Here is a 55,994-nt window from a genome sequence, read left to right as displayed (position 1 = left end):
CGAGGGCCAGACGCTCGTCTACCAGGTACCGATCCCGGAACCCTTGCGCTTCCTCGAGCCGCGCGAGACCGAAACGCGCAAGATGCATGCGCTCGAGGAATACGGGCTGATGCATGTGAAGCTCTACGAGGACATCGCCCGCAACGGCCATATCGCCACGACCTATGCCTATCCGGTCAAGGTCGAGGGCCGCTACGTCATGGATCCCTCACCGACGCCGAAGTTCGACAATCCGAAGATGCACATGTCGGAAGCGCTTCAGCTCTTCGGCGCCGGCCGCGAAAAACGTATCTATGCCGTGCCACCCTATACCGACGTCGTCAGCCTGGACTTTGACGATCACCCGTTCGAGATCCAGAGCTTCGACAAGCCCTGTGCGCTCTGCGGCGCCGAGGACGTCTATCTCGACGAGGTCATTCTCGACGACAAGGGCGGACGCATGTTCGTCTGCTCCGACACCGATCATTGCGAAGACCGCCGCGCCTGCGGCCATGCAGGTCACATGCTCGCCCGAAAGGAAGCCGCAGAATGAGTACCGTACCGCTTCTGAAAGTGAACGACGTTTCGAAGTTCTACGGAAGCCGCATCGGCTGCCGCAACGTCTCCTTCGAACTCTACCCGGGCGAAGTGCTCGCGATCGTCGGCGAGTCCGGTTCCGGCAAGACGACGCTGCTGTCGTGCCTCTCGACCCGGCTGATGCCGACGTCGGGCATCGTCGAATACCACATGCGCGACGGTCAGTACCGGGACCTCGCTCGCATGGGCGAAGCCGAGCGTCGCTTCCTGATGAGGACCGACTGGGGCTTCGTGCACCAGAACCCGGCCGATGGCCTCAGGATGACGGTTTCGGCCGGCGCCAATGTCGGCGAACGACTGATGGCCGTCGGCGACCGCCACTACGGCAACATCCGTGCCACCGCCAGCGACTGGCTGGAGCGGGTCGAGATCGGCATCGACCGCATCGATGACCAGCCGCGCGCCTTCTCCGGCGGCATGCGCCAGCGCCTGCAGATTGCCCGCAATCTCGTCACCTCTCCGCGCCTCGTCTTCATGGACGAGCCGACCGGCGGTCTCGACGTCTCGGTGCAGGCGCGCCTGCTCGACCTGGTGCGCGGCCTCGTGCACGACCTCGGCCTTGCCGCGATCATCGTCACCCACGATCTCGCCGTCGCCCGCCTTCTCTCACACCGCATGATGGTGATGAAGGACGGCGCCGTCATCGAGCAAGGGCTGACCGATCGCGTGCTCGACGATCCGCGCGAGCCCTATACCCAGCTCCTCGTTTCTTCCATCTTGCAGGTGTAAACCATGGCTACGCCCCTTGTTGTTTCCGAAGTCGCCAAAAGCTTCACCATGCACCTGCGCGACGGTATCCGCCGGCCCGTCGTCGCCAATGTCTCCTTCTCAGTCAAGGCGGGCGAGTGCGTCGTTCTCGGCGGCCCCTCCGGCGTCGGCAAGAGCTCGATCCTCAAGATGCTCTACGGCAATTACGGTGTCGATGAAGGCCAGATCCTGATGGATCACGACGGCAAGCTCGTGAACCTTGCGACCGCCGAGCCGCGTACCGTGCTTGAAGTCCGGCGCACCACGCTCGGCTATGTCAGCCAGTTCCTGCGCGTCGTGCCGCGCGTCTCCGCTCTCGACATCGTCGCCGAACCCTTGCAGGCCCGCGGCACCCCGATCGAGGAAGCCCGCGCGCATGCGGCCGAGCTCCTAAGCAAGCTCAACCTGCCGCGCGAACTCTGGAGCCTGCCGCCAGCCACCTTCTCCGGTGGCGAGCAGCAGCGCGTCAACATCGCCCGCGGCTTCATCACCGATCACAAGATCCTGCTTCTCGACGAGCCGACCGCTTCGCTCGACGCCAGGAACCGGGCGGTCGTGGTCGAGCTGATCGCCGAAAAGAAGGCCAAGGGCACGGCGCTGATCGGCATCTTCCATGACGAGGAAGTGCGCGACGCCGTCGCCGACCGCATCCTCGACGTTTCCGCGTTCTCGCCGCGAAAGGCTGCCGCATGAGCCAGAAGCTCGGGCTTGAGCCCTTCATCCATCCGACGGCGAGCGTCAACAATTCGACGCTCGGCCGCTATACCGAAGTGCAGGAGCGCTCGCGGCTCGACGAGGTCGAGTTCGGCGACTATTCCTACATCATGCAGGACGGCTCGATCTGGTGCGCGACGATCGGCAAGTTCGTCAACATCGCCGCGGCCGTGCGCATCAACGCCACCAATCACCCGACCTGGCGGGCGACACTGCACCACTTCACCTACCGCGCGCCCAACTATTGGGACGATACGGAGCTCGACCACGACCTCTTCGCCTGGCGACGGTCCAACCGCGTGACCATCGGCCATGACGTCTGGATCGGCCACGGTGCCACCATCCTGCCGGGGGTCAATGTCGGCAATGGCGCGGTGATCGGCGCCGGCGCCGTCGTCTCGAAGGACGTCGAACCTTACACGATCGTCGGCGGCGTGCCGGCCAAGCTCATCCGCGCCCGCTTCAACGAGGGCATCGGCGAACGCATGGACGCCCTTGCCTGGTGGGACTGGGACCACCAGCGCCTGCGCCGCGCGCTTGACGATTTCCGCGAGCTGACGGCCGAGGAGTTTTTGGTGCGCTATGCGTGAACAGTAGGGAACTTCGACACGTCATCCTCGCTTTCCGCATCGCTTAGTTGGTCGATGCCGCCGAGATTGCCGCCACCCTGGTTTCCGACTATTACCGCGTTGATCGCGTATGGGGGCGACTCGATGCAAGACTATTTGTTTCAAGGCATGCGCCAGACCGCAGATCGTGCGCGCCTCCTGCTCGCAACGCATATCGCTGCCGCTCCATACCTGCCGTGGAAATTACGGCGCGGGGCGATAGCATTGCAAATGAGGACCAACAGCACTCAACACTTGGCAGCCCGTTACGCCGCGATCGATCATTGCAAGGGAGTTAAAAGCCCCCCGCTTCGCAAAGGCCAACTCGGGCCGATCTGGCAATTCTGGGCCCAAGGGGCGGAGACGGCTCCGCCGATCGTGCAAACCTGCCTTCGATCGGTCGAGATGAATTCCGCCGGTAGGAAACGTATCGTCCTGACGGCTGAAACCGTAGGCGATTATCTTGATATACCTGGCAGCCTCATGGACAGAATCCCTTTCTGGGGTTGGACAAAATTCTCAAATTTAGTGCGATTGATGTTGCTTGAGCGGCATGGTGGAACCTGGATCGACGCTACCGTTCTGATTGACCGCGCCATTCCACACTGGATCGAAGAGCGTGATTTTTTCGTATTCCGGTGGCCCTATGATCCACGCATACTGGCCAACTGGTTTATGCATGCGAAATCAGAGGCCCCCCTGACGGTTGCCATAAGCGCCGCCTACCAGAACTATTGGCTTCGCGCTGAGAAGCCCGGTGACTACTTCATGTTCCACTATTTGTTTGAATCTGTTGTGCTCGCCCAGCATAGGCTGGCCAAGCTATGGAACGATGTGCCGTTTCACAACGCAGCCATTCCCCACGAAATGCAGGCGCTGCTCGGCTATCCCTTCGAATACGATTTGTATCGAAGCGTACTGGCCCGTTCATGGATTCAGAAACTCACCTACAAGCCGGGGGCGGAGGTGCCTTGCGACGGCCCAACATTCATTTCGCGCCTAAGCGAGGGCATCCCCTCGGCGCCGCACCAGAAGGCTAGCCAGCCAACGTAGTGGACGCGTAGCTCTCCAGGAGTAGCTGTTCAACGTTGCGCTTAAGCTTCTTTCCAGTGCTTGCGCACGAGCCGCGGCATCTGCAAGGTCGTTCTGCAATTGAAGCTGTTGCCGCCGAAACTCCTCTTCCTTGAAGCCAGCAGCCTCCCGCGCCGCAGTCAGCTGCTGCTGCACCTGCTCCAGTTTCACGTCTGCGGCTTCCTGTGCCGCATGCGATTGGCGCAGTTGCTCTGATTTCACATCCACGTCATGCTGGACGTGTTCCAACTGTAATCTGAAGCTTTCTGCGTCTCTCCTGCGCCGACCCACAAGCTCGCTGAACGTTGCGTCTACAAAGCGCTTACGAGGGTTATCGAGTTTTTCCTTCAGCAATGAAAGCTCTCCCATGGCCTCTTGGTCACTGGGATTTTGGTCAAGCTTAACAATGTTCGCCCGTATCTGGTCCGTAAAGCCTGCGATCTCTCCCACGCTGTGCAGGCGCTCTTCCGACGTATTATGGTGTCGGAGGTCCGGCCTTACAAAGTCGGCGATGCCCGCTCGCGCCTGGCTTACGGGGATCGGCCAGTCTACATTCAAACACGAGCCAATCCGATGGCACACGCCCTCGAAATCGCTGAGCAGCGCATCATAAGGTACAAAAACTCGGGCTGAACCTCGGGTGTCTGCCTCTGCTTCAAGGATATGCCGTGCCCACATCAACCTTCCGTAGTCGACAGTAATTCCATCGCGAGCATTTAGTGAGGCGGCAACCTCATCCGCATTCCGGTATGGGATAATGTAGCGGAGTTCGACGTTTAGCTGATCCGAAACATCCTTGAATAAGGGAACCAACCGACAGATTCTTGGATCTTTCAGAACAAACAACTGTGAATCGCCGAAATCTTCTCGAAGGCAGGCAGCGATAACACTCCTAAAATGGAGATATTTTTCATCCAACAACTGACGATCAAAGCTTCGCCAGTCGTCCCAACTGCCATCACCTTCTGCCAGCAGTTGGTCGTTTATGGAAACCAGGCGCTCGGGTTCCCAATGCCCCGTCTCGTTGCTCCCGCCGGCGCCCATCAATCTGGCAGGCAAATCAGCTCCCAGAAGACTTAGAACACGTGTCAGCGCGCTGGTCCCTGATCGGTGCATACCGAGCACGGCCAATCCGATACGCCTCGTCGGGTGCGTCCCTTCAGGCTCGTAATGCTCGGCTGGAATCGAAACGTTCATGCTGGTCCCCCCAATGTTCCCCTCACTCTCCCGTCGATCAAGGCAGTGCCCTTTCACGGGTTGCCGAAGCCACCTTTTCGCGGGAAGCAAATTGCTCGCTATCAAATCAGAGGGATCTTACGCAAGCCATGTCTTAACGACTGAAAGAGGAACCACGAACGTTGCTTATACTCGCCAATCTCAGGCCCTCCAAACGCGTCACTACACCCGGAGTCGCAACTTGTCCGAAGCACTGAACGAGACGGCCACACGCGCACGCTATGGCCTCCCGTGCAATGTGTCGCACTTCGTGGTGCAACCACCGATGCGCTGACAGGGCCATTGGGGCAAGCAGTGGCACGCTGGCCGCTCACGTCAGAGGGCAGCCCATCGACAAAACTGCAACGCGCCTATCTACGGCCCGTTCACCAGCTTCAGGATCAACTGGTGAATATTGCCGCCGTCGGTCAGTTCGACCTGGTCGAAGTCACGGCTGCGCTGGCGCTGTGCCTGGGAGAGCGCGCCGAGGCGCTCGGTCATTACTGTCCGGATTTTGCGGCATTTCGGGTCATCAGGAACGGTGAGCCCCAGGGTTGCGGCTTCGATCGCGCGCACCATCTCCTTGATGAAATCGCCATGTACGAGTTCGTGCTTGCGCACGCCGTCGATGAAGATCTCCCAGTTTTCGCGCGTGCCTGCGGGCAGCGCCCTTGCCGGCTTCGGCAAGGTATAGGTGATGATCAGCTTCGGCTTTGCCGTCGTCAGCACACAGGCGCCGGCCTGCTCCTCGTATTTCCGCGTCCAGGTCAGCTTGAAATTGGTATGGGCGATCGCCCGGCCGAGCCCGGCCTTCGGACCGCGTTCGCCGATCGAGGCATAGAGCTCCGCGCCCGTCTGACCGGTGACGATGTAGGGCGCTTCCTTCTCGATCGGCTGCCATTCGGCAAAAACGATGCGTGGCGCAGACACAAGGCAAAGGGCAACAACACCCAGGCAAAGGCTTTTGTTCAATCCGACCCCTCGAAGCTTGCCCATCTCGGCGCACGATTCCTGACCGCATTCCTTAAACGCGAATCGGCTGAAGGCAACAGGTCAAAATGCAAAGGCACCGCAAGCCGTCTGGGCGCGCGGTGCCTTTGTCGTCCTATCCGGTCTTTGGCGTCCCGTCGTGGGAGGTGCAATGGGGCGCCAATCGACCTTAGTTGACGGCCGTCAGCGTCATCGACGTGCCGGTTGCAGCGAGGTTGAGGCCGATCTGGCCGGTCACGCTGACCGTCTGCAGGTGAATGGAACCGGAGGTGCCGCCGACGAGGATGTTGGCACCGATGCCGGCGCCGACCGTCGCTTCCGCCGTTGCGCCCTGATAGAGGCCGCCGAGCGAGCCGCGGTGGTAGCCAGCGGTCGGCGCGAACACGGCCCAGATCAGGCGGCTCTGCGTGGTGAAGCCGACGTCGACACCCATCTTGCGGATCGCGCCGGAATAGTGGTCGGAAGCCTCGGCCCCCATCGTCGAACGGAAGACGCAATCGACTTCCTTGGCCGAACCGAGCACATAGCCGACGCCGCCGGCGATGTTGCAATCGAGGTAGCCGATCTTGACGCCGTTGCTGGTATCGGGCTCGGGCTGCGGTTGAACTGTCGCAAGATCAGCCGCATTGGCGGCGATCGCGCCAGCGAGAACCAGAGACGCTGCGGACACCTTCACGGCAAAACTCTTTTTCATTCTTGTCTCCTTCTCGGAACGTCAGAAATGATTGGCATTTAACCGGCGGCACGCGAACTCAAGCACATAGCGCACGCTGCAGGAACAATCAGCCATAGCCCGGCATCGGGCAATTCCGTGGCAGGGCACTGCACAACGGGAAAATCCGCTGGGTTTCCCCAACAATCACCAGGGATTGTGATGTAAAAGCCACGACGAGGCCCGTCCGGAGCATCTTTCCGGTGTCGAACCAGAGGCAAACGTGGCGAAACGGGGCACATCTGCCCGTGCAGGAGCATGTCGAGTGGTGTTGGTCGGGCGGCATAGCCGCCGCCCGACCAAAAGGTGGTTGCCTCAGGCCTTTGCGGCCTGGTCCAGGAAATCACCGGCGACGCGGGCAGTCAGCGCCAGCGAAACGGCGCCGGCGTCGGGGTGGCCGATGCTCTTTTCTGCAAGCGGGCGGGCACGGCCGAGCTTCGGCGTCAGGCCAGAGGTCGCCTCGGCGGCGTCGGTCGCGGCCTTCGCCGCAGCCTTCCAGGCTTCGGTCAGCGCCCTGCCGGCGGCGAATTCGCGTTCCAGCGTCTCGGCGAAAGGCACCAGCGCATCGACGAGGGTCTTGTCGCCGACGCGGGCGCGGCCAAGGCGCGTGACGCCGTCGAGCGCGCGCCGGGCACCGTCAACAATTGCCGTTTCATTCGGCGCTGCCTCGTCGCTGAAGGCATTGCTCCAGGCCCGCAGCAGCAGACCCCAGATCGCACCCGACGTGCCACCGGCACGATCGGCCCAGGCGTCGCCGGCCGCAGCAAGCACGCTCGCTGCTCCGGCGCCGGCAGCAACGGCAGCTTTCGCCGCATCGTCGGCCGCCGCCGAACCGCGGCGCATGCCCTGTCCGTGGTCGCCGTCGCCGGCAAAGGCGTCGATGCGGCCGAGTTCGTCCTCGGCCTGCTTCAGGGCTTCGGCAAGTTCGCCGATCAGCCGTGCGATGCACTTGCCGCCTTGCCTGGAATCGTCGGAGGCCGCACCAAAGGAAACCGCGCCGTCATCGTCGCTCAGCACATCGGTTGCCGGCTCGGTGGCGATGATCGGCCCCTTGCGCAATGCCGGCGCGTCGCAGGCCGCGCGCCAATAGGTTTCAAGCTCGTCGTTCAGCCACATCAGCGTCAGCGAGCAACCCTGCATGTCCAGGCTGGTGACGAACTCGCCGCATTCCGGATCGACTATTTCAAGGTCGGCGGCCTTCAGTTCCTTTTCGATCGCCACCCAGAGGACGAAAAGTTCTTCATACTTGGTCGAGCCGAGACCATTCAGAAGCGGCGCAACCTTGCGAACGCCAGCCGGGCGCTCGGCGAGAAGCTTGCCGACCAGCAGTTTGGCGAACTCGCTCGCCGAAACAATCTTCTCTTCGCGGATGCCCGGCTCGCCGTGAATGCCGAGGCCAAGGGCCATCTCGCCCTTCGGCACGGAGAAGAGAGGCCCCTTGGCGCCCGGAAGCGTGCAGCCGCCGAAAGCGACGCCGAAGGACACCGTGCGGTCATTGGCAAGACGGGTGACGCGCTCGACCTCGTCGAGCGAGAGGCCCGCTTCGGCGGCAGCACCGGCGACCTTGAAGACGACGAGATCACCGGCGATGCCGCGGCGCTTGGCCGGCGTTTCGGCCGAGGCGCTGGCAACGTCGTCGGTGACCGGCACGATGCGCACGTCGATGCCTTCGGCGCGCAGGCGCTCGGCGGCAACGCCGAAGTTCAGCACGTCGCCGGCATAGTTACCGAAGCCGAGAAGCACGCCGCCGCCCTGGTCGGCATGGCGGCAGACGCGGGCCACGGCTGCGGTGGACGGCGAGGCGAAGACATCACCGGCAACTGCGGCGTCCGCCATGCCGGGACCGACATAGCCGGCAAAGGCCGGATAGTGGCCGGAGCCGCCGCCGACGACGACCGCAACCTTGCCCTTCGGCACCTTGGTCGAGCGGACGACGCCACCCTTCACGAGCCGGACATTACGGGCGTAGATCGAGCTGAAGCCGGCAAGCGCGGTGGTCGCAAAGTCTTCCGGTGCGTCAAAAATGGTGGTCATCGCGTCTCTTCCCTTAGTCGCGAGGCAGAATGCGCCTCAGATAATCCCGATTGGCGGCGCTGACGGAGAGGCCGTCGCCACCGTAATGCTCGCAGAGGAACGGGCTGTTGAAGCCGTGCGCCAGCGCCATGCGGATCGCGGCACGGTAGCTGATGACGCCGAATTCCAGCGGTGCCGGATGGGTGACGACCAGGCCCGATGTCTCGTCCTCGGTGCGGTAGTAGTTCTTGACGTGCCAGTACTTCGCAAAAGGTGCGACCTTGGCCATCATCTGCTGCCAGTGTTCTACCGGGCGGTGAAGACGCACGAGGTTGCCGAGGTCGGCGTTGATACCGACATTCGCCAATCCGACGTCGGTGACGAAGCGCACCGCGCTGTCGGCGGAACCGATATAGGTGTCCTCGTACATTTCGAGCGCGAGCTCGATGCCGAGTTGCTCTGCATGGCGGCCGAGTTCGCGGATGCGCTGAACTGCCTTCTGCCAGATTGCCGGGTCATCGGGGTTCTTGACGCCATCGACGGTCCAAAACCACAGCGCCTTCTTCTGCGCTTCGGTGAGCGGACCAAAGAAGCCGAAGGAGACGGAGCCCGCTCCGATCGCGGCAGCCGTGTCGATCACCCGGTGACCATAGGTCAGGTACTCGTCGCCGAATTCCGGGTCGATGACACTGCGCCGCGCAGTCGAGATCGCCGGCGTGGTCAGGTCGAGTTCGCGCGTGAGCTTGACGAAGTCGTCAAGTCGCGACGGCGAAAGATCGGCAAGCCGGATCCAGCTGTCGGTCGGGTCGAGGGCGGTGAAGCCGGCATCGACGACATCGGCGAGCGTTTCGGCCCATTGTTCGACCGATTGGTCCTGCACCGAACTGCCGTCGGCAAGTCCGTTCGGATACTGGATCATGGCGGCCGCGATCGGCCACGTTTCCCGGTTCCATTTGCGCGCTGTGTTCGCCATGGCACTCCTCACCGTTCCTCGAATTTCTGGGTTGGTGCGGCGGCTCCGTCAAGCCGCCGCGCTGCCGTCGCCATGCGGGGGAGCCGCATCTTGGCTGCGCTTGCGGGCCAGGCCGATCAGCCCGAAGACAAGCGGCGACAGCAGGAGCGCCAGGGCGAGTGCCATCAGAGAAGATACCAGCGGGTTCGACCAGAAGATCGTGAGGCTACCGCCCGAAAGCAGCATCGACTGGCGGAAGGCGTCCTCGGCCTTGTCACCGAGCACCATGGCAAGCACCAGCGGCGCCAGCGGGTAGTCGAGCTTCTTGAAGACATAGCCGAGCACACCGAAGCCGATGACCAGGAAGATGTCGGAGACCGAGTTGGCCACCTGGTACGCGCCGGAGAAGATGACGGCAACGATGATCGGACCGATGATCGCAAACGGCACCCGCAGGATCGAGGCATAGAGCGGCACGGTGGCGATCACCAGGAACACCGCGACGACGTTGCCGAGATACATCGAAGCGATCAGGCCCCAGACGAAGTCGGGCCGCTCGGTAAAGAGCATCGGACCGGGCGTCAGACCCCAGATCATCAGGCCGCCCATCATGACGGCGGCCGTTGCCGAACCGGGGACCCCGAGCGCCAGCATCGGCAGCAGCGCCGAGGTGCCGGCCGAGTGGTCGGCGGTTTCAGGTGCGACGACGCCGCGGGGGTCGCCTTTGCCGAACTTCGACTTGTCGCGCGCCGAACGGCGAGCAACGCCGTAGCTCATGAACGAAGCGGCAGTCGGGCCGGCAGGCGTGATGCCCATCCAGATACCGATGATCGTCGAGCGGAGGATCGTAAACCAGTAACGCGGGATCTCAACCAGTGTGCGGCCGATCTCGATGAGCTTGACGCGCGCCTTGATGCCCTCGAAGCGCAGGCCCTCCTCGGTGGTCAGCAACAGTTCGCCGATGCCGAAGAGCCCCATGACGGCGATCAGGAAGCTGACGCCCTTGATCAGGGTCGGAATGTCGAAGGTCAGGCGCAGGTCGCCTGAGATCGTATCCATGCCGACGGAGGCAAGTGCAAAGCCCACCATCATCGAAACGAGCGTCTTGAAGGGCGATTGCGCGCCCATCGAGATGAAGCTGGCGAAGGCGAGGAAATAGACCGCGAAGTACTCGGGCGAGGAGAAGCGCAGCGCGAATTTTGCGACCCAGCCGGAAAGCAGCGTGATCATCACGACGCCGGCGAGCGCGCCGATGCCGGCAGAAACAAAAGCGAGCGTCAGTGCCCGGCTTGCCTGCCCGGCTTTCGCCATGGGATAGCCGTCGAAGGTGGTCGCCACCGACGAGGGTTCGCCGGGAATGTTGAACAGGATGGATGTCGTCGAACCGCCGAAGAGTGCACCCCAGTACATACAGGAGAGCAGGATGATGGCCGAGATCGGATCCATCGAGAACGTCAGCGGCAGCAGCAGCGACACGCCGTTCGGCGCGCCGAGGCCCGGCAGCACGCCGACGAGAATGCCGAGCGTGACGCCGATCATCATCAGCAGGATATGGTTCCAGCTAAGGATATGGCCGAAGCCATCGATCAGAAGACCGATATTTTCCATGTTGTTCCTCCCGGGCTTAAAGCGCGTCGCGATCTTTCAGATTCGCTTTGCGCTTTAAGTCTTTGATTTTCTTCCTGTCGTTATCGCAAAACCGCTGTGCACTTTTGCACGACATTCCTTAGGCGGTCGGGATCAGTAGATCCCGAACCAGGCCTCGATCGGTCCCTTGAGCAACGGAACCTTGAAACCGATCTCGAATACGATGAAGAAGAACAGCGAAACGGCGACACCGGACGGCAGCGCGATCCACCATTTGTAACGCCCCTGGAAGAGCATTGTGCCGGCAATGTAGAGCGCTGTGCCGACATAAAGGCCGAGCCAGGCGGAAATGCCGGCAAAGGCGACCAGCGGCAAAAGGAACGACGCCACCACCTTGGTGCGGTGCCCATCGATGAAGATCTCACCAGTGCCGCGGTGTTTCAGGAAGGCGTGGATTGCATTGGCGACGCTTCCAAGAAGGATCAGAAGGCCGACATAGAAGGGAAAGTAGCCGGCCTCGGGTCCGAACTCGGTCCATCCCGCGCCGATATCGAGAGACCCGTAGCAGACCGCCGCGCCGAAGACGCCGGTCAGCGCGGCGACGCCAAGCTCAACCGCGAAGCGGGAGATCCCATTCGCACCGTTCTCGCTCATGATCGTGACCTTTCAAAGCGAATGACGGGCGCCTCTGCATCATTCCCCCACAGGAATGATGCAGCCTTTTTGAAGTTCTGCAGCATCCGTTGCGCGTCATACCTGACGCGCGGCGCTGCAGAGGCACCCGTCCCCATCTCCCGCCGCTTAGTTGGCGAGCCAACCTTCGCGCTTCAGCACTTCGCCGACGGCAGCACCATCCATCTCAATGGCGGCCTTGAAGTCGTCACCGGCGATGTAGGACGGCGACTGCGAGGTATCGGCAAGGTACTTCGCCCATTCCGGCGTTTCGGAAACCTTGCGCATCAGGTCGGCATAGAACTTGACCACATCCTGGTCAACGCCGGCCGGCAGCCACACGGTGCGCGGCATGGAATAGTTGTCGATGGCGATGCCCGTTTCCTTGCAGGTCGGAATGTCGCTCCAGCCCTTGTCGCCGGCAACCTTGGCGTCATTCGAAAGCTTGACGCTCTTGAAGACGCAGAGCGGCTTGACCATGCCGGCCTGCCACTGGCCGAGGTTCTCGCTCGGATTGTTGACGTTGGCGTCGAGATGCTCGCCAGCGAGCTGAACGGCCGCTTCGCCGCCGCTCTTGAACGGGATGTAGTTGATCGTCGCGCCGGTCGCCTCGTTGATCATCGAAGTCAGGATCTGGTCCACGTCCTTCGACTGGCTGCCGCCGATCTTCAGGCCGCCTTCCTTGGCCTTGGCGGCGAAGTCGGCAGCGGTGGTGTAGGACGCCTTGCCATTGACCCACAGAATGAACTCATCGGAGGCAAGGGCTGCCACCGGCGTCAGGTCTTCAGCCTTGTAAGGAACCTTGGCGCGAACCGGCAGCAGGTAGGCGTTGTTGGTGCCGAACGCCAGCTTGTAGGCGTCGCCCTTGTTGGTTGCCGTATAGACGAAGCCTTCGGCGCCGCCGGCACTGCCCTTGTTGGTGACGACGACAGGCGCCTTCATCAATTCGTACTTGCCGATGATCGCCTGGATCGTGCGCGCGAAGATGTCGGTGCCGCCGCCCGGACCAGCCGTGACGACGAATTCAACCGGGCGGTCGGGCTCGAAGGCCGAAGCTGGAGCGGCAACGCCGAAGGCGGCTGCCATGATGCATGCGAAAGAGACAGATTTCTTCATTTCGGGTCCTCCCGTTTTGTGGTTCTGCGGCGCAAGACCTCCTCCTGCGCCGTTATTGCTTGAAAGTGCGCGAAATCAGGCAGCAGCCTTGAGAGCGGCCTTTTTCTTCGCCATGCGCACCGCAAGCAGCAGTGCTTCGCGGCTGGCGCCAACATCGGCGATCCCCTTGCCGGCGATATCGTAAGCGGTGCCGTGGGCCGGCGTGCAGAGCGCGAACGGCAGACCACCCATCATGGTCACACCCTTGTCGAAGCCCATCAGCTTCATCGCGATCTGGCCCTGGTCGTGGTACATGGTGAGGACAGCGTTGTAGCCTTCCTTAAGCGCACGACCAAAAACCGTATCGGCCGGGAACGGCCCCTCGACGTTGAAGCCGAGCGCCTTGGCCTTTTCAACGGCCGGCTCGATGATGTCGATCTCTTCCATGCCGAAGCTGCCGCCGTCGCCGGCGTGCGGGTTGAGACCGGCAACCGCGATCTTCGCCTCTTCGTAACCAGCCTCCTTGAGGCAGGCCCGGGTCAGCTCGAGCTCGGCAATGATGCCATCGACCGAGAGATTGTCGGCCACTTCCTTGAGCGGAATGTGCGAGGTGACGCGCGCATTCCAGACCTTCTCGAGAACGTTGAACTCGCGAACCTTGCCGGTGAAGCCGAGAACGTCGGCAACGAAACGGATCTCGTCGTCATAGCCCGGATAAGCGAAGCGCATGGCCTTCTTGTTGAAGGGCGTGAAGCAGACGGCGTCCGCCTTGCCGGCGTGCGCGAGTGCAAGCGCAGTGCGGAAGTTGCGGGTCGCAAAGGTTCCGCCCGCAAGCGTCGCCTCGCCGCGAACCACGTCTGCTGGGTCGAGATGAGCGAGATCGACGAAAACGTGGCGCGACATGCCTGCGTTGTCGAGCCCTTCGAGCGTCGACGGCTCGAGGTCGAGCGTCACGCCTGCAGCCTTGGCGCCCTCATCCAGGATCCGACGATCACCGATGGTGATGATGTGCGCAGCTTCGCGGATGTCGGAAAGCGCCAACAGCTTTGCCGTGAGCTCCGGGCTGATACCCGCCGGATCGCCCATCGCGAGCGCAATGACAGGACGCGCGCCGTTACCGGCAGCACCGTTGGTCGTCATGAGAGATGTCCTCCGCTTCATTCTTTCGACCGTCGTCATACGTTATTCAAAATTCTGCATCAAGTCTTTTGTATTCTGTATGCAGCATTTTCTGTTGACGATGGGAGAGCCGGTCTCCATGCTTTAATGAGACAGCGCTGATTCAATCGGTGCGAACGGGAACAGACGGCCGACATCCAGTCGCCAGGTGCAGAAGCAAAACAATGAACGAAAACACATCTCTAGAGAGGCGGCCGGATGGCGGCCCAGGCCCGATCCGGCGGACTGCGCTGCACGACACTTTGGTCAGCCACCTGCGCGACATGATCATCGAGGGAGACCTGTCGCCAGGCACGCGGCTGCACGAAGGCCAGCTCGGCGAGCAGCTTGGGGTATCCCGCACGCCGTTGCGTGAAGCCATCAAGTATCTTGCAAGTGAGGGGCTGGTAGAGCTCGTCCCGAGCCGCGGCGCCATCGTCAAGCGCTTCAGCGGCAAGGACGTGCACGACATGCTGACGGTGTTGCAGACGCTGGAGGAGCTTGCCGGAAAGCTCGCCTGCGAAGCGGCAAGCGATGCCGGCATCGCCGAAGTGCGCGCGCTGCATGACGATATGGTCCAGCGCTACAAGGCCGGCGACCGCCTGCAATATTACAAGCTCAACCAGCAGATCCATTCGGCCATCGTCCAGCTTGCGGCAAACGCCGCATTGGCCGACATGCACGGCGTGCTGCAGACTCGACTGAAGCGCATCCGCTTCATCGGCCACGAGGGCCCGGAGAAATGGGCGGCGGCCGTTGCCGAGCATGAGGAAATGATCGTCGCGCTGGAGGCCCGCGACAAGGCAAAGCTCTCCGAGGTTCTCGGCCGTCACCTCATGAATGCCTGGGAGCGCGTCAAGACTTCCGTCTGACCGAGGCTCGGGGCTCCAAGCGATGACCGCTCAGAAGCCGCGCATCGTAGGCCACGTCCCTGTTAATCCAAGCGTCGAAGGCTGGCTGCCGACAACATCAGCTATACCCAAGCATAGCAGGGCGCGATCCGGAGCCCGGATGCAGGGAAATATTGCCGTGATACCTGTCGCCTGAACAATACACATCACTTGGAAAATAAATTCGAATATTCGAACACTATTGACTTTTGACGCGCCCGAATTTCACTGGCTCCAGGTGGCTGGAGGCGGGGAATAAAATGGGGCGACAAGGGCGTCGAGTACTGTTCGCAGCGGCGGCAATACTCTGTCCTGGAACGGTGCTCGCGGATCCACTTCCGCGAACGCCGCCGGTCGCCGGATCCGTCATCGCCCGAAAATCCGGCGAAGAGGTCCGCTTTGTCGACGTCTCGAATTGGCGTTTCGTCGACCTCGCCCAGGATCTGCTTTCCGGCGATGTGCTGCGCACCAATACGACTGGCGCACTTGCCATTCTGTTTTCCGATCACACCCAAGTACGCCTCGGCCGCAACACAGCGCTCAGGGTCAAGCACATGGGAACGGACGGTGACACCAATCTCGAGCTGGAATCGGGCACGATCTGGGCCCGCGCCGAGCGCGGCGGCCAGGGTCTCGCCATTGATACGCCGGCAGCGACAGCGGCCATCCGCGGCACCGACTGGACGCTGACCGTTGGCCCTGATGGCAAGACCTCGCTCATCGTCCTTGAAGGCGTGGTCGAACTCAGCAACGCGCAGGGCAGCGTCACTGTCGCCCAAGGGGAAGGTGCGGTCGCCGCGATCGGCAAGGCGCCGTCGAAGGTGGTGGTGGTCAACCCGAAGGATCGGGAACAGATGCTGTTCCATCTGTCGCTGCGCGACTCCTTCGTCTGGATGCCGGCGACCCCATTGCGCCTCCCCGACATGCGCGACGAACGCCAACGCATCGAGGCCAAACCTGCCGGGGCTCGCTCGACCGAAGAATGGCTGACGCTTTCGGAAATCTACCTCTCGCTTGATGGTCGCCAGAAGGCGCAGGCCGCCCTGGTCGAGGCGCGGCAGCGGCGGCTGAGCGGAACGCAACGGGCGCGTGCCGATCTCGTCGATGCCCTGATCGCTGGTTCTGAGAATCGCTACGACGAGGCGGCCAGGCTCTTTGCGCGCTCGGCACGCGGGCTCGATGCCAAGAGGCGCGCCATCGCTGCCTACGGCGGCTATTTCGCCCGCTCCCTTGCCGACCCCGACCGGGTCGAAGCTCCGCCGGGGCGCACGGCCGGTGCTTACGGCGCGATGGCCAAGGCCTGGACCAATGGCTTTCGCGACGACATCCGCGCGGCAATCGAGACGCTCAAGCAGGCCGAGCGCCAGTACCCGGACGATCCGACGTTGCCGGCTGCCCGTGCGCGTTTCGCTCTCTTGCTCGACGATCGTGCGCAGGTGCGCGACGGGATCGAAAAGGCGCTTGCCATCGACCCCGAAGATCCGACGGCGCTTGAAGCCCGCTCCGACTATCGCTTTCACTACGAAAACGACCTGGAAGGGGCCCTGGCGGATTTGCAGCGCGGGCTGAAGACGGCCCCAGGTTCCTCGTCGCTCTGGAATGCGCTCGGTCTCGTCCAGGGCGAACGGGGCGACGACCGCGCAGCGGAAAAGGCGTTCAAACAGGCGATCGCGCTCGACCCCAACGACCCGGTGTCCCACGCGAACCTCTCGATCCTATACCTCGATGAAAATCGCATGAGCGAGGCGAAGGCCGAGATCGACGCGGCCCTGGCCGCCGACCCATCCTTCGACGTGACGCTTGTCGCCCGTGGTCGCTACCACATGCAGACTGGAGAGCTGGACAAGGCGCTCGCGGATCTCCTGGCGGGATCGACCGCCAATCCCGCCTACTCCAATGCGCAGCTGCTGCTGGCGGGCGCCTACTACGAAAAGGGCGACCGTATTCCCGCCGCGCAAGCGCTCGACAATGCCGACCGGCTCGATCCGAATGATCCTGTCGTCATGCAGATGCGCACGGCGATCGCCATCGACGAATACGATTCCGATGCGGCGATCCGCTATGCGCAGGAACTGATGCGTCGCACCCGGGCACGCGGCGGCGAGAGTGCCGCGCTTGGCGCCAACCAGGACGCCGGCTCGACGCTCAACGACGCCTTCCGGCTGCAGGGCCTGAATGCGTGGGGGCAATATTACGGAGACGCGGTCTTCGATCCGTTCACCGGGTCGAGCTATGTCGACCAGGCGGTGCGCGGCAGCGTCAACCCCTTGTTCAACGACTATGATTTCGACGGCAGCCCGGTCGTCAACACCGCCAATCCCTTGAGTTTCTCCGCCTTTTTCCAGGGGCTGCTCATCGAGCCGCATATGCTCGTCAGCCGCGAGCGCTCGGCAAATATCGTCCAGCGGCCGTTCTTCGAAGCCGCACTTGGCGGTGGGATCATCGCCGACAACGACCACACGGGATGGATCGGCGAAGCTGAACTTAGGGCCTACAACTACTCGCCCTTCCCGATCAGCGTCTATGGCAATATCCGTTGGGAGGAGCCCCGCGACACGATCGATCTTGGCCAAGGGCTGGAGCTTGATCGTGATACGCGCCTGCTCGGGGGCAACGGCTACCTGACAGCCTCCCCCACGCCTGACGACAGGATTGTCGCCTACGCCAACTATGCCGACTTCGATGATGCCAAGAGCATCTTCGATATCCCGGATCCGCGCGCTGTACCTTTCGGCCTCGATGCCCTCAACGACGACAGTTCGTCACGGCTGATATCCGGCGTCGCATGGAGCCACACATTCGGCTACCGCAACATTGCCAACGCAGCTTTCTTCTTCTCCGACCAGAATTCCGTCGAAAACGAGCGCATTCGCCTCTCGGGTCTGCCCTTGCCCGACCTTGCCACCAGCCGAAGCGAAGAGGAACAGAGGACCTACGTCGCTGCCGTCAATCACCTCTATGGCGATGGCGATTTCACATGGCGCTATGGCATCGAAGGCGGCGTCGTCAGGTCGTCCAGCACTTTCGACATCTTCGATCCGCTCGGAGCGACGACCGGAAACACCCCCCTTATCGCATCGACCTCGACGTCGGCGAGCCAAACGGTCGCAAAGGCCTATGTCGACACGATCTATGAGATCACGCCGGACCTGAAGGCGGAAGGCGCGCTCTTTGCTCGCTACATCGAGGGCGTCAACGATGGCGATATCCGTCTTGAGCCGAAGCTTGGCATTGCCTGGGCGCCGGCGGAAGGCCATTGGCTGCGGGCAGCGGCGATGCGCGATGGCCTGAACTTCGATGTCGCAACGCTCGCCCCTATCGGTATTGTCGGCCTGCAACCCAACCAGCTTCGCTTTGGCCCGGAGGGTTATGCCGATACCTTGGCGTTGCGGTGGGACGCGGAATGGAACGACTGGTTCTTCACGGCCCTGGACTATCAGCACCAGGAGGTGCGCGAGCTCGCGCTGGATCTCCCGCTATCCACGATCAATCTCGACTATGCGAAGGTCGGCATCGACCGGGTTGCCGCAACCACCAACTTTGCGCTCGGCTACGGCTTCGGCCTGGCGCTAACGGCAGCCCATACGGAGGCAGACGTCAAGGATAGCAGCCGCGGGTTCGCCGAACTGCTGTTCGTGCCTGAAAATACCGCACAGGTGGCGCTGACCTGGGTCAATACCGCGAACATCAAGGCGACGATCGCCGCCAACTATGTAGGCTCGCGGCCGGGGGACGGCCAGACGCTGGACGCCTTCTGGACGCTCGATGCATCGCTGAAATGGGAGCCATTCGACAAGCAGGTCGAAGTCGATCTGGCGGCCTTCAATCTGCTCGATGAAGACTTCGACCTGCGCGACGGCCTGCCGGGCTGGGGGCCGACGTTCAAGGGCACAATCAAGGTACGGTTCTGACGGAGGCGCGTGTCGCGGTGCAGGCATCGAGCGGTCGATCCATACAAGGGGAACCTCCCGGTCTTTGGCAGCGACGGCTGAAGCTGCTCGTGCTTTCCGCCTTCGTCGCCATCGCGCTCTCGCTTGCGACCTTGACCAACGCCTGGCTGCTGAACGAGTTGCGGAGCTTCGACTACCTGTCGACCATCGACACTCCGGCGCCCCCTGAAGACGGCCCGATCATCGTCGCCATCGACGAACCCTCCATGGCCGAGATTGGCCGCCAATGGCCGTGGCCACGCGCGCTGCACGCGCGCCTGATCGAGGCACTGCGTAAGGCCGGCGCCCGCGCGATCGGCGTCGACGTCATCTTCGCCGAGCCGTCAACCAATCCGGCGAACGACGACGATCTGGAAAAGGCACTCGGTCCGGACGTCGTGCTGGCCGGCGATCAGACGTTCATACCCGAGCCGCAGGCAGACCAGTTCGTGCGCACCGAGCCTCTGGCCCGCTTCATCGCCAAGGGTGCCAGAACCGGCATCGCCTCGGTCAACCTCAGCGGCGACGGAACACTGCGTGCGGTTCCTGACTATCCTGACGGCTTCGCCGCTGCACTTGCAGAGATCGCGGGAACACGGACGCAATCACCTCCAGACGATGCCCTGATCCAGGTGTTCGGACCTGCACGGACCTACCCGACAGTCTCCTACTACCAGGCACTCGACCCCGACAATTTCCTGCCCGAAGGGATCTTCGCAGACCGCGTCGTGCTCGTCGGTCTCAGCCTGCAGAACGCGCCGTCAATCGCCGATGGCGGAGCAGACGCCTTCACGACATCGGACACGGTGCATTCGAACAGGCTCGTTTCCGGCGTCGAGATGCAGGCGACGATCTACGACAATCTGGCAAACAACCTCTTCATCGAGCGCGCTCCAAGGCCCGTTGTGGTCGCCGCGATTGCACTTGCCGCGGTGTTGGCAGCTTTCTCGGTGTTGCGGATGACCGGCTGGCGGACACTCGTCTACGGCGTCGTCGCCGTGACCCTTATCGTGCTTGCAAGCTATGCTGCGATGCGCCTCGGACACATCTTCGTTTCACCACTCGGTCCGGGCCTCGCCTTCCTCGCGGTGACCGCCGGCCAGGCGGCACTCGATTACGCCGAAGAGCGCAAGAGACGCCGCGAGATCACCCGCGCCTTCGAGCAATACCTCTCCCCTGCCCTCGTCGAACGGCTGGCAAAGGACCCATCGCATCTTCGGCTCGGTGGCGAACGGCGCACGCTGTCGATCCTCTTCTGCGACATCCGCGGCTTCACCACCATTGCCGAGGAGATGAAGGATGATCCGGAGCGGCTAACGGCCCTCGTCAACCGGCTTTTGACACCACTGTCGGAAGCCGTGCTTGAACAGGGCGGCACCATCGACAAATACATCGGCGATTGCCTCATGGCCTTCTGGAATGCGCCGCTCGACGACCCTGACCATGCCGTCCATGCGGTGCGTGCAGCGCTTGACATGCTGGCGCGCCTTGAGCGGGTTAACGGGGAGCTCGAGATAGAAGCGAAACGCGAAGGGCGCCCCGTGCAAAGCCTACGGATCGGCATCGGTGTCAACACCGGCGAGTGCATCGTCGGCAACATGGGCTCGCATCGGCGTTTCGACTACTCCGCGCTTGGCGACGCGGTCAATCTGGCCTCGCGTCTCGAAGGCGCCTCAAAGGACTACGGCATATCGCTACTCATCGGCGAAGAGACTGCGCGTCTTGCGGGCAAGGCCTTCCCGGTTGCCGAACTCGACCGGATCACCGTCAAGGGCCGCAGCGCCGTATCACCGGTGTTCACAGTCGCGGTCGGCGCCAAAAAGGAAGCCCTCGACCGTCATCGGGCCTTCGTTCAAGCCAAATACGACGGCGCACTTCGGGTCCATGACGTGATTTTCGACCAGCTGAAAGGCACTCTGCCGCCCCTTGCACGATACTATGAGCGGGAACGCAGCCGTCTCGACACGTCGCGGCGTGAACCGAAGTGAGCCAGCGCCCTTGCTGATCAATGTAACCCGCCAACCCCCAACAGACGCTCGACCGCTTCGTGATCCCCAGTCAATGCGTCCGGCGTCCCTGTCCAGGCGATGCGGCCGCGCTCGAGCACGATCACCTGATCGGCAAAATCGAGGGCGCTCTGGATCCGCTGTTCGACCAGGAGGATCGTCATGTCGCCGGTCTTTGCGAGCTCGGCAAAAGCCTTCATCAATTCCTCGCAGATAACCGGTGCCAGCCCCTCCAGCGGTTCGTCGAGAAGCAGGATCGAGGGTCGGCCGAGGATCGAACGGGCCGTCGAGAGCATCTGCTGCTCGCCGCCCGAAAGCTGGCTGCCGAGATTGCGCCGTCGCTCATGCAGACGCGGAAACATGTCATAGGCTTCCTGGATGGCGCTCTTTGGGCGCCCTTTGAGCCCGACGAACAGGTTTTCCTCAACGGTCAATGTCGGGAATACGCAACGCGCCTGCGGCACGAAGCCGAGCCCGTGCATGGCGCGCGAGGCACTCGGCAGCGCCGTCACGTCGGTGCCGCCCATGCGGATGCGACCGTCATAGCGCCGCGTCTGGCCGGCAAGCGTCGCCAGCAGCGTCGTCTTGCCCATGCCGTTGCGGCCGAGCACGGCGAGACGCGCGCCGGCCGGAACGGAGAAAGACACGCCCTCCAGCACACGCGTCGGGCCGTAGCCCGCAGACAGGTTTTCCACCTCAAGCGGCGTGGCTGGCATTGGCATAGCTCCCCAGGTAAGCTTCCCGCACACGCGGGTCCTTCGTCACCTCCGATGGCGAACCGTCGAAGATGATCGCGCCCGCCGCCAGCACAATGACGCGCTTGGCGAAGCGGAAGACGAGATCCATGTCGTGTTCGATCATCAGCACGGCGAGATCGGCAGGCAGATCGGCAAGCGCCTGTTCAATGCGGCCGGTATCGCTCTGCGGCACGCCGGCGGCCGGCTCGTCAAGCAGCAACACCCTAGGTCTCAGGGCCAGCGCAACGGCGATCTCCAGCAGTCGCTGCTGGCCATAGGCGATCTCGCTCACCTTGCGGTGCATCAGATCTTTCAGCCCGAGCTTGCCGAGCAAGTCCTCGACCTCGGCCATGACACCAGGCATGCCGAGGAAATTGCCGAAGAGGCGACCGGCGCGGCCGGAGCGCTGCAGCACGGCGAGCGCAACATGTTCAGCCGGCGTCATGTCGGCAAAAAGCCGCGTGACCTGAAACGAGCGGACGAGGCCACGCCGCACACGCCCGATGGCGTCGACGCTGGTCACGGTCTCGCCGCCGATCAGCACAGCGCCGGAGTCCGGTTTGAGATTGCCGGTGACCAGGTTGACGAATGTGGTCTTGCCTGCGCCGTTCGGCCCGATCAGGGCCACCCGGTCGCCCGGCGCCATGCTCAAGCTGACGTCGTTGGTGACGGCAAGCCCGCCGAAGGCGCGCTTCAGGTTACGGACTTCGAAGATCGGCTGCATCACGGCGCCTCCCTGCGTCGGGTGATGAGGGCGGCCGCCGTGCCGTAGATCCCCTTCGGTGCGAAGAGCACGACGGCGATCAGCAGGGCCCCGACCATCGTCAGCCAATGGAACGGATTTGCCGCCGAGACCACGTCCTCGAAGAACATGAAGACGACTGTGCCCGTCAGCGCCCCGAACAACGAACCGGTGCCGCCGAGAACGAGCATGACCAGGCTTTCGGCTGACATCGTGAACGAGAGGCTGTCGAGGCCGACCACTTGCGTGGAAATAGCGTTCAACGCACCACCGACGCCGGCAACTGCGCCGGATATGACGTACATCTTCGTCAATGCGATCTTCGGCGAGGCACCCATTGAGCGGATGCGGATCGGGTCCTCCTTGATGCCGCGGCAGAGCATGCCGAAGGGCGAACGCACGATCAGCCGCAACAGCAGGAATACGATGACGAGCAGCGCCACGCCGAAGACATAGGCCGTGCGCCCCCAGAGATCGAATTCGTAAAGGCTGAAGAGCGCTGTCGGCGCGATCCCGGAGAGGCCATCGCTGCCGCCGGTCCAGGACGACGCCTTGTTGGCGAACTCGTGGAAAAGGTGGATCAGCGCGATCGACAGCACCAGTTGCGGCAGGCCATGGGCGCGCAGGATGACCACCCCGCAAATGAGCCCGGCAACCGCGCCAGCCACGATACCGAAGGCCAGCATCGCGAGCGGATCGTTGATGCCATAGTGCGCCGAAGCGATGCCCGCCGCATAGGCGCCCGCGCCGAAGAGGGCAGCGTGTCCGAGCGTCGCCACGCCACAATAGCCAGTGACGAGATCGAGCGACAGCACCAGAAGGGCGGCGGCAATGATCCGCGTCAGAAGCGCCAGATTGTTGGGAAAGAGGAAGTAGCCGACCGCGGCCACCAGAAGGATCACGGCCAGCCCGATGAGGTCGGCGTTGGCAATCCGCCGGTGGGCCGGGGGCGCCGCAGTCATCTCGTTCGTCGTCGTCATGGTCATCCCTTGGCCCTCCCGGCAAGTCCGCGTGGGAAGACGCAGATGATCGCGATGACGGCCAGATAGAAGAAGAACTCGCCGAACTCCGGCATGAGATAACGCCCGGTCGTGTCGATCGCCCCCAAGAGCAGGCACGCGATCAGTGCGCCGGGGATCGACCCGGCACCGCCGACCGAGACAACGACAAGGAAGGTCACCATGTAGCGCAAGGCGTAATACGGTTCGACCGGAAGCAACTCGGCACCGACAACACCGCCGAAGGCGGCAAGCCCGACGGCGACTGCAAAGCTCACGGCATAGACGATCTCCGTGCGCACCCCGAGGGCTGCGGCCATCGCCGCATTGTCGACGGAGGCGCGAAGTTTCACGCCGAAGGCAGTCCTTTCGATCGCGTACCAGAGGCCGGCTGCGACCGCGAGGCCGCAGACGATTGCGAAAAGGCGGTGCACGGCGATCGCCCGGAAGCCGAGGTCGACCGACCCCTGCAATTCACCTGGCAGCGGCACCGTCTTCAGCGTCGGGCCGAAGACATAGTTGGCAATCCCGATGATGCAGAAGGTGATGCCGATGGTCATCAGCACCTGGGTCAGCTCCGGTGCGCCATAGATCCGACGGTAGAGCAGCCGCTCGATCGGTACCGCAATGATAACCGTTCCGAAAACCGCGAGAAGGACGGCGAAGCCATAGCCGATCCCGAGATCGCGCGCCGCATAGGAAGCGATGTAGCCGCCGATCATGGCAAAGGCGCCATGCGCGAGGTTGACGACGCGCATCAGCCCCATGGTGACGGAAAGGCCGATGGATATGACGAAGAGTACCATGCCATAGGCAAGGGCATCGATCGCTATGCTGAGAACGGTTTGCATGGGGCTATCCGTTGCCCTTTCTTCCAGGTTTGCTGCGCCGGATTCGGAACGGCATTATAAGCGCGGCGAGGCGCTCCGACGCCAGGGTCCGCGGCGTCGCACTACGTCAATCGGCTCCGTTCAAGCACGCAACCGATCGGTGCGACATCGGTGTGAGGCGGACGCGCAGCGCCCGCCGACGCCTGCCTATTTCAAAGCCGCGAGACCAGGATCACCCTGCTTCTCGAAGGTCTGGATTTCTTTGTTGTAGTAGGTGCCGTCATCGGCCTTGGCGACTTCGCGCAGGTAGATGTTCTGGGTGATATGGCGCGATTCCGGGTCGATCGTCACCGGACCGCGCGGGCTCGTCCACGAAAGGCCCTTGACCGCCTCGACGGCCTTTGCCGCATCCTGCTCGCCGCCGGTCGCCTCGATCATCTTGTAGATCACGTGCATGCCGTCATAAGCGCCGACCGAAGGAAACGAGAGCTCGGCCGGATTGCCGATCGCCTTGCCGGCCGCCTCGACAAAGGCCTTGTTCTCGGGCGAGTCATGCGACACCGCATAGTGGAAGGTCGTCTGGATGCCGAGTGCGGCCTCGCCGAGCGCCGGCAGGTCGGATTCCTGCGTCAGGTCGCCAGGTGCGAAGAACTTGATGCCACCGTCCTTCAGACCGTTTTCCTTAAAGGCTTTGACGAAGCCGAGCGTCGTCGGTCCGGACGGCAGGAAGGCGAAGACGCCTTCGGCACCTGAATCCTTGATACGCTGCATGATCGGCGAGAAGTCATTGGTCGCAAGCGGCATGCGGATCGCTTCGACCACCTGGCCGCCGGCCGCTTCGAAACCCGCCTTGAAGGCGTTTTCCGCATCGACGCCCGGACCGTAGTCGCTAACGACGGATATCACCTTGGAAACGCCAGCGTCCTTCGCCACCTTGGCGATCGGCGTCGAGGTCTGCCATGTGGTGAACGACGTGCGCACCACGAGCGGGCTCTTGGTGACGATCGCCGAGGTCGCTGCGTTCATGATGACGAGCGGCACGTTCGCCTGGGTGAGCAGCGGGGTCACGGCCATGGCGTCCGGGGTAAAGTAGAAGCCGGCGAGATATTGCACGCCCTCCTTGACCACCAGTTCCTGCGCCAGAGCTTTCGCCTGGGCGGGATCGGCCTGCGGCACGTCGCGATAGATGATCTCGATATCGTCATCGCCGACCTTGCTGCCGTTCAGCGCCATGTAGGCATCGATACCGGCCTTGAAGTTCTTGCCCTGCAGCGCAAAGGGACCGGAGAACGGCCCGACGACACCAATCTTGATCGTGTCGGCATAGGCCGCACCACTCATTGCCAATGCCGCAACCGCAGCCAGAATCACGCGCTTCATATTTCCTCCCTGAGATGCCGGCCACTCCCGTACCCACATCATTCTCGCAAACGCCAGCTGATTTGATGGTCGTCAGCTTGCCATGCCAAACGGTAATGTAAAAATGAAATATGGGCCGCCAATCATAATTTAGGGGTTATGTTTCGGCGCTTGGTCGCGACAGCTGCACTCCCACAGCTGCGGCGCTGGTAAAGATCTCGAAACCCCCGCGCCCGTGCTTTCCCCGGCCATATAAAGGAGCGATGCGGAGAACCGAGAGCGTGCCGTCTGGCACCGCCACCGAATGCCGCCACACTTGTTACTCCCGCCGCCCCTCGTACGGTGTCAAGCTATCCAAGAACAGGCAAAGAGGACTTACGGCCCTGCCGCAAGCGCTTTGCATGAACGAGGAGATAGCCATGACCAAGACAACCGACAATGAACCGACGACCGGCGAGCCGGCCATGCAAAGACCGGCGGTCGTTTCACTGCAGGCATGGGAAGCGGCGCGCCAAGAGTTGCTGACCAAGGAGAAGGCGCACACGCGGGCCCGTGACGCGCTTGCTGCCGAGCGGCGCCGGATGCCCTGGATGGCCGTTACCAAGGACTATGTGTTCGAAGGACCGGAAGGCAGGACGAGCCTCCTTGATCTCTTTGCCGGCCGGCATCAGCTGATCGTCTATCGCGCCTTCTACGAGCCAGGCGTCTATGGTTGGCCCGAACATGCCTGCCGGGGCTGCTCGATGGTCGCCGATCAAGTCGCGCATCTCTCACACCTCAATGCCCGCGACACGACCTTGGTCTTTGCCTCTCGCGCCCCGCAGGCGGATATCGCCAGGCTGAAGGCGCGCATGGGCTGGACGATGCCGTGGTACACCATCACCGACAGCTTCGACGCCGATTTCGGCGTGGACGAGTGGCACGGCCATAACGTGTTCTTCCGCGACGGCGACCGCCTGTTTCGAACCTACTTCATCAACAATCGCGGCGACGAGCAGATGGGCGGCACCTGGAACTATCTCGACATCACGCCGCTCGGTCGCCAGGAGGTCTGGGAGAATTCACCGGCCGGATACCCGCAGACCCCGACCTACAAGTGGTGGAACTGGAACGACAGTTATGTTGAAGGCGCGGCACCCGACAAGAAATGGGTCGAAGTGTCGAACGCTGGAGAGGCGGCCATGCGGAACGTCGACACGAGCCCGAAGCCATGAGGATCGCCGCCCGCTCCGAACCACACGAGGAGCGGGTACCCCGCCGCACTCTCGCCCGGATCGTGGCCGCCGTGCTGACCCTCGCGGCAGCCCCCACCTTAACGCTCATGGCGCTACTGACGAGCGCCCAGGGGAGTGGGCCGGGTCAGATAGTCTGCGCCGAAGGAGCGCAAGCGGCACTTGGCGGGATGACCAGCATGTACCTCCTGATGGCCGCCTTTCACCTCGCCCCCTGGCTCAGATTGCTTGGTGTCAGCGGCGACCGAGCTGAGCGCGTGTAAAACGCAAGCTCCCACGCCCCGTCAGGGCGCAGGCGATCTGACGTGCTGCGCAACACTCAAAAAGTGTGGAAACGCTTAAGAACATATGTTGCTGCAACACGTGAATGGGCATGCTGTTTGAGTCTGGGAAGCGAGCGTCTTCTCAGCTTGAAGTCCGGGATGGTTCCACTAAGTAAATCCGACAGCGTCTCGGGCAATTGCGTCCAGAAGAGCGCGCCTGTCACTTTCCGAGTGCAATCGGTTCCGGTTGGTAAATACAGCGAATCGGGAATTTGACCTTGAGTGTTGCCACGCCTCAACCGAACCCAACACGTTTCAAGCGCCGGCTGCTACCCTGGGCGCCAGCTGTTCTTTTGGGCGTTACAGCCCTCGGGTCCGCTCTCTACTTTTTCGTCGGCCCGGAAACCACGCCTTCGGAAATTGCCGCAATCGATCCGGCGGAGGTCGGAGCCGGCATCGATGCGTCGATGACGGCCACGCCGAATTTCGAGATCCTGTTCAGCGACGGCGATCGTGGGCTGATGGTCTTCGAAGGGTATGTCTATGTCGTGCGCCTCGGCGACAAATTGCCGAACGGCAAGCGCATGATCGGATTCCAAAAACGGGACGGAAACTGGGCGGCGGTGACACTTTGAGGGCTTCCGCGCTCCGCGCATTGTGGATGTTAACACTTTGTTAACGCTGGCTTGCAAGGCACGCAGAACCCCCATTTAGCCACGGTTGCCACCCAAGGCGAACTGGCGCAACTCTTTGTTAAAGAGTCGTGAATCAGTGCTTTGGATGGTGCAGAATGATTAACAAGAAGCTACAGGATGAGCTGGTCGAGCTCGACGAAGGCGCTGCGTTCGAAGGCCGTTCGGTGATGAGCGAGCGCGCCGTGCAGGGGATCCCGTTGGCGATCGAGGCCGTGATCGGGCGCGCCAAACTAACGGTATCGCAGATCTCGAAACTCCATCAGGACGATACGATCCACCTGGACCGTAACTTCGGCGAACCGGTCGAACTCAAGGTCAATGGCATGGTGATCGGCAGAGGCGAAATCGTCTTTGATGAATCCACCAACGCCGTCGGCATCAAGATCATCGAAATCTCTCCAATTGGCACCCACTAGCTTGCGGACGCGCCGCACCTCGCACGGGGCGATGCATCCGTCTTGGCTTCCGCCGACAGCAGGGCTATGTCGATAGTTCCATGTCTGGAGCATCCTTCGTGCAGTTCAACTGATCGCAGGGCGCTCCGGCGAGCGCGATCCGATACGGGAGGAGCCCTTAGATGCTGATCGACGGAAAAGTCTTTATCGTGACCGGCGGCGGTTCGGGCCTTGGCGCGGCTGTCGCGCGACGGCTGCACGGCGCGGGCGGGCGTGTTGTCCTGGCCGACGTCAACGCCGAGGCCGGCCAGAAAATGGTTGATGAACTCGGCGGCAATGCCGTCTTCCAGAAGACCGATGTCACCAACGAGGCTGATGGCGCTGCCGCGGTAGCGGCCGCCCTTGAGCGTTTTGGCCATCTTCATGGGCTGGTCAACTGCGCCGGCATCGCACCGGGAGAAAAAGTGCTCGGCCGCGATGGTCCGCATCGGCTCGAGAACTTCGCGCGCGCGGTGGGGATCAACCTGATCGGCACCTTCAACATGTTGCGGCTTGCCGCCGAAGCGATCCAGCGGGAGGAGCCGGGTGAGGACGGCGAGCGCGGCGTGGTCGTCAACACGGCATCGGTCGCCGCCTTCGACGGTCAGATCGGCCAGGCGGCCTATGCCGCCTCCAAGGGCGGCGTCGTCTCGATGACGCTGCCGATCGCCCGCGAACTCGCGCGCCACGGCATTCGCGTGGTTGCCATCGCTCCGGGCATCTTCGAAACACCGATGATGGCGGGCATGCCGCAGGACGTGCAGGATTCGCTCGGCAAGAGCGTGCCCTTCCCGCAGCGCCTCGGCAAGCCGGAGGAGTTTGCGGCCTTGGTGCAGCACATCTGCGAGAACCGCATGCTGAACGGCGAGGTCATCCGCCTCGACGGCGCCCTGCGCATGGGCGCGCGCTGATACGATCAACGTTAGGGCCGCACCGGTCTGTGGCCGGTGCGGCTCCAAGCCCTTAACCCGGCAGTCAGGCGGCGCGTTCGACCATGCTGACAACATAGGCGCAGCGGCGCGCGCCGGCGAGAATATGCTCGGCGCGCTCGACTTCGATACCCGGCCCCAGCACTGCTCGAAATACGTTCAGTTCCGCCCGGCAGAACCCCTGGCAGCTCGTAGCGGCAGCGCAGATCGGGCAGTGGTTCTCGAGGAAGAGCAACGTGCCGTCGCCCGGATCTTCGCAAGCCGCCATGTAGCCTTCCTGCGACCGCAGCCGCACGAGTTCGTCCACCCGTTCGCGCAAGCTCTCTCTGCCAACCATCGCCGCACGATAGTTTTGCCGTGTTTCCTCCTCGCGCGCGGCGATCAGCCGATCGATGGCCCCCTCTCCGAGGGTCTGCCGGATCGTGCGCAGAAGCTGAACCGTGAGCTCCGCGTGCGTATCGGGAAACTCGCCATGCCCGGCAGCCGTCAGCCCCCAGAACTGCGACGGTCGGCCGACGCCTCTTGCCTCCGACCACGACAAGACCAAACCATCCTCCGCAAGGCGAACAAGCTGCTGGCGCACAGCCTCGCCTGTAATGGTCAGACGCTTGCCGAGCGCTGCCGCCGTCTGCGGCCCATGCAGCTTCAGCGCCAGCATGATCCGCTCGCCCGGCGTACGACCGCTGCTTTGCTCTGGATTTAACAAGGGATCGCTTGACATATTCTCGTGCGCAGATTTACAAAGGATTGTCTTGCTAAATACACGGTTGGCGACACGGATACAAGTGATCCGCCTCTCGTGGCCCGCCCGCAAAGGATTTGACCATGGCCTTCGAACTTCCCGCCCTCCCCTATGCACCGGGCGCACTTGCCGAAAACGGCATGAGCGCCGAGACGATCGAGTTCCACCACGGCAAGCATCATCAGGCCTACGTCACCGCGCTGAACGGTTTCGTCGAGAAAGACGCGTCGCTCGCCGGATTGTCGCTGGAGGAGATCATTCGCCACACCTACGGCAAGGCGGAACTGGCGCCGGTCTTCAACAATGCCGGCCAGCATTGGAACCATATCCTCTTCTGGAAGAACCTTTCGCCCAAGGGCGGACAGATCCCCGGCGCGCTCGAAAAGAAGCTCGTCGAAGACTTCGGCAGCATTGCGAGCTTCAAGGACGCCTTCAAGGCGGCCGCCACCGGCCAGTTCGGCTCCGGCTGGGCCTGGCTCGTGCTCGGGACTGACGGCAAGCTCAAGGTGACGAAAACCGCCAACGGCTCCAATCCGGTCGCAACCGGCGAAGGCAAGGCCCTGCTCGGCCTCGATGTCTGGGAACACGCCTATTACATCGACTACCGCAACCGCCGGCCGGACTACACGTCGAACTTCCTCGACAAGCTCGCCAACTACGAGTTCGCCGAGGCGGAATTGCAGTCCGCCTGAGCGACTGAAGATCGCCGCGAGCCTGAACCGGTTCGCGGTTGGTCAAAGAGTTTGCGGCAGCCCTCTCGCCCCGCCTGGGCTTCCGCAAACCCCGTGGCGTCTTCCCCGCCGCCACGGGCTATTCTCTGTTGGAACAAGACTCATGCGCCAGACACCTCCGCATTCAGTCGACATCGACGCTCACGCCGATCTGGCCGTGTCGAAGCCGGAGTTCGCCGACACTCTGTCGCATCTCGCCGCCACCGTCTGCGTGGCAAGCTCCGGCAAGGGCGCCGAAAGTCTCGGCCGGACCGTGACGGCGACCTTTTCGCTTTCCGCCAACCCGCCATCGATCGTCATTTCGATCAAGGCGGACAGTCCGCTTGCCGCGCTGATCGCCGCGGAACAGGGCTTCTCGCTCGCCATGCTGGCTGAAGGCCAGGAGTTGATCGCCGATGCCTTCGCCGGCAAGATCGAAGCGTCCAAGCGCTATCTCGTCGGCGTCTGGGCCGACTGGCCGAGTGGACGGCAGAAGCTCCTCGGGGCCGCGGCCGCGCTCGACTGCCTGCTGAGCGCCACGATGCAGGTCGGCGACCACATGCTGTTCGTCGGAACAATTGTCGCAACCGAGACTTCCAGCCATGCCGACCCCTTGATCTGGAGCCGCCGGCGATATCTGTCTCTTGACCGGACGAGGTCGTTGCCGGCGCCGCCGAGCAACGGGCATACGACCCTGCACCCGACCAAGCCTGCGGCCTGACCGGCGATCGCGAAGGAGGAACGCCAGCAATGCGGCAAGCTCTCGAGAAGCTCTTGCACGACGGCAAGGACGACGCCCTGCTGCGCTTCACGCTTGCGAGCATCTGCCTGCAGGAGGCGGATTTCGAGACCGCGCTTTCCCATGTCGAGCACGCGATCGCCTTCAACCCCGACTACTCCGCCGCGTGGAAACTGCGTGGTGCCATCCTGCACAAGCTCAGCCGGTTCGAAGAGGCGCTCCAGGTCTGGCGCAAAGGTCTGGCGGTCGCAGAACGCAAGGGCGATCTGCAGGCGGCGCGCGAGATCGGCGTTTTCCTGAAGCGTCTCGAGCGGCAATGCATCGCCGCCAACCGGAACGAATAGCCGTCCGATCGCAAATGTGAACCGGGCCCGGCCGAAGCAGCCGAGCCCGGATGGGCCGCGATCCCGCAGCTCACTTGAAGACCGACGGCAACCAGAGCGACAGGGCCGGAATGTAGGTCACGGCCATCAGCACCGCGATGCTGGCGCCGAAGAACGGCCAGATGGTGCGCATCGCCTCGCGAATGGAAATCCCGCCGACGGCGCAGCCGACGAAGAGCACCGTTCCGACCGGCGGCGTGTTGAGGCCGATGCCGGCGTTCAGGATCATCACCACGCCGAAATGCACCGGGTCGATACCGAAAGCCTTGACGACAGGCAGAAGCACCGGCGTGCAGATGATCACCATCGGCGCCATGTCCATGAAGGTGCCGAGGATCAAGAGGATGACGTTGATGACGAGAAGCACGATGATCGGGTTCTCCGAGATCGCCCCGATCGCGCTGATCATCAGCGCCTGCACCTGCAGAAACGCCATCAGCCAGCCGAAGGACGCGGCCATGCCGATGACCAGGAGCACCATGGCGGTGGTGCGCACCGCCCCCATGACCGCCTTGACGAAGCCCGTCCAGTCGAGTTCGCGATAGACGAGCATGGCGACGAGAAAGGCATAGAGCACGGCAATGCACGAGCTTTCGGTGGCGGTGAACACGCCGGAGCGCACGCCGCCGAAGATGATGCCGATCAACACGATGCCGGGGAAGGATGCGAGCAGGTAGTAGAAGACCTTGGAAAAACCCGGAAACGGTTCGGCCGGATAGCCGCGGCGCCTGGCGACGATGTAGGCGGTGACCATCAGCGCCAGTGCCAGCAGCAGGCCGGGGATGATGCCGGCGGTGAAGAGATCGGCGACCGAGACGTTGCCGCCTGCGGCGATCGAATAGAGGATCATGTTGTGCGAGGGCGGGATCATCAGCGCGATGATTGCCGCATTGACCGTGACATTGACCGCATAGTCGCGGTCGTAGCCGCGCTTGGCCATCTGCGGGATCATCAGACCGCCGACCGCGGACGCATCGGCAACAGCCGAGCCGGAGATGCCGCCGAAGAGCGTCGAGGCAACGATGTTGACCTGGCCGAGCCCGCCGCGCAGATGCCCGACGAGACCGGCGGCAAAGCGGATCAGCCGGTTGGCAATGCCGCCGCGCACCATCAGGTCGCCGGCAAAGATGAAAAACGGGATCGCCATCATGGCAAAGACGTTCATGCCGGAATTCAGCTGCTGGAACACCACCACCGGCGGCAGGCCCAGATAAAGCACGGTGGCGAACGAGGCGATGCCGAGGCAAAACGCGATCGGCATGCCGATGAACATGAGCAGGGTGAAGACCCCGAAGAGAATAGTGTAAGCCATTCAGGCCATCTCCTGCACGGCGACATCGGCGGCAATCTCGACACCGAGAAGCTGGTCGATGAAACGCTCCGCAGCAAACAAGGCGATCATCGTGCCGCCGGCGATAAGCGGGAAAAAGTCGACGCCACCGGGCCATCCGAGAACCGGGATGGTTGCGGTCCAGGTGCCGGCCGAAAGGAGGATGCCGTAATAGGCCATCGCCAGGCCGAAGACGACAATCAGGCCGAGGCTCGCAAGGTCCATGGCAAGTTGCACCGCGGGCTTCATCACGTGTCTGACGACATCGAGGCCGAGATGCACGCTCTCGCGCACGCCGACGGCGGCGCCGAGCATGATGAACCAGGCCATCAGGTGAAGCGACAGGGGCTCAGACCAGCTCGGTGAATCGTTCAGAACGTAGCGGGCAAAGACCTGCCAGCCGACGATCAACGTCATGGCGACCATTCCGGTGCCGGCGATGTAGAGCGAAGCGCTGCTCAGCGCCCCGAGAAACGGGCGTATCGCCCGCATGAAACGACGCATTTGCCTTCCTCCTCCGCCAGGGCGATCCGGTGGACAGGTGAAGACCGGCTCCGATCCCGGAGCCGGTCTTCATCTGCGATCACTTGACTGCCTTCACCCGCTCGAGGAGGTCCCTCAGCTTCGGGTCGCTGACGAACTTGTCGTAGACCGGCCCCATGGCGGCGGCGAACTCGTCCTTGTTGACCTTGACGACGTTCGTGCCGGCGGCGCGGACCTTCTCTTCCGAGACCTTCTCGCGCGCGCTCCACAGTTCGCGCATCTTGCCGACAGAGTCCTTCGCCGCCTGGCGGATAAGGCCCTGGTCGTCGGCGGAAAGCTTGTCCCAGCTCACCTTGGAAATCACCAGGATCTCGGGGTTGAGGGAATGTTCGGTCAGCGAATAGTTCTTGGCCACTTCGAAGTGGCGGGCGGACTCGTAGGACGGCCAGTTGTTTTCGGCGCCGTCGACGACGCCTGTTTCAAGCGAGGAATAGACTTCGCCCATCGGCATCGGCGTCGGGTTGGCGCCAAAGGCCTGCATCATGGCAATCCAGAGATCCGACTGTTGCACCCGGATCTTCAGGCCCTTGAGGTCGGCCAGTTTCTCGATCGGCTTTTTGGTGGTGTAGAAGGAGCGCGCGCCGGAATCGTAAAAAGCAAGGCCGACCAGGCCGTGCGGCTCGAAGGCGGCCAGAACCTCGTCGCCGATCGGGCCGTCAACAGTCTTGTGCATGTGTTCGGTCGAGCGAAACAGAAACGGCATGCCAAGGACCATCGTTTCCTTGACGAGGTTGTTGAAGGGGGCCGCATTGACGCGGTTCATGTCGATGACGCCGAAGCGCGTCTGCTCGATCGTGTCCTTCTCGCCGCCGAGCACGCCATTGTTCATGACCTCGACTTTGATCCGGCCGTTGCTGCGCTCGGACAGCAGCTGCCCCATGTACTTGACCGCTTCGACCGTCGGATAGCCGTCCGGATGGATGTCTGCCGAACGCAGGGTGATTTCCTGCGCCTGCGCCGCTGTGCTGGCAAACGCCAGCCCCATTGCGACGCAAAGCATGCCTGCAATTTTCTTCATGGTTTCCTCCTCCTCTGATCGTGCTTCGGCCTCTCCCAAGGCCGCGTTCTGCCCCTCCGGGCCGGCATGCGAAATCCTTATGTCTGCAGGTCGGGCAGGAAGCCTTCCGGGCCCGTCGCAGTCAGATGTCACGCTGCAAAGGTCGGCAGCCTGAACAGATGTTCCGGGTTCTCAACGAGAGCGAGATGTCGTGCCCGGTCGTCCGCGAGCCAGTCGAGAACCAGCTCGGCTAGCCGCGCGTCATCGGGATAGTCTTCCGTCTTGCGGATCATGTTGTGCGGCCAGTTCGTGCCCCAGATGATGCGCTCCGGAGCATGTTCGGCGATCCTGCGGGAAACCGCGGCCACATCCGCATAGGGCCAGCCCTCGCGCGAACTCTCGTACACACCGGCGAACTTGAACCAGACATTGCCCCGGTCGATCAGCTTCAGGAACGCCCTGATCTCTGGCCCATCCGGATCGACGCCGGCAAGGAACTTTCCGTGGTGATCGAACACCCAACGCGACTGGATGCGCTCCAGGCGCGGCAGATGATCGAGAATCCTGTTGCCGTCGAACTGCACGGCGATCATCCAGTCGGCCGCTTGGGTACGCGCATCGACGGCTTCGAGCGCATCGAGCCCCACCGCGCCGCCCGGCAAATCCATGATACGTGCACCGACGGCACCTGCTGCGGAAAGACGCTGCATGTCCGCATCCGACGTCGTGTCATCGATAACGACGACGGCACGTGCCACATCGCCCATGTCAACGAGGCAGGCGAGCGTGTTGGCGTTGTCCTTCTGGTGCGCATTGCCCTGGGTGATGATCACCCTGTCGATACCGAGCCAGCCCATGACATGGCGATAGGCCCCTGCATCCGGCAGCGGATCGGCGGGCAGCGGCGGACCGCCGGCAAGCGCCGGAAATCCCGGCAGATACATGTGCATCTGCGCATCGACGGTGCCCTTCGGCAGGCGGGGCTCAGGCGGGCGACCGGAGAGGATGCGCTCGATCATCTCAGGCCTCGGGCATCTTGAACTGGGCGAGCGCGCCGCGATTGATCTCGATGCCGAGGCCGGGTGCGTCCGGAATGGCAACGACGCCGCTGACCGCCTCGATCGGCGTCTTCAGCACGGCCTGGCGGAACGGGTTCTCCGTCCGGTCAAACTCCATGATCGGCTCGACCGGATTGACCCGTACCGGATCCGGCGTCATCGCCGCCATGAACTGCAGCGCCGCAGCCAGATGCACGCCCGTGCCCCAGACATGCGGCACGATGCGAACGCCATGAAGCGTCGCGAGGCTGGCGATCTTCGCTATTTCGGAAAAGCCGCCGCAGCCGCAAAGATCCGGCTGCAGGATGTCGACGGCGCGGCTCTCGATCGCCCGCCACATGCCGTAGCGCGTATGCCAGGTCTCGCCACCGGCAACCGGGATTGGCTGCCCGGCGCGCACCTCGCGATAGGCCGAAAGCTGCTCCGGCACCACCGGTTCCTCGAACCAGTCGATATCATAGTCGGCGGCCGCCTTGCCGAGACGGATTGCCTCGGTGACGGTATAGCCATGGTTGGCATCGATCATCAGCCGCATCTCATCGCCGATCGCCTCGCGCACCGCGCGGATGACGCGCAGATCCTCGTCGATGCCGAAGCCGATCTTGATCTTGCAGGCGTGGAACCCTTGCGCGCGGCGTTCCGCCATCTCCAGTGCATTGTCGGTGACGCGGTCGACGCCGTCACGCTTGAAGCTGCCGGTCGCATAGGCACGCACACTGTCGCGCCAGCGGCCGCCGAGCAGCATCGAAACGGATGCGCCGTAGTGTTTGCCCTTGATGTCCCAGAGCGCAATGTCGATGCCGGAGAGAGCCGTAATCGCAAGGCCACGCTGTCCCTGGTCGCGAAGCGCGTTGTAAAGAACTGCCCAGAGCCTTTCGGTCTGGCGCGGATCCTGGCCGATCAGCCACGGAGAATAGGCCGCAACCACCGCCGCATTTGGCCGCGCCGGGCCGAGGCATTCACCCCAGCCGACGGTCCCGTCGTCGCACTCGATCTCCACCAGCACATGGGCGCGACGATCGAAACGCGCTGATGCGCTTTCGAAGGGCACGGCCAGCCGATGCTCGAGGAGATGGGTGCGCACGGCGATGATCTTCATGGCTCTCCTCCCTCCCCTCTTTTTACGCCTTGCGCTTGTGAGCGCCGATAAGCGCGTCAAGCATGCCGACTTCCTCGTCCGTCAGGTCCACAAGCGGGCTGCGCACGGGGCCGGCCTTAAATCCTTGCAGCCGCACGCCCGCCTTGATCGCCGAAACCGCATAACCCTTGGCCCGGTTGCGGATCGCCATGAAGGGATAGAAGAACTCCGTGAGGATGCGCTCGCAGGTGGCACGGTCGCCGCTGCGAAGGGCTGCATAGAATTCGTTGGCAAGGCCCGGCACGAAATTAAAGACGGCCGAGGAGTAGGTGGTGAACCCGGCACCGAGATAGGCTTCGGCGAAAAGCTCCGCGGTCGGCATGCCGCCAAGGTACATCAGCCGGTCACCCATCTTGGCCGTGACCTGACGCACCAGACCGATATCGCCGGTGCCATCCTTGAAGCCGATCAGGTTCGGGCATTCGTCGCAAAGCCTGGCAAGCGTATCGGGCTGCAACACCGAGTTGTCGCGGTTATAGACCATGACGCCGATGCCGACCGACTGGCAGATCCGCTTCACATGCGCGTAGAGGCCTTCCTGCGGCGCGTCGATCAGGTAGTGCGGCAGAAGCAGAATGCCGTCCGCACCCACCCGCTCGACCGAGCGGGCGATATCGATGGCGATCTCGGTGCCGTAACCGCAACCGGAGACGATCGCCGTATCCCCCGAAACCTCCTTGGCGGCCTTGACGATGCCCGGGATTTCATCGGGCTTTAGCGAAAAGAACTCGCCCGTCCCACCGGCCGCAAAGAGCACCGGCGCCTTGTAGCCGGCGAGCCACTCCACATGCGCCTTGTAGCTTTCCGGCGCAAAGCGGCCCTCCGCATCGAAGTGGGTGACCGGAAAGGAAAGCAGGCCCGATCCAAGCGCGGCCTTGATCTGCTCAGGCGTCATTTTGTGCGGGCCCTCCCTCAAACTCGACACGCCCAGCTAAGCAAGTCATCACACGCATGTCAATATGTCATAATACAAGTTATCATACGACTTTCGAAGTTACATGTCCGTACACCTGCGGGAGTGGACGCCCAAGCCCTGCCCACGGAACCGGATGAGCAAAGGGTGGCATATTTACGGACGCCCCACCCATATTGCGGAGAACACGTATTATATGTTAGCCGATATTGTATGATGTGATCGAACACATATCCGCGATGGCTCCGCCGCCGTGAAGGAGATAGGCAATGGAACGACTTCTGATCACCGGTGCGGCCGGCCAACTGGGCCGCGTCATGCGCAAAAAGCTCGCGCCATTGGCAAAGACGATCCGCGTTTCCGACCGTTCGCCACTCGACCCACCCGGCACGAACGAGGAGTGCATTCAATGCGATCTCGCTGACGTTCGAGCCGTCAACGAGCTGGTCGCTGGTTGCGACGCGATCCTGCATCTTGGAGGCATATCGGTCGAGCGGCCCTTCGCCGAAATCCTCGATGGCAACATCCTTGGCCTGTACAACCTCTACGAAGCGGCGCGCGCCAACGGTCAGCCCCGTATCCTGTTTGCCAGCACCAACCACACGATCGGCTACTATCCGCAAAACGAGCGGCTCGGCCCGAACAGCCCCTATCGGCCCGACGGGCTCTACGGCGTATCGAAATGCTTCGGCGAAGCGCTCGCCCGCATGTACTTCGAAAAGTTCGGCCAGGAGACGGCGCTGGTGCGCATCGGCTCCTGCATGCCCGAACCGGTCAACTACCGAATGCTCTCGACCTGGCTGTCCCACGATGATTTCGTTTCGCTCATCGATGCGGTCTTCCGCGTGCCGGTTCTGGGCTGTCCGGTCATCTGGGGCGCGTCCGCCAACGATGCCGGCTGGTGGGACAATTCGCACCTTGGTTGGCTCGGCTGGCGGCCGAAGGACAATGCCGAAGCCTTCCGCGCGAAGATTGTCGCCAACACGCCGAAACCTGATCCGAAGGATTCGCTGGTCCGCTTTCAGGGCGGTGCTTTCGTCGATGATCCGATTTTCAAGGACTGACGACATGTGTTCGGGGTCGCATATCGCCTCTCGCGGCCAAGGATTGCGCCACCGATCGGCAATGGCGTATCCAGAAGCTCGATTTCAGTTCCAGAAACGGCCATGCCAATGACCAACGCGCCAGCAACGGATAATCCCGCCCCGCAAGGCAAGACACTGGTCGCCAGGATGACGGATGCGCTCAGCGGCCAGATCACAGGCGGGCACTACAAGCCGGGCGACCGGCTGCCGTCGGAGGCGCAGCTCACCCGGGAATTCGGGGTCAGCCGCACCGTAGTGCGTGAAGCGATCGCGGCGCTGCGTTCCGGCGGGCTTGTCGAGGCGAGACACGGGATCGGCGTTTTCGTGCTGGAACCGACCCCGACCGTCCCGCTCCCGTTCCACGGCGTCGACCTTGCCCGTGTCTCCTCACTGATTGAAATGCTGGAACTGCGAACGGCAGTCGAAGGAGATGCAGCCGCGCTGGCCGCCCTTCGCCGCTCGCCGGCACAGGAAGAAACGATCGCCGAAGCCTTCGATAGCTTCTGTGCGAGCGCCGCCGAAGGGCGCCCGAGCGCAGAGGCCGACTTCAATTTTCACCTGGCGATAGCGCAGGCGACCAACAACCCGCGCTTCAGCGAGTTCCTGCAGATGCTCGGCCCTGCCCTCATCCCGCGTCGAGCGGTGTCAGAAACGGGAGAGGAGACCGTGCTGGCTGCCGCCGAACTGACCCGGCTGATATCGGAGCACGAGGCGATCTTCGTCGCTATTCAGGACGGAGACGAAGAGAAGGCGCGCATGGCCATGCGCCAGCATCTCAAGAACAGCCAGCTGCGCTACCGCTCGATGCTGCGCGCTGCCCGCTGACCGACCGATGTGGCGGCACACCTAAAGCGCCGTGCGTTCATGTGAACGCACCAAGGACGCTCTAGCACTTTGATTCTAGAGCATCTTTCCGCCTCACGTGAACCCACTTGAGAGCGAGATACTCTAGCGCCGCCCCGCAGGGGGTCAGTCTCTGCCGAGCCGGCGGATGTTGCTGGCAAGCTCGGTCGCAAGGCGCAATGCGGCCGCAGTTGCGCCGGCCATTTGCGGCATGATCAGCCATTCGAGCGTCCAGGCGGCACCCGAGCGCTCCTGTTCGTGCACCAGCGCCTGATGCATGCCAGAGAGCTGGGTGGCGTTGAACCTTGCCAGCGACACCAGCACCTCGGCGGCCACCGGGTTCTGCTTGTGCGGCATCGCCGAGGAACCGCCGCCGCCCGCCAGTTCGATCTCGTCGCCCTGCTGCGCCATCAGCGCAATATCCTGACCGAACTTACCGAGGCTGCCCGTCACCAGCGACAGCGCGTTGGCAAAGTCCGCCACTTCGGAGCGCTGGCTGTGCCATTGCGGAAAGTCGGCCAGGCCAAGCTCCTCGGCGAGTGTGGCGCGAACATCGTCGGCCCTCGCCTTGAGTTTTTCGAGCGTTCCGGCAGCCCCTCCGAACTGGACGGCAAAGAGATCGCGGTCCATCGCCTCGAGCCGGTCCTTGTGGTCGAGCAGCGGCTCGATCCAGCTGCGCAACCGATCAGAGACGGTAATAGGGATCGCCGCCTGCATGCGGGTGCGCGCCATCAGCGTTCGGTCACCCCATTCATTGTCGCACTCCTCCAGCACCGAAACGATGTTGCCGAGGCGAACGGCGAAAAGCTCCGCGACTGCCTTCATTCGCAGCATCAGGCTGGTGTCGACAACATCCTGGCTCGTGGCCCCATGGTGCACATGCTCGGCCGCTTCGCCGCCGACGGCTGCACGCAACTGCCGCACGAGCTCGGGGACGACCACCCCGTCCACGCCCATGGCGCGCTTCAACGCGATGACATCGGGCGAGAAGGCGCGACAGGCCTCCGTGATCCGGTCAGCAGCACGCGCCGGGATGATGCCGTGCACCGCTTCCGCCCGCGCAAGTGCCGCCTCGAAGGCAAGCATCGCATGGATATCGGCGGAGGCAGAAAACTCGGCGGCGACGGCTTCGTCGCCCAAGAGCCCGGAGAGATAGGGATGGTCAAAGGCGGAATAGGTCATGGTTGCCCCGCTTGTTGTCGCCGATGCCGGCTTTACCGAACGAAATGCCACCTGCTGCATCGGGGCCGCCAGACGGCGTCCCTCCATGTCCAGGCGTGACATTCCTGTTCAGATATCGAGGAAGACCGTTTCCTTCTCACCTTGCAGGTGAATGTCGAAAACATAATTAGGCGCAGCACCGGTCGCGACAAGCGTCGCGACACGATGGCGATGCTCTATTCGCGCCAGCAGCGGATCTGCGGCATTGGCTTCTGCTTCGTCCGGAAAATACATGCGTGTGTGAAGCCCGACATTGATGCCCCGCGCGACGATCCAGAAGGTGATATGCGGCGCCATCAGCCGGTCGCGGCTGTATGGGACGCGACCCGGCTTCACGGTCTCGAAGGTGAAGACGCCATCTTCGGCGCTGGTCGGACAACGCCCCCAACCGGAAAAGTTCGGATCCGCGGCGCCGCGGATCTCGGTCGGCGAGTTGTAAAGCCCGGCGGCATCGGCCTGCCAGATCTCGACGAGCGCGTCCTTGAGCGGCGCGCCCGCGCCGTCGATCACGCGGCCGGTGATGGTGATGCGTTCCCCGCGCGTCTGTTCGTTCACCATCCACGATCCGAGATCGGCTTCGTAGACACCGCCGATGCCGCAGAAATTCGGCGTCAGGCCGATATGAACGTAAGGGCCAGCGGTCTGCGATGGCGTTTCCTTGAGGTAATTGAGTTGCTGCACCATCAATTGCCCTCCAGACGGTTCTCGAACATGGTCGAACGGCGGCCACGCAGCACGATGTCGAACTTGTAGGCACGCGCATCGAACGGGATCGTGTTCACCCAGTCGAGCGGCGCGATCAGTTGCTCGATCGCCTGGTGATCCGGGATCGTGTTGACGATCGGACACTTCCAGATCATCGGATCACCCTCGAAATACATCTGCGTGATCAGCCGTTGCGCAAAGCCGTGGCCGAACACCGAAAAATGGATATGCGCCGGGCGCCAGTCGTTGACGCCGTTCGGCCAGGGATAGGGGCCGGGCTTGATCGTGCGGAAGGAATAAAAGCCCTCCTCATCGGTGATCGTGCGACCGCAGCCGCCGAAATTCGGATCGAGCGGCGCGAGATAGCTTTCCTTCTTGTGGCGGTAGCGGCCGCCGGCATTGGCCTGCCAGAATTCGAGCAGTGCGCCCGGCACCGCGCGGCCGCGCTCGTCGAGCACGCGCCCATGCACGATGATGCGCTCGCCGATGGCGCTCTCACCAACCTGAGCGAAATTATGGATCAGGTCGTTGTCGAGTTCTCCGATCAGCGAATGACCGAAGACAGGCCCGGTGATCTCGGAAATCGTGCCGTCGAGAGAAAGAAGCGCCTTCTGCGGCGAGCGCAGCACCGAAGTCTTGTAGCCCGGCGTCAGGGCGGGTGCGTGCCACCCTCGGTCGCGCGCGAAAAACGTTCCCGTTTCGGGCTTCCTGTTCGTTCTGTCGGACATCATCTTCTCCCGTCAGGCCGCCTTGCCGGCGTCGATCTCGGCAAAGACCTGCTTGGCGATCTTGATCGCGTGATTGGCCGCCGGCACGCCCGCGTAGATCGCCACGTGCAACAGCGCCTCGCAGACGTCGTCGCGGCTCGCGCCGGTATTGACGGTGGCACGCACATGCATGGCCACCTCGTCATCCTGGCCAAGAGCTGCAAGCAGGGCGATCGTTACGATCGAGCGCTCGCGCTTCGTCCAGGTTGGCCGCGACCACACGTGGCCCCAGGCAGCTTCGGTGATCAACTCCTGAAACGGCCGATCGAAATCGGTGGACGTCGATTGCGCGCGATCCACGTGATTGTCGCCGAGCACGGCACGGCGTGTCGCCATGCCCTGACGATAGCGGTCGGACGGCGCAGTAGCGTCACTCATGGGGCTTGTCTCCATGCATTGCGATTTCGAAGAAGGCCCGCAACACCGCGGTCAGCGCCTCCGGGTTTTCGACGCAGGGGATGTGACCCGCGTCGCGAATGACCTCGTAGCGGGCGCCGGGAATGAGGCGGGCGGTGGACAGCACCACGTCCGGCGGGGTCGAACCGTCCTGGTCGCCGACGACGCAGAGCGTAGGCACCGCGATGCGAGCCGCCGCTTCGGTATAATCTGCATCGCGGATGGCGGCGCAGGTGGCGATGTAGCCGGTCGCCGACTGACGAATGAGCATGTTGCGATATCCGGCAAGGGCCGTGTTTTCCGGCCGGCGGAAGGCGGGCGTGAACCAGCGCTCGAGTACGCCGTCGGCAATCCCCTCGATGCCATGCGCCTCAATGGCGGCGATCCGCGCCGCCCATAATTCTGCCGTGCCGATCTTGTGAGCCGTGTCGCACAGCACCAGCGCGCGCACGAGATCCGGGCGCCGCTGGTAGAGCGACTGGGCAATCAGGCCACCGACCGACAGGCCGCAGATGATTGCCTGCTTGACGGAAAGCATATCCAGCAAGCCGGCAAGGTCATTTGCATGATCCTCGATCGCATAGGGCGTCGACCCGATATCGGAGAGGCCGTGGCCGCGCTTGTCATAGAGGACGATTGCGTACTCGCCGGCAAGGCGCACGACCACGTCGCGCCAGATGCGAAAATCGGTACCGAGCGAGTTGGCAAAGACAAGCACCGGCCGGTCGCCGGTCGCGCCGATTACCTGATAGTGGATCGCAATGTCGTTGATGCGGGCAAATTGCACGGGCTCTCTCCTCCGTCCCCAAATTGGATATTTAATCTGGTTAGGTAAAATGATATTTCATGGCATTTCATTAACTCCGAGGTTATGAATTCCATGGTCGATGCCCGGGTCAAGTTTCGCCATCTGCAGACATTTGTCGAGGTCTCCAGGCAGAAGAGCGTGATGAAGGCGGCGGAGCTGCTGCATGTCAGCCAGCCGGCTGTGACCAAGACGATTCGCGAGCTCGAAGACGTGCTTGGCGTCGCGGTTTTTGAGCGCGACGGCCGCGGCATCAAGATTACCCGCTACGGCGAGGTGTTTCTGCGCCATGCCGGCGCGGCGCTCACCGCGCTCCGGCAGGGGCTTGATTCGGTCTCTCAGGAGCGCGCCGGCGACGGCGTGCCGGTGCGCGTGGGAGCGCTGCCAACGGTCTCGACACGGATCATGCCGCACGCCATGACGCTCTTCCTCAAGGAGGATACCGGCGCCCGCATCAAGATCGTCACCGGCGAAAACGCGGTTCTGCTCGAACAGCTGCGCGTCGGCGATCTGGATCTCGTGGTCGGGCGGCTTGCGGCACCCGAGAAGATGACCGGCTTTTCTTTCGAGCATCTCTACTCCGAGCAGGTCGTCTTTGCGGTGCGCGCGGGGCATCCGCTGCTTTCCGGCACCCAGTCCGCCTTCGCGCGGCTCGGCGAATTTCCGGTGCTGATGCCGACCCGCGCCTCGATCATCCGTCCCTTTGTCGAGAGGTTTCTGATCACCAACGGCATCGCCAGCCTGCCAAACCAGATCGAGACCGTGTCGGACGCCTTCGGCCGCGCTTTCGTGCGCGCGAGCGACGCGATCTGGATCATTTCGGCCGGCGTCGTCGCCAGCGACGTCGACGACGGAACGCTCGCCATCCTGCCCATCGATACCAGTGAAACGAAAGGACCGGTCGGCCTCACCGTGCGCGCCGATGCGGCGCCATCGGCGGCGCTTTCAATCCTGATGCAGACCATACGAGAGGCCGCCGCCGGCATCACCACGAAACTCTGACGCAGGCCTGCCGAAATTCGCGGCTTTACAACCGACGACCAGAGGCCGAAATTTGCGACCCCAACATGCTGGTGAGCCAATGCAGACCACGTCCGTGACTGTCGAGACTTTTTCCAAGAGACACGTTGCCGAGATGCTCGACTGGTTTGCTAGCCTCGAAGCCCTGGTGCAATGGGGCGGTCCGGGCCTTTCCTTTCCACTGGAAGCGACGGCGCTTGACACCATGCTTGCGGAGACGACCGGCGTCGAACCGACCCGCTGGATGTTTGCGGGCCTCATCGACGGCAAGCTCGCCGGCCACGCACAGGTGGCGCTCGACTGGCAGCATGGAGTTGGTCGCTTGAGCCGAGTCGCGGTCAATCCGCAGATGCGCGGTCGTCGCCTCGCCCGGCCGTTCCTTCGCGAGGTGGCAGACCGGTTTTTCGCCAACCCGGCCTTCGACCGGCTCGAACTCAACGTCTACACCTTCAACGAGGCGGCGATCCGCACCTATCTCAGCCTGGGCTTTCGCGAAGAGGGCGTGCGCCGGTCTTCGGTGAAGGTCGGCGACACCAGGTGGGACACGGCGATCTTCGGCCTGCTCAGAAACGAGTGGGTCTGACGGCAGCGCGCCGACCGGACGACCGGCACAGCGAGACGTGTTACACGTACATTCCTCAGAACGGCAGCCCGACGTAGTTCTCGGCAAGCACCGTTTCCGCGGCAACCGAGTGGGTCAGGTAGTCGAGCTCGGCTTCCTGGATGCGCTGGTCGAAATCACCGGTGTCCGGGAACCGGTGCAGCATGGTGGTCATCCACCAGGAGAAACGCACCGCCTTCCAGACCCGCGCCAAGGCGCGCGCCGAATAGGCATCAACGCCGGCATTCGAGCGATCCTGATAATGCTCGAGCAGTCCCTCAAAGAGATAGTGCACATCGCTGGCTGCGAGATTGAGCCCCTTCGCCCCCGTCGGAGGTACGATATGAGCGGCATCCCCGACAAGGAAGAGGCGGCCGAAGCGCATCGGTTCCGCGACGAAGGAGCGCAGCGGCGCGATCGACTTCTCAAAGGAGGGGCCGGTCACCATCGCCTCGGCATGGTGTTGGGGCAACCGCCGGCGCAACTCGTCCCAGAAGCGATCGTCTGACCATTCCTCGATCTTTTCACTGGCGGAGCACTGGATGTAGTAGCGGCTGCGGGTCGTCGAGCGCATCGAGCAAAGCGCGAAGCCACGGGGGTGGTTGGCATAGATCAGTTCGTGATCGACCGGCGGCACGTCGGCCAGGATGCCGAGCCAGCCGAAGGGATAGATCTTCTCGAAGGTGTGGAGCGCCTTCTCGGGCACAGACTTGCGACTGACGCCGTGAAAGCCGTCGCAACCGGCGATGAAGTCGCAATCGATGCGGTGGCCAACGCCGTTCTTCTGGTAGGTGACAAAGGGCTGCGGACCGTCGAAACCGTGCGGCTCGACATTGGCAGCGTCATAGATCGTGGTCGCACCGGAGCGCTCGCGATGCTCCATCAGGTCGCGCGTCAGCTCCGTCTGGCCATAGACCATGACGCGCTTGCCGCCGGTCAGATGCATAAGATCGATGCGATGGTCGCGGCCGTCGAAGGCAAGCGAGAAGCCGTCATGCGGCAGCCCTTCCGCATGCATCCGCGCTCCCGACTTGGCGCGATCCATCAAACCGACCGTGCCCTCCTCCAGCACACCGGCGCGTACGCGGCCAAGGATGTAGTCCTTGCTCACGCGGTCGAGAATGACGTTGTCGATCCCGGCCTCGGTCAGCAATTGCCCAAGCAGGAGCCCTGACGGGCCGGAACCGATGATGACGACCTTGGTGCGCATGCTCTCCTCCAGAATTGTCTTTTGACAAACTCTGCGCGCGACCGCCCTCGCCCTCAATGGACAAATCCGCCAAGAAATTGCACAAATCGAACATGCCGCATGGATGCACCACGTGAAGAAGACGGTACCGACCTACGAACTCTACGGCGAAAAGACCGGAGAGCGCCCAGATTTCTGGCTTCATTGCGAAACGATCCCGTCGCGAAGCAGCCTCTACCACTGGGAAATCGGGTTGCACCGGCACGAGAGCTTCTTTCAGATCTTGTACATTGCCGGCGGCTCCGGTGATGCCGTGTTTGCCGGGCAGGTGCACGCCATCGAGCCGCCGGCCGTCATCACGGTTCCACCGGCGCTCAGCCACGGTTTCCGTTTTTCCCGCGATATCGATGGTTTCGTCTTCACCATTCTGGCATCGCATCTCAAAGTGTCGCCCGGCCAGAAAAGTCGCCTTGGCGCCTGGCTGGCGGCACCGCACCTGACCCGTCTCGACGGCAGCGAGGACGCAAGCTACGTCGCAGCAACCCTTACGCGCCTTGCCGTGGAATGGGGGGCCAACCGCAGCAACCGCACCGATCTGCTCGACGCCTACCTAACTTCCGTCCTGACGCTGACGGCGCGCCTCGGCGAGACAGGCAAGGACCAGGTCGATGCCGCCGACAGCGAAAACGAACAGCGGGTCCAGCGTTTTCAGGCGCTGCTGCAGCAGCACCATCGGGCGCATTGGGCGGCCGCCGCCTATGCCCGCGAACTCGGGCTCTCCCCCACCCATCTCAACCGCATCCTGCGCGCTGTCACCGGCCAGAGCACCCAAGAGATGATCGCACGAAAACTGGTTGGTGAGGCCCGGCGTGAACTGCTCTTTACCCGCGCCAGTGTTCAGGAAATCAGCTTTCGCCTCGGCTTTGCCGATCCCGCCTATTTTTCCCGCTTCTTCCTGCGCCAGACCGGCATGACGCCACGCGCCTGGCGGCTTGCCGAGCGCACGCGGCTGGGTGCGTGAGACCCTACGCTCCGGTGCGGATCAGCCCGGCAGCCGGAACGAAATTGTATACAATCTAAAAGCTTTTGGCAGCGACTCAAAACAGGAGCAGAATCGGCAGCGAGTCCGAGGGGGACTCGGGAGGAAATTCGGAGGAAGACATGACAGTACGCGATCCGTCGCCCTCGTTGTACAACGAGGATCTGGCGCCTGCTGAAGAGCGCCGTTGGGGCGCCTTCAGCATCTTCAATGTGTGGACATCCGACGTGCATAGCCTGTGGGGCTACTATCTCGCAGCCAGTCTCTTCCTGCTTTGCGGCAGCTTCTTGAATTTCGTGATCGCAATCGGCATCGGGTCGCTGGTGATCTTTGTCTTGATGAGCCTCGTCGGCAATGCGGGCGTGCGCACCGGCGTGCCTTTCCCGGTCCTTGCCCGCGCCTCGTTCGGGACATTCGGCGCCAACGTGCCGGCACTGGTCCGCGCGGTCGTCGCCTGCTTCTGGTACGGCGCCCAGACGGCCGCCGCATCCGGCGCAATCGTCGCCCTCCTCATTCGCAACGAAAGCCTGCTCTCCTTCCATCAGAACAGCCACATGCTCGGCCACTCGACGCTTGAGGTCATCTGCTACGTCATCGTCTGGTCGCTGCAACTGCTCATCATCCAGCGCGGCATGGAAACCGTTCGCAAGTTTCAGGATTGGGCCGGCCCCGCCGTCTGGATCATGATGCTGATCCTCGCCGTCTATTTGATCGTCAAATCGGGCACCTTTTCCTTCGGCTCGGAGATCCCGCGCGACGTGCTGATCGAGAAAACCAAGGACGCCGGCGTGCCCTGGGAACCGGGCACCTTCCCCGCGCTTGCCGCGGTCGCCGCAACCTGGATCACCTACTTTGCCGCACTCTATCTGAACTTCTGCGACTTCTCGCGTTATGCGACCGACGAGAAAACCCTGCGCAAGGGCAATCTCTGGGGTCTGCCGATCAACCTGCTCGCCTTCTGCCTGGTTGCCGGCGTGACGACGACGGCTGCCTTTGCCGTCTATGGCGAGGTGCTGCTGCACCCGGATCAGATCTCGGCGAAGTTCGACAGCTGGTTCCTGGCCTTGCTTGCGGCGCTGACCTTTGCCGTCGCGACACTCGGCATCAACGTTGTGGCGAATTTCGTCTCGCCCGCCTTCGACTTTGCCAATGTCTTTCCCCGGCAGATCAACTTCAAGCGCGGTGGTTACATTGCAGCGCTGATTGCGCTCATCCTCTATCCGTTCGCACCGTGGGAGACGGGAGCGGCGCATTTCGTCAACTTCATCGGTTCAACGATGGGGCCGATCTTCGGGGTCATGATGGTCGACTACTACCTCATCCGCAGGGCCCAACTGAACGTTGAAGCGCTCTACCATGAGGACGGCGAGTTCCGTTTCCAGGGGGGATGGCATGGCAACGCCTTCATCGCCTTTGCCGTGGGTGCGCTGTTCTCGTCGATCCTGCCGACCTTTACCAACATCCTGCCCGCGTGGTGGGGAATTTATGGCTGGTTCTTCGGCGTCGCGATCGGCGGTGCCATCTACTACGTCTTAAGGATCGGCGCCCGCAAGCCTGCCTTTGCGGCCTAGACCGCCGTGCGTTGCAGACCCTAACCCGGCCCCACTCCATGCCCGGTCGCGAGGCCGGGCATGGGAACGGCAGACTATGTTGCGATATGCGCGTTGAAATAGATGGGGCCCGCTGGCTTACGCTCGAATGCGCCGTTGACGGCGAAGGTCGTCTCGATCAGGCCGCTATCGGCCAAACCGTCTGCCGCACCGGAAAACAACGTTTGGCCTTTGTCGAGCAGCACGATCCGATCGGCAATCGCCATCGCCTGATTGAGATCATGGATGGCAACGACGACCGTCACCTGCCGCTCACGACGCAATCGGCACAGCAATTCCAGAACCTCGACCTGATGGCCGATATCGAGGAAGGAGGTCGGCTCATCGAGAAGCAGGATATCGGCTTCCTGGGCAAGTGCCGCCGCAATCCAGGCCCTTTGGCGCTCGCCGCCGGAGAGCGCCCTGAGGTCACGATCGGACAGATCAGCAAGGTCAGTGCTTTCCAGCGCCCAGGCGACGGCCTCCCGGTCCCGCATCGAATAACCGCCGAGAAGGCCGGTATGGGCGAAGCGACCATGGCGAACCAATTGCTCGACGCTCATGCCGTCTGGCGAAAGCGGTGCCTGCGGCAAGAACGAAAGGCGGCGCGCAAGCTCTCGCCGCTTCCAGGCGCGGACAGGCCGCCGGTCGAGCACCACATCTCCCTTATCCGGAACGGTCAGGCCGGCGAGCGCACGCAGCGCGGTGCTTTTGCCAGAACCGTTCGGGCCGATCAGCGCAACAATCTCGCCGAGGCCGAGATCAAGCGCGAAGGCGTCCAGCGCACAGCGTCCTGCATAACGAACGGTCACGTCAACGGCTTTGAGATGCATCACGGCCTCATCGATAGCGGCGAAGGAGGAAGAGCAGGAATGGCGCGCCGGCAAAGGCGGTAACGACGCCGATAGGAATCTCCTCGGCACCGCCGAGCAGCCGACCAGCGAGATCCGCCCCCATCACCAATGTGGCACCGAGCAACGCCGTCAGCGGCAGGACCGCTGCAAAGTGGCGGCCTGCCAGGACTTTCGCAAGATGCGGCACGACCAGCCCGACAAAGATCAAGGGGCCGACGACGCCGACGGCACTGGCGGCCAGACCGCAGGCGACGACGAGCACCAGGGTGAAATTCAGCCGATAGTTCAGACCGAAGGACCGCGAGACGTCCTCCTCGAACCGCAAAAGTGCCAATGAGCGATGGAGAAACGGCAGCACGAGAAGGCCGGCAATCGTGAACGGCAAGAGAAACACCACATGCTCCCAGCCACGGGCATAAAGGCTGCCGGCAAGCCACTGCATGATGATCTCGAAGCGAGCGCTGCCCCAGCCGACGATGATGCCCATGGCCAGCGCATGCAGGAGTGCGCCAATCGCGATGCCGCACAGCGTCATGCGCAGGGCGCTGAGCCCTCTGCTCACGGCAAGCCCATAGATCAGCGCGCCGGCCACAAGGCCGCCAAGTGCGCCGACAAGCGGCAGCCACGCGACCGGCAACGCATAGAGCGTATTGGCATCCGCGTTCACGCCGTAGACCGCAAAAAAGAGGAACACGGTAATGGCGAGCGTTGCCCCTTGCGAGATGCCCATGACGGTCGGGTCCGCCAGCGGGTTGCGCGTGACCGTTTGCAGCAGAGCGCCCGCCACAGCAAAGTGGATGCCGGCGAGAATGCCGGTCAGGATGCGCGGGATGCGGATTGTGCCGATTATCAGCTGAGCGTTCTCCGAGCCGCCCCCCAGCAAGACGTCGACGACTTCCCCGACCGGCAGATCGGCAACACCCAACAGGATCGCCGCCAGCAACAGAAGCGGACATAGCGCAGCGAGCGGGATGAAGCTGCGAGACGCGGGCTTTTCAGCGCCGCCGAGGATCTCGGGTTTCATCGGCGTCCCCCACTCGCGCCGGACGAGAAGCCACGCTGCGTCAGATAGATGAAGACCGGCCCGCCGATCAGCGCCGTAAAGATACTGACCGGAATCTCCCTGGGGGCGGCAACCGAACGGGCAAGGGCGTCCGCCGTGACGAGAAGGCCGCCGCCGAGCGCTCCATTGAGAAGGATGGACCAGAGTGCACTTGCCGGGCGTAGGAGCCGCACGAGATGGGGCACGGCAAGCCCGACGAAGGCGACTGGTCCGGCAACCGGCGTCACGCCGGCAACGAGGCAGATGGCGGTGACGAGCAGCACGAGTTTCCAGAAGGCCGGATTGGCGCCCATGCCAGCGGCGACCTCATCACCAAGCGAGAGAAGCTCGATGATGCGATGGCAAAGAACGGCGGCGCCAAGGCCGACAAGCACCCACGGCAGCATGTAGCCGACCTGTGACCACGATCGTCCCTGAAAGCCGCCGGACAGCCAGAACAGGACCGAGGGCGACTGCGGGCCGCCACGAACCAGGACATAGGTGGTGATCGCGTTGAGAAACAGTGCAACCGTGATGCCGCCAAGCGCCAGATGCAGAGGCGAGGCCCGGCCGCCATGCGCCACCCAAAGGGTCAGTGCGGCGGCCAGCAACCCGCCGACCATGCCGATGGCGGGATAGAAAACGGACGAAACGGCCGGTAGGAAGACGAAGGTCGCGACGATGAAACTCACCGCCCCGGCGGTGACCCCGGTCAGGTCGGGTGCTGCGAGCGGGTTGCGCATGATAGATTGCAGCAGGAAGCCAGACACGGCGAGTGCGGCTCCGGCAAGATAGGCGGCGATGCTTCTCGGCATGCGCAGCGTCCAGACGATGATCGCGTCGGTGCCGCTGCCCGGCGAAGTGAGCGCGTTTAGCGCCTGCGGCAGCGTCATCGGCTTCGCGCCAACGATCAGCGCCGCAACGCTGACAGCCGCGGCGATCGCCAGCAACGCCAAGAACAGCCAGGCCGAACGCACATGCGCGTTCATGGCCGTTGCTCCGATACGCGACGAGCAATCACAAAACCGCCTGTTGCGCGATGGAAGGCGGCGATCAGGCCAATCGCGGCGGCGGCAAAGCCGGTGCCCATGCCGATCCAGACGCCTGTTGCGCCGGGCACGAGATGGAAGCCCATGAGCCAGGCGGCCGGCGCTCCAATCAACCAATAGCTTGCAAGCGTGATCCAGAAGCCGCTGGCGGCGCGGCCGACCCCACGAAGCGCCCCGATGCCGATGTTTTGCGCGAAATCCGGTAGTTGAACGAGGGCTGCCACGATCAGGAGGGTCTGGGCAGCACGGTATGTTGCCTCTCCGCGACCGCCAGGCGACAGCGAAAACAGGGCCAGAAGCGGTGCCGAGAACAGCAGGAACGCAAGTGCGAAGACAGCGGCGACGGCCATCCCCAGCAGCAGACCGGTTCGACCGACGCGACGCGCGCGCTCGTGGTCGCCACCGCCGACAGCTTCGCTCACGCCGACCGAAGTCGCATGCGAGAGCCCGATCGACAACATGAAGACGACATAGACCATCTGGTTGACGACGGCCTGGGCCGCAAGCGCCGCCGCACCCCAGACGCCAACCATCAAGGTGACGAGCGCGGTGAAGCCGGCTTCCGATCCATAGGAGCCCGCAGTCGGCAGTCCGGTCGCCAGGAGCCGGCGGATCGAAGCCAGCAGCTCTGCCATGGATGAAAGGCGAGAGAAGACCATCGTCCGATGGGTTATGCAGGCAATGGCAACGAACTGCGCAAGATAGGCGAGCGTGCTTGCGGCAGCCACCCCGGGGACGCCGAGCTGCGGCAAACCGAAAGCGCCGAACAGCAGGCCATAATCAAGTACGGCGTTGATGAGAATGGTTGCAAGCGTGATGGCAAGCAGGAAACCCGCCTTACGGCGGCCAACGACGACCCCGCGATAGGCGTAAAAGCCGAAGAGCGCGACAATGCCGGGCGCCAGGAATGTCAGATAGTCCCAAGCCAGTTCAGCGACATTCGCATCCTGGCCCAGCCACCGCAGGCCGGCACCGCCAAACACCATCAGCCCCATAGCGATCAGCCCGGCACCGGCAGACACGACCAGAGCCCCGAACAGGAGCGATATCGGAACCCTGTCACCCGGTTCCGCCGCCACGAGGTTGGAAGTGCCGACGATGAGGCCGAAGCCGATCGTGCGCAACAGATTGAAGACCGCAAGGCCAAGGGCGCCTGCGGCCAGCGCTTCGCCTCCGACCCAGCCGAGCATCAGCATGTCGGTGGTCGAAATGGCGACCTGCGCCAGTTGCACCAGCGCAAGCGGCGTTGCCAGCTCGACGATCCGGTATGCTTCGGAAGATGGGTGGTTCGATCGACGCATGATAGTCGCCGGCTCGCGGATTGGCGAACCGGCTCACCTGTTACTGAATGGATGCGGGGATGAGCTTGCGGGCTTCCGCCTTGACGTCGACGGTCGGAAAGACATCCGGGTAGAGAAGATGGGCCGCCTCGCGCAGAACCATCTCGCGGGCAATCGGACCATGCGCCTCGACCCAATGATCGCCGACATAGTGCACGCGGCCGTTCTTGACGGCGGACAGCTGCTGCCAGATTGGATTGTTCTCCTGCGGGCGATCCGGGCCGTAGTCGTAGACGAAAATCACTTCCGGATCCTTCTCCAGCATGGTTTCGAGGCTCATCTCCATGCCCCAGTTGCCGGGGACCGACGGCGTCGGGTTCTGCCCGGCGATGTTGTCGCCGCCGAGTGCAACGAGGATGGCAGCGGTCATGTTTTCCGAGCGGAAGACCCAGGGGATGTCACCACCCCACATGACGACGAAGCGCGGATGTTTGTCCTTCGGCGCCTTGGCGGCGAAGGTTTCGAGATCGCGCTTGAACCCAGCGTTGAGCTCCTGTCCGCGCTTCGGCTGGCCGAGGATCGTTGCCAGTTGGGCGATGGTACGATCGCTATCGGCGTAAAGCTCGAGATCATAAGCGAGATAGGGCGCGACATTTTCGTATTGAGGCGCGTTGCCTTCGGTGTAGCGGCGGATCGCAACCGTCAAATCAGGCTTTGCCTCGGCGAGCAGCTCGATGTTGGGTGTGGCACGCTGGCCGATCTGCTTGACGTCGTCGAGATAGCCGCCGAGGAAATCCGGATGGCGCCCTTCGACCATGTAGGTCGTCGCAATCGGCCTGATTCCAAGCGCGAGGGCCACATCGGCGGCGAAGTAGGAGACCGACGCCACCTTCTGTGCCTTCGCCGGGATGCTGACCGCAACACCGCGATCGTCGATCACGTTGAAGGTCATGCCATCTTCGGCGTGCGCAGCAGTCAGCTGTCCGAGCGCACATCCGGCGAGGATGACAGCGCCGACCATCCGGGCGCGCGCAGTTGCGAAAAATGGGCTGGGCATGGGGGCTCCTTTGAGCGTGACGGGGCTGGATGTTCTGGATGGCGAAGCCTTGGACGAGCGGCCGGAGGGATCCCGGTGGGCCAAGGTCGGCTTGCATGCGCCGGACGCATGCGGGCAACCGGCAACGTAGCCCTCCGCCCCTTCGGGTGCCGGGCCGTGAATGCTTGCGATCGACACCAACAAATCCCTCCCCAGCCGGTCATTTCGCCTTCCATTACGGAGGATTGTTGATATTTATGGTCAAGTTATTTGCAAGCGAAAGGTTCTCATGCCGGCATGAAAAAATCGCAAGCCAAACGGTTCAAGCTTCCGCCACTGAGCGTCCTGCCAGCCTTTTCAGCCGCCGCCCGCACCGGCAGCCTGACGCTCGCAGCAACGGAGATGCACCTGACGCCGGGGGCGGTCAGCCGCCAGATCAAGACGCTCGAGGACGCACTTGGAACGGCGCTTTTTCACCGTACCCACAACGCCATTACGCTCACGGCCGCCGGGCGGCAATTCCTCACGCATGTGAATGGTGCACTCGCCACGCTTGAAACCGGTACACGCGCCGTCGCGCCCGAGCGCTCCCGCCTTGTCATCCAGGCACCGATCACCATGGCGCGGCGATGGTTGATCCCGCGGATCGGATCCTACCGGCAGGAGCACCCGAGCGAAGACCTTGTCATCCAGTCGCTGGCGTTAGGCACCGGCGAGACCGCGAACGTCAGGATCACCTATCGCAGGGGCGTCGATGCCGACGATTTTGCTTCAGCCTTTCTCATCGACAGGACGCTTGCAGTCTGCTCACCGCGCTTCTTTTCGCGATCGCAGAGGGAGCTCGATGCGTGCGAGGTCCTGGCGCTGCCGATCCTTCTCGATACGGCGGATGCCTGGTCGTGGTGCCGTTGGTGCGAGACAGGCGGTATCAGCTTTGAGCCGAAAGGCGGCAGCATCGCCTTCGATACCGACGAAGCGGCAATTGACGCCTGCATCTCCGGCCTCGGCATCGCCCAGGCAAACCCAGCCTTCATCGAAAGGGAATTGCGAAGCGGTCAGTTGATTGCGCTTTGTTCCTCGATTTCGCCCACCGTCGGCGCCTATGAGATCGGTAAACGCGGGCCGACGAGCGCTCCGGAGAGTTTTTCGACCTGGCTTTCCCAATGGGGACAGGCCGACGCGTAAAGGTCGCCCGAAGCGCGCCGAAATCACGAGCTTCCCTTTGAGCGACCAAGGATCTCGCGGATCCCCTTCTTGGTGAAGGGTTGTGCCAGTTGCCCCACGAACCCCTTCGCTATCTCGCCCTTGATGCCGATATCCGTAGAGGAAGGGCGATTGGGATTGTAGTAGGTGCCGAACACCAGATCCCAGACCACGACATTCTCGCCGTAATTCATGTTGCCTTCCCGAAGATCCTTCGAATGATGCCAGCGGTGGAGCCTCGGCGTGCTGAAGACGAAGTCGAAGAGGCCGGTGCGCATATCGACATTGCAATGGGTGAGGATGCCCATGAAGGCAGTGACCGCCCCAAGCCACCAGAAAACCTCCAGCGGTGCGCCAAGGCAATAGAGCGGAATCTGGCTCATCACGATCTTGAACAGGGAATCGGCAACGTGGAAGCGGCCGGTGTTGATGACCCAGAGCCGGACGACACTGTGGTGCAGCGCATGAAAGCGCCAGAAGAACAGCTTTTCATGGGCGATGCGGTGCGACCAGTACAGGCCGAATTCGGCAATCACCACCGCCAGCGCGACCTGCACCGTCAT

At 62.8% G+C, this 55,994-nt stretch carries 55 protein-coding genes (2 of these 55 cut by a window edge); 22 read left to right on the top strand and 33 right to left on the bottom strand.

Features of this window, described 5'->3' with window-relative positions:
• The 5 genes from BBX50_RS02640 to BBX50_RS02620 all read left to right on the top strand — a co-directional run.
• Window positions 1–532, top strand: the 3' portion of a protein-coding gene (locus BBX50_RS02640) for an alpha-D-ribose 1-methylphosphonate 5-phosphate C-P-lyase PhnJ (RefSeq protein WP_065773763.1). Its footprint begins 347 nt before the window's first position; the window shows 532 of its 879 coding nt (coding positions 348–879); its start codon lies beyond the left edge, outside the window; it ends in the stop codon at window positions 530–532.
• The gene (gene phnK / locus BBX50_RS02635; RefSeq protein WP_065773762.1) at window positions 529–1,305 is read left to right on the top strand and encodes a phosphonate C-P lyase system protein PhnK; all 777 of its coding nucleotides are present in this window, start codon (window positions 529–531) and stop codon (window positions 1,303–1,305) included. The genes BBX50_RS02640 and phnK overlap by 4 nt, the downstream gene beginning before the upstream one ends.
• Window positions 1,306–1,308: 3 nt before the next feature.
• Complete coding sequence (phnL, locus tag BBX50_RS02630; RefSeq protein WP_065773761.1) at window positions 1,309–2,016, top strand: phosphonate C-P lyase system protein PhnL; 708 nt, start codon at window positions 1,309–1,311, stop codon at window positions 2,014–2,016.
• Window positions 2,013–2,627, top strand: coding sequence for a DapH/DapD/GlmU-related protein (locus BBX50_RS02625; RefSeq protein ID WP_065773760.1), 615 nt, complete (start codon window positions 2,013–2,015; stop codon window positions 2,625–2,627). Before phnL ends, BBX50_RS02625 begins: the two co-directional genes overlap by 4 nt.
• 123 nt (window positions 2,628–2,750) lie before the next feature.
• Window positions 2,751–3,698: a capsular polysaccharide synthesis protein gene (locus tag BBX50_RS02620; RefSeq protein WP_065773759.1), complete on the top strand. Its 948-nt coding sequence runs from the start codon at window positions 2,751–2,753 to the stop codon at window positions 3,696–3,698.
• Here the strand turns inward: BBX50_RS02620 and BBX50_RS02615 are convergent.
• From BBX50_RS02615 to BBX50_RS02575, 9 genes are all read right to left on the bottom strand, one after another.
• A complete protein-coding gene (locus BBX50_RS02615; RefSeq protein WP_065773758.1) occupies window positions 3,645–4,913 on the bottom strand; it encodes a sulfotransferase family protein in 1,269 nt (422 codons plus the stop codon). The genes BBX50_RS02620 and BBX50_RS02615 overlap by 54 nt on opposite strands.
• Before the next feature lie 393 nt (window positions 4,914–5,306).
• On the bottom strand, window positions 5,307–5,927 hold the full coding sequence (locus tag BBX50_RS02610) for a DUF922 domain-containing Zn-dependent protease (RefSeq protein ID WP_065773757.1): 621 nt from the start codon (window positions 5,925–5,927) through the stop codon (window positions 5,307–5,309).
• A gap of 163 nt (window positions 5,928–6,090) precedes the next feature.
• Window positions 6,091–6,615, bottom strand: a complete 525-nt coding sequence (locus BBX50_RS02605; RefSeq protein WP_065773756.1) for a DUF992 domain-containing protein — start codon at window positions 6,613–6,615, stop codon at window positions 6,091–6,093.
• 333 nt (window positions 6,616–6,948) lie between these two features.
• Window positions 6,949–8,667, bottom strand: coding sequence for a dihydroxyacetone kinase family protein (locus BBX50_RS02600; RefSeq protein ID WP_065773755.1), 1,719 nt, complete (start codon window positions 8,665–8,667; stop codon window positions 6,949–6,951).
• Window positions 8,668–8,680: 13 nt separating this feature from the next.
• Window positions 8,681–9,619, bottom strand: coding sequence for a sugar phosphate isomerase/epimerase family protein (locus BBX50_RS02595; RefSeq protein ID WP_065773754.1), 939 nt, complete (start codon window positions 9,617–9,619; stop codon window positions 8,681–8,683).
• 48 nt (window positions 9,620–9,667) lie between these two features.
• A complete protein-coding gene (locus BBX50_RS02590) occupies window positions 9,668–11,206 on the bottom strand; it encodes a tripartite tricarboxylate transporter permease (protein WP_065773753.1) in 1,539 nt (512 codons plus the stop codon).
• A 132-nt stretch (window positions 11,207–11,338) separates the two neighbouring features.
• Entirely contained in the window at window positions 11,339–11,839 is a 501-nt protein-coding gene (locus BBX50_RS02585; RefSeq protein ID WP_065773752.1) for a tripartite tricarboxylate transporter TctB family protein, read from the bottom strand.
• 147 nt (window positions 11,840–11,986) lie between these two features.
• Window positions 11,987–12,973: a tripartite tricarboxylate transporter substrate binding protein gene (locus tag BBX50_RS02580; protein ID WP_065773751.1), complete on the bottom strand. Its 987-nt coding sequence runs from the start codon at window positions 12,971–12,973 to the stop codon at window positions 11,987–11,989.
• Window positions 12,974–13,048: 75 nt separating this feature from the next.
• Window positions 13,049–14,092, bottom strand: a complete 1,044-nt coding sequence (locus BBX50_RS02575) for a 4-hydroxythreonine-4-phosphate dehydrogenase PdxA (protein WP_065773750.1) — start codon at window positions 14,090–14,092, stop codon at window positions 13,049–13,051.
• 203 nt (window positions 14,093–14,295) lie between these two features.
• Here BBX50_RS02575 and BBX50_RS02570 point away from each other — a divergent pair, with 203 nt between their 5' ends.
• The 3 genes from BBX50_RS02570 (at window position 14,296) to BBX50_RS02560 (ending at window position 20,917) form a co-directional block, all read left to right on the top strand.
• Window positions 14,296–14,982, top strand: coding sequence for a GntR family transcriptional regulator (locus BBX50_RS02570; RefSeq protein WP_065773749.1), 687 nt, complete (start codon window positions 14,296–14,298; stop codon window positions 14,980–14,982).
• A 278-nt stretch (window positions 14,983–15,260) separates the two neighbouring features.
• A complete protein-coding gene (locus BBX50_RS02565) occupies window positions 15,261–18,911 on the top strand; it encodes a FecR domain-containing protein (protein ID WP_065773748.1) in 3,651 nt (1,216 codons plus the stop codon).
• 41 nt (window positions 18,912–18,952) lie between these two features.
• A complete protein-coding gene (locus BBX50_RS02560) occupies window positions 18,953–20,917 on the top strand; it encodes a CHASE2 domain-containing protein (RefSeq protein WP_065773799.1) in 1,965 nt (654 codons plus the stop codon).
• A gap of 17 nt (window positions 20,918–20,934) precedes the next feature.
• Here the strand turns inward: BBX50_RS02560 and BBX50_RS02555 are convergent, their stop codons facing one another.
• The 5 genes from BBX50_RS02555 to BBX50_RS02535 all read right to left on the bottom strand — a co-directional run bounded on the left by BBX50_RS02555 (window position 20,935) and on the right by BBX50_RS02535 (window position 25,622).
• Entirely contained in the window at window positions 20,935–21,651 is a 717-nt protein-coding gene (locus BBX50_RS02555) for an ABC transporter ATP-binding protein (protein ID WP_065773747.1), read from the bottom strand.
• Window positions 21,632–22,396 carry an ABC transporter ATP-binding protein gene (locus BBX50_RS02550; protein ID WP_065773746.1) on the bottom strand — a complete coding sequence of 255 codons (765 nt, stop codon included), beginning with the start codon at window positions 22,394–22,396 and terminating at the stop codon, window positions 21,632–21,634. Before BBX50_RS02550 ends, BBX50_RS02555 begins: the two co-directional genes overlap by 20 nt.
• On the bottom strand, window positions 22,396–23,376 hold the full coding sequence (locus tag BBX50_RS02545) for a branched-chain amino acid ABC transporter permease (RefSeq protein ID WP_244513264.1): 981 nt from the start codon (window positions 23,374–23,376) through the stop codon (window positions 22,396–22,398). The genes BBX50_RS02550 and BBX50_RS02545 overlap by 1 nt, the downstream gene beginning before the upstream one ends.
• A 20-nt stretch (window positions 23,377–23,396) precedes the next feature.
• Window positions 23,397–24,263, bottom strand: coding sequence for a branched-chain amino acid ABC transporter permease (locus tag BBX50_RS02540; protein ID WP_065773745.1), 867 nt, complete (start codon window positions 24,261–24,263; stop codon window positions 23,397–23,399).
• Window positions 24,264–24,449: 186 nt separating this feature from the next.
• Window positions 24,450–25,622 (bottom strand): ABC transporter substrate-binding protein, encoded by a 1,173-nt coding sequence (locus BBX50_RS02535; RefSeq protein WP_065773744.1) that lies wholly within the window; start codon window positions 25,620–25,622, stop codon window positions 24,450–24,452.
• Window positions 25,623–26,020: 398 nt separating this feature from the next.
• Between BBX50_RS02535 and BBX50_RS02530 the strand changes: the two genes are divergently transcribed.
• From BBX50_RS02530 to BBX50_RS02510, 4 genes are all read left to right on the top strand, one after another.
• Window positions 26,021–26,815, top strand: coding sequence for a DUF899 domain-containing protein (locus BBX50_RS02530; protein WP_065773743.1), 795 nt, complete (start codon window positions 26,021–26,023; stop codon window positions 26,813–26,815).
• A 559-nt stretch (window positions 26,816–27,374) separates the two neighbouring features.
• Window positions 27,375–27,731: a hypothetical protein gene (locus BBX50_RS02520; protein ID WP_139108413.1), complete on the top strand. Its 357-nt coding sequence runs from the start codon at window positions 27,375–27,377 to the stop codon at window positions 27,729–27,731.
• Window positions 27,732–27,886: 155 nt separating this feature from the next.
• A complete protein-coding gene (locus BBX50_RS02515) occupies window positions 27,887–28,207 on the top strand; it encodes a FliM/FliN family flagellar motor switch protein (protein WP_065773740.1) in 321 nt (106 codons plus the stop codon).
• A 161-nt stretch (window positions 28,208–28,368) separates the two neighbouring features.
• Window positions 28,369–29,136 carry a 3-hydroxyacyl-CoA dehydrogenase gene (locus tag BBX50_RS02510; protein ID WP_065773739.1) on the top strand — a complete coding sequence of 256 codons (768 nt, stop codon included), beginning with the start codon at window positions 28,369–28,371 and terminating at the stop codon, window positions 29,134–29,136.
• A 64-nt stretch (window positions 29,137–29,200) separates the two neighbouring features.
• Here BBX50_RS02510 and BBX50_RS02505 read toward each other — a convergent pair whose 3' ends face one another.
• Window positions 29,201–29,812, bottom strand: coding sequence for a metalloregulator ArsR/SmtB family transcription factor (locus BBX50_RS02505; RefSeq protein ID WP_065773738.1), 612 nt, complete (start codon window positions 29,810–29,812; stop codon window positions 29,201–29,203).
• A gap of 167 nt (window positions 29,813–29,979) precedes the next feature.
• Here BBX50_RS02505 and BBX50_RS02500 point away from each other — a divergent pair, with 167 nt between their 5' ends.
• From BBX50_RS02500 to BBX50_RS02490, 3 genes are all read left to right on the top strand, one after another.
• Window positions 29,980–30,588, top strand: a complete 609-nt coding sequence (locus tag BBX50_RS02500) for a superoxide dismutase (RefSeq protein ID WP_065773737.1) — start codon at window positions 29,980–29,982, stop codon at window positions 30,586–30,588.
• Window positions 30,589–30,730: 142 nt separating this feature from the next.
• The gene (locus BBX50_RS02495) at window positions 30,731–31,327 is read left to right on the top strand and encodes a flavin reductase family protein (RefSeq protein ID WP_065773736.1); all 597 of its coding nucleotides are present in this window, start codon (window positions 30,731–30,733) and stop codon (window positions 31,325–31,327) included.
• A gap of 29 nt (window positions 31,328–31,356) precedes the next feature.
• Complete coding sequence (locus BBX50_RS02490) at window positions 31,357–31,689, top strand: tetratricopeptide repeat protein (protein WP_065773735.1); 333 nt, start codon at window positions 31,357–31,359, stop codon at window positions 31,687–31,689.
• A gap of 70 nt (window positions 31,690–31,759) precedes the next feature.
• Here BBX50_RS02490 and BBX50_RS02485 read toward each other — a convergent pair whose 3' ends face one another.
• The 6 genes from BBX50_RS02485 to kdgD all read right to left on the bottom strand — a co-directional run bounded on the left by BBX50_RS02485 (window position 31,760) and on the right by kdgD (window position 37,689).
• The gene (locus BBX50_RS02485; RefSeq protein WP_065773734.1) at window positions 31,760–33,040 is read right to left on the bottom strand and encodes a TRAP transporter large permease; all 1,281 of its coding nucleotides are present in this window, start codon (window positions 33,038–33,040) and stop codon (window positions 31,760–31,762) included.
• A complete protein-coding gene (locus BBX50_RS02480; RefSeq protein ID WP_065773733.1) occupies window positions 33,041–33,562 on the bottom strand; it encodes a TRAP transporter small permease in 522 nt (173 codons plus the stop codon).
• 79 nt (window positions 33,563–33,641) lie between these two features.
• Complete coding sequence (locus BBX50_RS02475; protein ID WP_065773732.1) at window positions 33,642–34,619, bottom strand: TRAP transporter substrate-binding protein; 978 nt, start codon at window positions 34,617–34,619, stop codon at window positions 33,642–33,644.
• A gap of 128 nt (window positions 34,620–34,747) precedes the next feature.
• On the bottom strand, window positions 34,748–35,617 hold the full coding sequence (locus BBX50_RS02470; RefSeq protein WP_244513259.1) for an amidohydrolase family protein: 870 nt from the start codon (window positions 35,615–35,617) through the stop codon (window positions 34,748–34,750).
• Between the two features lies 1 nt (window position 35,618).
• On the bottom strand, window positions 35,619–36,755 hold the full coding sequence (locus tag BBX50_RS02465; protein ID WP_065773731.1) for a mandelate racemase/muconate lactonizing enzyme family protein: 1,137 nt from the start codon (window positions 36,753–36,755) through the stop codon (window positions 35,619–35,621).
• Between the two features lie 22 nt (window positions 36,756–36,777).
• Entirely contained in the window at window positions 36,778–37,689 is a 912-nt protein-coding gene (gene kdgD / locus BBX50_RS02460; protein ID WP_065773730.1) for a 5-dehydro-4-deoxyglucarate dehydratase, read from the bottom strand.
• A gap of 287 nt (window positions 37,690–37,976) precedes the next feature.
• On the opposite strand from kdgD, the gene BBX50_RS02455 reads away from it, so the two are divergent.
• Entirely contained in the window at window positions 37,977–38,771 is a 795-nt protein-coding gene (locus tag BBX50_RS02455) for an NAD(P)-dependent oxidoreductase (RefSeq protein WP_065773729.1), read from the top strand.
• A gap of 108 nt (window positions 38,772–38,879) precedes the next feature.
• Complete coding sequence (locus BBX50_RS02450; RefSeq protein ID WP_065773728.1) at window positions 38,880–39,617, top strand: FadR/GntR family transcriptional regulator; 738 nt, start codon at window positions 38,880–38,882, stop codon at window positions 39,615–39,617.
• A gap of 144 nt (window positions 39,618–39,761) precedes the next feature.
• Here BBX50_RS02450 and BBX50_RS02445 read toward each other — a convergent pair whose 3' ends face one another.
• The 5 genes from BBX50_RS02445 to pcaD form a co-directional block, all read right to left on the bottom strand.
• Window positions 39,762–40,817 carry a 3-carboxy-cis,cis-muconate cycloisomerase gene (locus tag BBX50_RS02445; protein WP_065773796.1) on the bottom strand — a complete coding sequence of 352 codons (1,056 nt, stop codon included), beginning with the start codon at window positions 40,815–40,817 and terminating at the stop codon, window positions 39,762–39,764.
• Between the two features lie 108 nt (window positions 40,818–40,925).
• Entirely contained in the window at window positions 40,926–41,540 is a 615-nt protein-coding gene (gene pcaG, locus BBX50_RS02440) for a protocatechuate 3,4-dioxygenase subunit alpha (protein ID WP_065773727.1), read from the bottom strand.
• A complete protein-coding gene (gene pcaH / locus BBX50_RS02435; RefSeq protein WP_065773726.1) occupies window positions 41,540–42,289 on the bottom strand; it encodes a protocatechuate 3,4-dioxygenase subunit beta in 750 nt (249 codons plus the stop codon). Before pcaH ends, pcaG begins: the two co-directional genes overlap by 1 nt.
• Before the next feature lie 12 nt (window positions 42,290–42,301).
• A complete protein-coding gene (pcaC, locus tag BBX50_RS02430; protein WP_065773725.1) occupies window positions 42,302–42,706 on the bottom strand; it encodes a 4-carboxymuconolactone decarboxylase in 405 nt (134 codons plus the stop codon).
• The gene (gene pcaD / locus BBX50_RS02425) at window positions 42,699–43,511 is read right to left on the bottom strand and encodes a 3-oxoadipate enol-lactonase (RefSeq protein WP_065773724.1); all 813 of its coding nucleotides are present in this window, start codon (window positions 43,509–43,511) and stop codon (window positions 42,699–42,701) included. The genes pcaC and pcaD overlap by 8 nt, the downstream gene beginning before the upstream one ends.
• A 93-nt stretch (window positions 43,512–43,604) precedes the next feature.
• On the opposite strand from pcaD, the gene pcaQ reads away from it, so the two are divergent.
• Window positions 43,605–44,531 carry a pca operon transcription factor PcaQ gene (pcaQ, locus tag BBX50_RS02420; protein WP_065773795.1) on the top strand — a complete coding sequence of 309 codons (927 nt, stop codon included), beginning with the start codon at window positions 43,605–43,607 and terminating at the stop codon, window positions 44,529–44,531.
• A gap of 79 nt (window positions 44,532–44,610) precedes the next feature.
• On the top strand, window positions 44,611–45,132 hold the full coding sequence (locus BBX50_RS02415) for a GNAT family protein (protein WP_139108412.1): 522 nt from the start codon (window positions 44,611–44,613) through the stop codon (window positions 45,130–45,132).
• Between the two features lie 55 nt (window positions 45,133–45,187).
• Here the strand turns inward: BBX50_RS02415 and pobA are convergent, their stop codons facing one another.
• A complete protein-coding gene (pobA, locus tag BBX50_RS02410) occupies window positions 45,188–46,360 on the bottom strand; it encodes a 4-hydroxybenzoate 3-monooxygenase (RefSeq protein ID WP_065773723.1) in 1,173 nt (390 codons plus the stop codon).
• A gap of 112 nt (window positions 46,361–46,472) precedes the next feature.
• On the opposite strand from pobA, the gene BBX50_RS02405 reads away from it, so the two are divergent.
• Both BBX50_RS02405 and BBX50_RS02400 read left to right on the top strand, forming a co-directional pair.
• Window positions 46,473–47,360 carry a helix-turn-helix domain-containing protein gene (locus tag BBX50_RS02405; protein WP_065773722.1) on the top strand — a complete coding sequence of 296 codons (888 nt, stop codon included), beginning with the start codon at window positions 46,473–46,475 and terminating at the stop codon, window positions 47,358–47,360.
• 140 nt (window positions 47,361–47,500) lie between these two features.
• Entirely contained in the window at window positions 47,501–48,949 is a 1,449-nt protein-coding gene (locus BBX50_RS02400) for an NCS1 family nucleobase:cation symporter-1 (protein WP_065773721.1), read from the top strand.
• A 74-nt stretch (window positions 48,950–49,023) separates the two neighbouring features.
• Here the strand turns inward: BBX50_RS02400 and BBX50_RS02395 are convergent, their stop codons facing one another.
• Genes BBX50_RS02395 through BBX50_RS02375 form a run of 5 tightly spaced genes read right to left on the bottom strand, consistent with a single transcriptional unit; the run spans window position 49,024 to window position 54,213 of the window.
• Window positions 49,024–49,800, bottom strand: coding sequence for an ABC transporter ATP-binding protein (locus tag BBX50_RS02395; RefSeq protein ID WP_065773720.1), 777 nt, complete (start codon window positions 49,798–49,800; stop codon window positions 49,024–49,026).
• 7 nt (window positions 49,801–49,807) lie between these two features.
• On the bottom strand, window positions 49,808–50,845 hold the full coding sequence (locus BBX50_RS02390) for an iron ABC transporter permease (protein WP_065773719.1): 1,038 nt from the start codon (window positions 50,843–50,845) through the stop codon (window positions 49,808–49,810).
• Window positions 50,842–51,852 carry an iron ABC transporter permease gene (locus BBX50_RS02385; RefSeq protein WP_065773718.1) on the bottom strand — a complete coding sequence of 337 codons (1,011 nt, stop codon included), beginning with the start codon at window positions 51,850–51,852 and terminating at the stop codon, window positions 50,842–50,844. Before BBX50_RS02385 ends, BBX50_RS02390 begins: the two co-directional genes overlap by 4 nt.
• Entirely contained in the window at window positions 51,849–53,213 is a 1,365-nt protein-coding gene (locus BBX50_RS02380; protein ID WP_065773717.1) for an MATE family efflux transporter, read from the bottom strand. The genes BBX50_RS02385 and BBX50_RS02380 overlap by 4 nt, the downstream gene beginning before the upstream one ends.
• Window positions 53,214–53,253: 40 nt before the next feature.
• On the bottom strand, window positions 53,254–54,213 hold the full coding sequence (locus tag BBX50_RS02375) for an ABC transporter substrate-binding protein (protein WP_083213511.1): 960 nt from the start codon (window positions 54,211–54,213) through the stop codon (window positions 53,254–53,256).
• Window positions 54,214–54,525: 312 nt separating this feature from the next.
• On the opposite strand from BBX50_RS02375, the gene BBX50_RS02370 reads away from it, so the two are divergent.
• Window positions 54,526–55,413, top strand: coding sequence for a LysR family transcriptional regulator (locus BBX50_RS02370; RefSeq protein ID WP_065773715.1), 888 nt, complete (start codon window positions 54,526–54,528; stop codon window positions 55,411–55,413).
• 23 nt (window positions 55,414–55,436) lie between these two features.
• Here BBX50_RS02370 and BBX50_RS02365 read toward each other — a convergent pair whose 3' ends face one another.
• Window positions 55,437–55,994: the 3' portion of a sterol desaturase family protein gene (locus tag BBX50_RS02365; protein ID WP_065773714.1), read on the bottom strand. 360 nt of this gene lie beyond the right edge of the window; the window shows 558 of its 918 coding nt (coding positions 361–918); its start codon lies off the right edge, out of view; its stop codon occupies window positions 55,437–55,439.

The sequence above is a fragment of the Ensifer sp. LC11 genome (assembly GCF_001695835.1).
Lineage (GTDB): Bacteria > Pseudomonadota > Alphaproteobacteria > Rhizobiales > Rhizobiaceae > Ensifer.
Note: the sequence above shows the minus strand (reverse complement) of the source record. Positions and strands in the feature narration are given on the sequence as shown.

Bases quoted from the DNA above. Each gene is read 5' to 3' on its own strand.
- pcaG (WP_065773727.1), bottom strand. From the start codon at position 41,540: ATGGTGCAGCAACTCAATTACCTCAAGGAAACGCCATCGCAGACCGCT.
- BBX50_RS02470 (WP_244513259.1), bottom strand. From the start codon at position 35,617: ATGATCGAGCGCATCCTCTCCGGTCGCCCGCCTGAGCCCCGCCTGCCG.
- BBX50_RS02485 (WP_065773734.1), bottom strand. From the start codon at position 33,040: ATGGCTTACACTATTCTCTTCGGGGTCTTCACCCTGCTCATGTTCATC.
- BBX50_RS02480 (WP_065773733.1), bottom strand. From the start codon at position 33,562: ATGCGTCGTTTCATGCGGGCGATACGCCCGTTTCTCGGGGCGCTGAGC.
- BBX50_RS02590 (WP_065773753.1), bottom strand. From the start codon at position 11,206: ATGGAAAATATCGGTCTTCTGATCGATGGCTTCGGCCATATCCTTAGC.
- pcaC (WP_065773725.1), bottom strand. From the start codon at position 42,706: ATGAGTGACGCTACTGCGCCGTCCGACCGCTATCGTCAGGGCATGGCG.
- BBX50_RS02450 (WP_065773728.1), top strand. From the start codon at position 38,880: ATGACCAACGCGCCAGCAACGGATAATCCCGCCCCGCAAGGCAAGACA.
- BBX50_RS02370 (WP_065773715.1), top strand. From the start codon at position 54,526: ATGAAAAAATCGCAAGCCAAACGGTTCAAGCTTCCGCCACTGAGCGTC.
- BBX50_RS02500 (WP_065773737.1), top strand. From the start codon at position 29,980: ATGGCCTTCGAACTTCCCGCCCTCCCCTATGCACCGGGCGCACTTGCC.
- BBX50_RS02415 (WP_139108412.1), top strand. From the start codon at position 44,611: ATGCAGACCACGTCCGTGACTGTCGAGACTTTTTCCAAGAGACACGTT.
- BBX50_RS02600 (WP_065773755.1), bottom strand. From the start codon at position 8,667: ATGACCACCATTTTTGACGCACCGGAAGACTTTGCGACCACCGCGCTT.
- BBX50_RS02465 (WP_065773731.1), bottom strand. From the start codon at position 36,755: ATGAAGATCATCGCCGTGCGCACCCATCTCCTCGAGCATCGGCTGGCC.
- BBX50_RS02550 (WP_065773746.1), bottom strand. From the start codon at position 22,396: ATGCAGCCGATCTTCGAAGTCCGTAACCTGAAGCGCGCCTTCGGCGGG.
- BBX50_RS02555 (WP_065773747.1), bottom strand. From the start codon at position 21,651: ATGCCAGCCACGCCGCTTGAGGTGGAAAACCTGTCTGCGGGCTACGGC.
- pobA (WP_065773723.1), bottom strand. From the start codon at position 46,360: ATGCGCACCAAGGTCGTCATCATCGGTTCCGGCCCGTCAGGGCTCCTG.
- BBX50_RS02515 (WP_065773740.1), top strand. From the start codon at position 27,887: ATGATTAACAAGAAGCTACAGGATGAGCTGGTCGAGCTCGACGAAGGC.
- BBX50_RS02490 (WP_065773735.1), top strand. From the start codon at position 31,357: ATGCGGCAAGCTCTCGAGAAGCTCTTGCACGACGGCAAGGACGACGCC.
- BBX50_RS02445 (WP_065773796.1), bottom strand. From the start codon at position 40,817: ATGACCTATTCCGCCTTTGACCATCCCTATCTCTCCGGGCTCTTGGGC.
- BBX50_RS02610 (WP_065773757.1), bottom strand. From the start codon at position 5,927: ATGGGCAAGCTTCGAGGGGTCGGATTGAACAAAAGCCTTTGCCTGGGT.
- BBX50_RS02505 (WP_065773738.1), bottom strand. From the start codon at position 29,812: ATGCTGGCGCTGAAGCTGCATGGGCCGCAGACGGCGGCAGCGCTCGGC.
- BBX50_RS02540 (WP_065773745.1), bottom strand. From the start codon at position 24,263: ATGCAAACCGTTCTCAGCATAGCGATCGATGCCCTTGCCTATGGCATG.
- BBX50_RS02535 (WP_065773744.1), bottom strand. From the start codon at position 25,622: ATGAAGCGCGTGATTCTGGCTGCGGTTGCGGCATTGGCAATGAGTGGT.
- BBX50_RS02605 (WP_065773756.1), bottom strand. From the start codon at position 6,615: ATGAAAAAGAGTTTTGCCGTGAAGGTGTCCGCAGCGTCTCTGGTTCTC.
- BBX50_RS02580 (WP_065773751.1), bottom strand. From the start codon at position 12,973: ATGAAGAAATCTGTCTCTTTCGCATGCATCATGGCAGCCGCCTTCGGC.
- BBX50_RS02565 (WP_065773748.1), top strand. From the start codon at position 15,261: ATGGGGCGACAAGGGCGTCGAGTACTGTTCGCAGCGGCGGCAATACTC.
- BBX50_RS02570 (WP_065773749.1), top strand. From the start codon at position 14,296: ATGAACGAAAACACATCTCTAGAGAGGCGGCCGGATGGCGGCCCAGGC.
- BBX50_RS02620 (WP_065773759.1), top strand. From the start codon at position 2,751: ATGCAAGACTATTTGTTTCAAGGCATGCGCCAGACCGCAGATCGTGCG.
- BBX50_RS02530 (WP_065773743.1), top strand. From the start codon at position 26,021: ATGACCAAGACAACCGACAATGAACCGACGACCGGCGAGCCGGCCATG.
- BBX50_RS02390 (WP_065773719.1), bottom strand. From the start codon at position 50,845: ATGAAACCCGAGATCCTCGGCGGCGCTGAAAAGCCCGCGTCTCGCAGC.
- BBX50_RS02595 (WP_065773754.1), bottom strand. From the start codon at position 9,619: ATGGCGAACACAGCGCGCAAATGGAACCGGGAAACGTGGCCGATCGCG.
- BBX50_RS02395 (WP_065773720.1), bottom strand. From the start codon at position 49,800: ATGCATCTCAAAGCCGTTGACGTGACCGTTCGTTATGCAGGACGCTGT.
- phnL (WP_065773761.1), top strand. From the start codon at position 1,309: ATGGCTACGCCCCTTGTTGTTTCCGAAGTCGCCAAAAGCTTCACCATG.
- BBX50_RS02380 (WP_065773717.1), bottom strand. From the start codon at position 53,213: ATGCGTCGATCGAACCACCCATCTTCCGAAGCATACCGGATCGTCGAG.
- BBX50_RS02510 (WP_065773739.1), top strand. From the start codon at position 28,369: ATGCTGATCGACGGAAAAGTCTTTATCGTGACCGGCGGCGGTTCGGGC.
- pcaQ (WP_065773795.1), top strand. From the start codon at position 43,605: ATGGTCGATGCCCGGGTCAAGTTTCGCCATCTGCAGACATTTGTCGAG.
- phnK (WP_065773762.1), top strand. From the start codon at position 529: ATGAGTACCGTACCGCTTCTGAAAGTGAACGACGTTTCGAAGTTCTAC.
- BBX50_RS02585 (WP_065773752.1), bottom strand. From the start codon at position 11,839: ATGAGCGAGAACGGTGCGAATGGGATCTCCCGCTTCGCGGTTGAGCTT.
- BBX50_RS02455 (WP_065773729.1), top strand. From the start codon at position 37,977: ATGGAACGACTTCTGATCACCGGTGCGGCCGGCCAACTGGGCCGCGTC.
- BBX50_RS02545 (WP_244513264.1), bottom strand. From the start codon at position 23,376: ATGACTGCGGCGCCCCCGGCCCACCGGCGGATTGCCAACGCCGACCTC.
- BBX50_RS02475 (WP_065773732.1), bottom strand. From the start codon at position 34,619: ATGAAGAAAATTGCAGGCATGCTTTGCGTCGCAATGGGGCTGGCGTTT.
- BBX50_RS02495 (WP_065773736.1), top strand. From the start codon at position 30,731: ATGCGCCAGACACCTCCGCATTCAGTCGACATCGACGCTCACGCCGAT.
- BBX50_RS02575 (WP_065773750.1), bottom strand. From the start codon at position 14,092: ATGACGACCAACGGTGCTGCCGGTAACGGCGCGCGTCCTGTCATTGCG.
- kdgD (WP_065773730.1), bottom strand. From the start codon at position 37,689: ATGACGCCTGAGCAGATCAAGGCCGCGCTTGGATCGGGCCTGCTTTCC.
- BBX50_RS02375 (WP_083213511.1), bottom strand. From the start codon at position 54,213: ATGGTCGGCGCTGTCATCCTCGCCGGATGTGCGCTCGGACAGCTGACT.
- BBX50_RS02400 (WP_065773721.1), top strand. From the start codon at position 47,501: ATGACAGTACGCGATCCGTCGCCCTCGTTGTACAACGAGGATCTGGCG.
- BBX50_RS02625 (WP_065773760.1), top strand. From the start codon at position 2,013: ATGAGCCAGAAGCTCGGGCTTGAGCCCTTCATCCATCCGACGGCGAGC.
- BBX50_RS02385 (WP_065773718.1), bottom strand. From the start codon at position 51,852: ATGAACGCGCATGTGCGTTCGGCCTGGCTGTTCTTGGCGTTGCTGGCG.
- BBX50_RS02615 (WP_065773758.1), bottom strand. From the start codon at position 4,913: ATGAACGTTTCGATTCCAGCCGAGCATTACGAGCCTGAAGGGACGCAC.
- pcaH (WP_065773726.1), bottom strand. From the start codon at position 42,289: ATGTCCGACAGAACGAACAGGAAGCCCGAAACGGGAACGTTTTTCGCG.